Genomic DNA, 52981 nt, shown 5'->3' with positions numbered 1-52981 from the left:
AAACGAGCAGCCAGTTGCATTGGTGCAATTGGCTGCTTTTGTTTTGAGGAAAAAACGATAGGGACCTACTCAATGTCTCTCTTCCTTTCATCTACTAGTATAGAATGTTAGCAATGTGGGAAACATAGAGGATGGGAGGTGGAGAACATGGGGGCATCAATAGTGGGTCGGAATCAATGTGAACGTGTATGCATCGTTTGTGAACAGGAAAAAGAGGAAGGCATTTTCCTTTTTGGCCATTTCCTTTGTTTAGACTGCAACCGGGCGATCGTGCAAACGAATACGGACGACCCGAACTACTCGTTTTACGTGCAGCAGTTGCGCAAAATGTTTACATCGAAAATTTATTCGTAAAGGGCCTGCATTTGGGCCTATTTTTTATGGTACTATATGTTTTGGTATTTGTCGTACGTATCTTGTGCATTTTGATCATCTGCCCGGATGATGTCTTTCCTTGGGCAGCCAGCAAGGGAATGAGGATGATGGATCAAACGAAAACTCCTTTATATGATGCCCTTGTGCGCCATTGGGCGCGCCGCCCGGTTTCGTTCCATGTGCCGGGCCATAAATACGGTGCTTTGTTTCCTGAACAGGGGAGAGAGATGTTTGCGCCGCTATTGGCGTTGGATGCGACGGAAATTTCTGGATTGGATGACTTGCATCATCCTGAGTCGGTGATTGCCGAGGCGCAGACGCTGGCGGCGGAGCTGTACGGCGCCAAGGAGACATTTTTCCTTGTAAACGGGTCGACGGCGGGAAATTTGGCAATGATCGCCGCCGTGTGTGATGGAAAGAGGAAGAAAGTGATTGTGCAACGCAATTGCCATAAATCGGTGATGCATGCGCTACAACTTATGGGGGCGGTTCCTATCCTTCTTGCTCCTGAGTTTGATAGTGACGTGTGCGTCGCTTCGCATGTTCGCATCGAAGCGGTCAAAGAGGCGTTGGTGCTCCATGGTGACGCGGCTGCGATTGTATTTACGAATCCAAATTACTATGGACTGTCTGTTGATTTGACAGAAATGGTTCGCCTCGCTCATGAGCATGGCATTCCGGTGCTTGTTGATGAGGCGCATGGCGCCCATTTCGTCGTCGGCCCCCCGTTCCCTACATCGGCGCTTCGCTATGGCGCCGATGTTGTCGTGCAATCGGCGCATAAAACGCTGCCGGCGATGACGATGGGGGCGTTTTTGCATGTGAACAGCGAGCGGGTTGATCTTGAACGATTGAAATATTTTTTGCAGTTGTTTCAGTCAAGCAGTCCGTCTTATCCGGTTATGGCGTCGCTCGATTTGGCGCGGAGTTATGTCGCCCAGCTTTCGAAACGCGATCGCGATGCAGAGGCGATCGTTGCGGAAGTCAAGGAGTTTCAAGCAGCGTTGGCGGATATCGAGGGTGTGGCGGTCGTTTCTTCCCGCTGCGTTGGCGTGCAGACCGACCCGCTGAAAATAACGGTGCAGACGCGCTGTTCCTTGACCGGGTATGAATTGCAGCAGCGGCTTGAGCGCGAAGGGGTGTTTGTAGAACTTGCCGACCCGCTGAACGTGCTTTTCGTTTGTCCGCTGGCGGCGACCGGATGGCTTCAGGAGGCGGTGGAGAAAATCAAACGGGCGTGGCGCGACCTGCCCGTTGGTGAGGCACCGGTGTTTGATGCCCCGCCTTTTCTCGGCCCGCTGCTGTCGGTTTTAGCCCCGTATGATGAGTTGTGCTGCATGCGGAAAAAAGTGGTAGCGCTCGGAGAAGCTGAAGGGCATATAGCGGCGGAAACCGTCATTCCGTACCCGCCCGGGGTGCCGCTCGTGTGGGTCGGGGAACGGATCGGCCGCGGCCATATTGAACAGATCCGCCAGCTTCTTCGCCATCGTGTGCACATACAAGGTGGAAGCCGGTTGAAAGATGGGCAGTTGGTCGTGTACGAATGAGAAAGATGGAAAGGATGCCGCAAGTGATGAACGGATGCTTTTTTTCGTTTGAAGGGCCGGAAGGAGCTGGCAAAACAACGATGATCAGCAAATTGGAGTCGTTGTTGCGCGAGCGGGGATTTGACGTCGTGGCGACAAGGGAACCGGGCGGGGTGCGCATTGCCGAAGCGATTCGTTCGATCATTTTAAACAGTGACTATACAGAAATGGATGGGCGGACGGAGGCGCTTTTGTACGCGGCGGCGCGCCGGCAGCATTTGCTTGAGAAAATCGTTCCGGCGCTTGAGGCCGGACGCGTCGTTCTTTGCGACCGGTTTGTTGACAGTTCCCTCGCCTATCAAGGATTTGCCCGCGGGATTGGCATTGAGGAAGTATGGAAAATTAATGAGTTCGCCATTGATGGATATTTACCGTCGTTGACGATTTATTTTGACATCGATCCGCAAATTGGACTCGAACGGATTCGGCGAGACCGCGGACGGGAAATGAATCGGCTTGATCTTGAAACGTTGTCTTTTCATCAAAAAGTGCGAGAAGGATATTGGGAGCTGGCCAAGCGGTTTGCCGACCGCATCGTGTTCATTGACGCGAGCCGCCCGCTTGATGACGTATTTGCCGAAACGGCGGCGTTGGTGCTTTCCCGCTTGAAAGGAAGATGAAAGCGTGATTTCCATGAATCCGGCCGTGATGATTCCTCGCGGACATGATAGAATAGGAAATAAGAAATAAGGAAGAGTGATGACGATGCGATGGGAACAGCTAGCGAGACGCCAGCCGGTGGTGGCGAAAATGCTGCAAAGCGGCTTGGAAAAAGGGCGGATTTCCCATGCGTACTTGTTTGAGGGGCAGCGGGGGACGGGCAAAAAAGCAGCTAGTTTGCTGTTGGCGAAACGGTTGTTTTGCCTGTCCCCCATCGGAGTTTCCCCATGTCTAGAGTGCCGCAACTGCCGGCGCATCGATTCCGGCAACCACCCGGACGTTCGGGTGATCAGCCCGGATGGCGGATCGATCAAGAAGGAACAAATCGAATGGCTGCAGCAGGAGTTCTCGAAAACGGCGGTCGAGTCGGATAAAAAAATGTACATCGTTGAACATGCCGATCAAATGACGATCAGTGCGGCCAACAGCCTTCTGAAATTTTTAGAAGAACCGCGTCCGGGGACGATAGCGGTGTTGCTGACGGAGCAATACCACCGCTTGTTAGGGACAATCGTTTCCCGTTGTCAAGTGCTTTCGTTCCGGCCGCTGCCGCCGGCGGAGCTCGCCCGGGAGCTTGTCGCGGAGCACGTGCCGCCGCCGCTTGCGCTGCTGGCTGCCCATTTGACAAACAGCTTCGATGAAGCGTTGGCGCTTGCTCAAGACCGTTGGTTTGCTGAAGCGCGAACGTTAGTGCTACAATGGTATGAGATGCTGGGGAAGCCGGAGCTGCAGCTTTTGTTTTTCATCCATGACCGCTTCTTTCCGCATTTTCCGGAAAAACATCAGCTTGACCTTGGACTTGATTTGCTTTTATATCTATACCGCGATTTGCTGCATATTCAAGCCGGGCAGATGGACAGTGTGCTATACCGCGATCAGCTGGACCGCCTGCAGCAATGGGCGCTGGCTTGCCCGCAGCGGCGGATTTTGGCTGGCATGGAAGCGATTTTGCAAGCGAAAACGCGTTTCCATACAACGAATATGAGCACAGCGCTGCTTGTTGAGCAACTCGTTCTTCAATTAAAACGGTAAAGGAGGGAGAGCCGTTGTATACGGTCGTCGGCGTTCGGTTTAAAAAAGCCGGGAAAATTTATTATTTTGACCCCGGCGATGCCGTCATTCCGGTCGGTGAATGCGTCATTGTCGAGACGGCGCGCGGCATTGAGTATGGAAAAGTCGTCATCGCCAATAAACAAGTCGACGAAAACGACATCGTGCTGCCGCTCAAAAAAGTGATCCGTGTGGCGAATGAGAAAGATAAATGGGTTGTGGAAGAAAACAAAAAGGCGGCGCGCGAGGCGTATGACATTTGCCTGCGCAAAGTCGAGGAGCACGGGCTGGAAATGAAGCTCGTCGATGTGGAATATACGTTTGACCGCAATAAAGTGATCTTTTATTTCACCGCTGATGGGCGTGTCGATTTCCGTGAACTTGTGAAGGACTTAGCGTCGATTTTCCGCACGCGCATCGAGCTGCGGAAAATCGGGGTGCGCGACGAAGCGAAAATGCTCGGCGGCATCGGGCCGTGCGGCCGCATGCTTTGTTGTTCAACGTTTTTAGGCGATTTTGAGCCGGTGTCGATCAAAATGGCGAAAGATCAAAATTTGTCGCTCAATCCGGCGAAAATTTCCGGGCTGTGCGGCCGGCTGATGTGCTGCCTGAAATATGAAAACGAAGAGTACGAGACGGCGAAGGAGCAACTTCCAGATTTAGGGGAATATGTCGAAACACCGCATGGTTTTGGCAAAGTCGTCGGTTTGAACATTTTAGAGCGGGTGTTGCAAATCGAGCTTTCAGAATTCGGACGGGTCGTTGAATATACACTCGATGAGCTGATGAAAAACGGGACGTTGTCCATTCGCGTCGCAGATTAATTTGGGGTGGGGCCAGTGGAAAAAGTAGATAAAAAAGAAGTGTTTCGATCAGTGGCCAATATGGAAGAGCAACTTAGTTATTTTTACCGCGAGCTCGTGCAGCTGAAACAGCGCGTAACGGAGCTGTTAGAAGAGAATCACCAGCTGCAAATCGAAAATGCTCATTTGCGCCGTCGGCTTGAACAATTGTCAGAAGCATGGGAAGAAGGCAAACGAAAAGGGGCCAAACATGGCAAAAAACTCATCGACATTGGCGAAGGGTATGACAATTTAGCCCGCCTTTACCAAGAAGGGTTTCATATTTGTCACATCCATTACGGAAGCGTTCGCACCGAGGGCGATTGTTTGTTTTGCTTGTCGTTTTTGAACAAAAACTAAAGGCAGCGCCACCCTTTCCGTTTCGGAAAGGTTATTTTTTTCAATGGAGGATCGTGCGTCATGGTGGAATTGTATGAAGATGAACGGCTCGATTACTTGTTCAACGAAGAGCTCCGCATCATTCAGAGTCCGTCTGTGTTTTCCTTTTCCCTTGATGCCGTGCTTCTTGCCCATTTTGCTTATATGCCGATTCAAAAAGGCCAGATCGTCGATTTGTGTACGGGCAACGGGGTGATTCCCCTCTTATTGAGCCGGCGAACAAAAGGGACGATCATCGGCATCGAAATTCAAGAACGGCTTTGTGACATGGCGAGGCGGAGTGTGCAATACAACGGGCTTGAAGGACAAATCGAGATCATACACGGCGACATTAAAGAAGCGCCGCAGCGGATCGGTTACAGCCGGTACGATGTCGTCACGTGCAATCCTCCGTATTTTCCAACGGCCGGCAAAGACGAGCTGAGCAAAAATGAACATATCGCCATCGCCCGCCATGAAATTTATTGTACGCTAGAGGATGTGATTCGCGTCAGCAGCCAGCTGTTGAAGCAAGGAGGGAAGGCGGCGTTCGTCCACCGGCCCGGGCGGCTGCTTGACCTTGTGACGCTCATGCGCCAATACCGTCTTGAGCCGAAACGGCTCCGCTTTGTGTACCCGAAAGCGGGCAAAGAGGCGAACATGATTTTAATTGAAGGGACAAAAGATGCAAGCCCGGACTTAAAAGTGTTGCCTCCGCTTGTCGTGTATGATGAGAATAACGAATATACCGAGGAGACGAAGCGTATCTTATATGGCATTATTTCATCTTAAAGGGGCGGACAAGGATGCTTTGGCAGCAGAAAAGTTTTACCGAACAAACGGAGCAAGGGACACTGTACATCGTGCCGACGCCGATCGGCAATTTGGAGGATATGACGTTTCGCGCGGTTAGGACGCTTCAGGAAGCTGACGTCATCGCCGCCGAAGACACAAGGCAGACGAAAAAGCTGCTCTCCCATTTCGACATTCATACGCCGCTCGTCAGCTACCACGAGCATAATAAATACGCGAGCGGCCGGCAGCTTGTCGAATGGTTGAAGAAAGGAAAAACGGTGGCATTGGTGAGCGACGCCGGGATGCCCGGCATTTCCGACCCCGGCTATGAACTCATTGCGGCGGCGCTTGCCGAACGCTGCCCCGTCGTCCCTCTTCCTGGAGCGAACGCGGCATTGACAGCGCTTGTCGCCTCCGGTTTGCCGACCAACCGCTTTTTGTTTGTCGGCTTTTTGGAACGGGCGAAAAAAGAAAAAAAAGAGCAGCTGCTGTCGTTGAAAACAGCGGCCGAGACGTTAATTTTTTATGAGGCGCCCCACCGCCTGAAAGAAACGCTCGCTCTCATGTATGATATATTCGGCAATCGGCGCATCGCTCTTGGCCGCGAGCTGACGAAACGGTTTGAGGAGTTTATCCGCGGCGATTTAAGCGAAGCGGTCGCCTGGGCGGAAGAACATGACATCCGGGGTGAATTTTGCCTCATTGTCGAAGGGGCGAAAGAGGCGGAATCAGAGCCAAAGGAGGCTTGGTGGCAGCCGCTTTCGCTTGTCGAACATGTCGATTATTATATTCGTGAGCACCGTCTTTCCGTCAAAGAGGCGGTGAAACAGGCGGCCAATGATCGAAACATGTCGAAACGCGACGTTTATCAACAGTATCATCAACAGCAAGAAAAAAAAGAGTTTCTCTGAAGCCAGAGAAACTCTTTGTTTATTCTTTTTCTTTGTCTGCGGCTGCTTCTAGATGCTGTTGGATCTCCTGCAACAAAATTTCTGCACCTTCGCGGCTTAAAATGATTTTGCCGCCCGCCAACTTGAAGTTGTCATCCGATACTTCGCCAGTGACCACACACGTCATGTTTGGTTTATACTTTTTCAAAATGATGCGGTCATCATCGACGTAAATTTCCAACGCATCTTTTTCGTTGATATCCAGCGTACGGCGAAGCTCAATCGGAATGACGACGCGGCCCAACTCATCGACTTTACGCACGATTCCTGTCGATTTCATCGTCTGTTCTCCTCTCCGCAAGAAAGTTTTTTGTCGTTATTCGTCAATATTCGACAAATTTCCTACACCCTAATCATATCAGTGTTTCCATTAAGCGTCAATCCTTTAATATGTAAAATTTTAAAAAAATGTATATTGTTATTTCAAAAAAAAGTTTGTTTAGAGAGAAAGGAGAAAATGAGTAAGATTGTCCATCTAAACCTTATCTCTATATAACAAATTTGCAATAATTGTTGAAAATATGACCATATTTTTGCAGGTTAGAGTATATTTTTTCAGCCTGCGAGAAATAGATGTTTTTGTAGAATGAAAAAATTATGTAAAATAGAAGTAACACCGCTCTCGTCGCCGGACGAGGGCTTTTGTGCTCAATAGTACGAGGGAGGGCCTAACCGTATGGAGAAAAAAACGTTTTATTTGACGACGCCGATTTATTACCCGAGCGACCGCCTGCATATCGGGCATGCTTACACAACGGTGGCGGGGGACGCCATGGCTCGCTATAAACGGCTGCGCGGCTACGATGTGATGTATTTGACCGGCACCGATGAGCACGGGCAAAAAATTCAGCGTAAGGCGGAAGAAAAAGGAGTGACGCCGCAGCAATACGTTGATGAGATTGTTGCCGGCATTCAGGAGCTGTGGAAGAAGCTCGACATTTCCTACGACGATTTTATTCGCACAACGCAGGAGCGTCATAAAAAAGTCGTCGAACAAATTTTCGCCCGTCTTGTTGAACAAGGCGATATTTATTTGGGCGAATATGAAGGCTGGTATTGCACGCCGTGCGAGTCGTTTTACACCGAACGGCAGCTTGTCGACGGCAACTGTCCGGACTGCGGCCGGCCTGTTGAGAAAGTGAAAGAGGAGTCCTACTTCTTCCGGATGAGCAAATACGTCGACCGCCTATTGCAATATTACGAAGAAAACCCGGATTTTATCCAGCCGGAATCGCGGAAAAATGAGATGATCAACAATTTCATTAAGCCGGGGCTCGAGGACTTGGCTGTGTCGCGGACGACGTTCGATTGGGGCATTAAAGTGCCGGGCAATCCGAAGCATGTCATTTATGTTTGGATCGACGCGCTCGCCAACTACATCACCGCGCTCGGCTACGGCACGGACAACGATGAAAAGTTCCGTAAATATTGGCCGGCCGATGTTCATTTGGTCGGCAAGGAAATCGTCCGCTTCCACACGATTTATTGGCCGATTATGCTGATGGCGCTCGGGTTGCCGTTGCCGAAAAAAGTATTCGGCCACGGCTGGCTGCTCATGAAAGACGGAAAAATGTCCAAATCGAAAGGCAATGTCGTCGATCCAGTGACGCTCATCGATCGGTATGGGCTTGATGCGCTCCGCTATTATTTGCTGCGGGAAGTGCCGTTCGGCGCTGACGGTGTGTTTACGCCGGAAGGATTTATTGAGCGCATTAACTATGATTTGGCCAATGACTTAGGCAACTTGTTGCACCGCACGGTGGCGATGATCGAGAAATATTTCGGCGGCGTCATTCCGCCATACCGCGGGCCGAAAACGCCGTTTGACCAAGAGTTGGTGCAGACGGCGCGCGAAGTGGTGCGCCAATATGAAGAAGCAATGGAAGGAATGGAGTTTTCCGTCGCTCTCGCCGCCGTTTGGCAGTTAATCAGCCGGACGAACAAATACATTGATGAAACGCAGCCATGGGTGTTGGCGAAAGACGAACAGAAACGGGACGCGCTTGCCGCCGTCATGACCCATTTGGCTGAATCGCTCCGCCATACAGCGGTATTGCTCCAACCGTTTTTGACGCGCACGCCGGAGCGCATCTTCGCCCAGCTTGGCATCAATGACCGTTCGTTGAAAGAGTGGGACAGCTTGTACGATTTTGGCCTCATTCCAGAAGGGACGAAAGTGCAAAAAGGGGAGCCGCTCTTCCCGCGCCTTGATATTGAAGCAGAAGTCGAGTACATTAAGGCGCACATGCAAGGAGGCAAACCGTCCGCCGAGCCAGTAAAAGAGGAGAAGAAAACGGATGGAGCAGCAGAGATTTCAATTGACGAGTTTGCGAAAATCGATTTGCGCGTCGCTGAAGTCATCCATGCCGAACGGATGAAAAATGCTGATAAGCTGCTGAAGCTTCAGCTTGATCTCGGCGGTGAGAAGCGGCAAGTGATCTCTGGCATCGCTGAGTTTTACAAGCCAGAGGAACTCGTCGGCAAAAAAGTCATTTGCGTCACCAATTTAAAACCGGCGAAGCTTCGCGGCGAATGGTCGGAAGGGATGATTTTAGCCGGGGGCAGCGGCGGGGAGTTCTCGCTGGCAACGGTGGATCAAAACATTCCAAACGGGACAAAAATTAAATAACGGCTTGACTGGTGAGGGGGTGTCGCGTTTGACACCTCCTTGTTGCCATTTTGTAATGGAAATGTTAACGAATTGTGACGTATGTAACCAATTTCTATGCTACACTTAACATCAAAGTGGAAAAGAGGGTATTCGTATGCTGTTTGATACGCATGCGCATTTAAATGCAGTCCAATACAACGAAGATTTGGAACAAGTCATTGAACGCGCCCGCGATGAAGGGGTTTCGCACATTGTCGTCGTTGGGTTTGACCGCCCGACGATCGACCGAGCGATCGAGCTGGCCGAGCGGTATCCGTTTATTTATGCGGCGGTTGGCTGGCACCCGGTCGATGCGATCGAGATGACGGACGATGACTTGCAGATGATTGAACAGCTCGCCGCCCACCCGAAAGTTGTGGCGCTCGGCGAGATGGGGCTTGACTACCATTGGGATCAATCGCCGAAAGACGTGCAACAAGAGGTGTTCCGGCGGCAAATTCGGCTGGCCAAAAAGGTGAAGCTGCCGATTATCATTCATAACCGTGAGGCGACGGCGGATATTTTAAAAATTTTGCAGGAGGAAAACGCCGCCGAAGTCGGCGGAATTATGCATTGCTTCAGCGGCAGCGTCGAAGTGGCCAAACAGTGCATAGACATGAATTTTCTCATTTCCCTCGGCGGACCGGTCACGTTTAAAAACGCGAAAAAGCCGAAGGAAGTGGCGAAGGAAATTCCGCTCAGCCATTTATTGATCGAAACAGACTGTCCATATTTAACGCCTCACCCTTTCCGCGGCAAACGAAATGAGCCGAGCTATGTCAAATATGTCGCCGAAGCGATCGCGGAGATCAAAAACGTTTCTTTTGCCGAAGTAGCGGAAACAACGGCGGAAAATGCCAAAAAATTGTTCGCTATCGACCGCTAAAATTAGGCATCGAATTGTCAGGAGGCTTGTCGAAAAACGGGCGAAGATGAAAAAGTTCTACAAATTCGGCTAAAATGGGCCAATTGTCTGTCGACAAGTCTTCCTTCCTTTTTCACTGAATTTTCTGCATAATAGAGTGTGCTCGCGCGTACATGTTAGAGGGAGAGGGGAATTTCGGAGGAAAAGGAGGCGTTCATCTGATGTTGCCGAACGGGAGGAAATGGCTGGACTTATGGAGGAAAAACGTGACCGTTACAGCGAGTGGGTTTCTCGCCATCTCTGCGACGACAGGGGTTGCCGGCTATGAGATGGCCAAAGATGATGTGACGTTGATTGCCAACGGAAAAAAACAAGAGATTCGCACTCATGCGAAAACGGTGAAAGAACTGCTTGCGGAGCAAAACATTCAACCGCGCAAAGAAGATTATGTTTATCCGTCTCTGCATTCGCCGATCACCGACGATCTCCATATCGTTTGGGAAGCGAGCAAGGAAGTGACGTTGATCGTTAATGGAAAAAAGAGGAAAATATGGACGACGGCCGATACAGTCGCGGAGCTGCTTCGCTCGCAGCACGTGGCGGTCGGGCCGCATGACAAAGTGGCGCCGGCGCTTTCGTCGAAAATTCAAAAAGGGATGGACATCGGTGTTGAAAAGGCGTTTCTGGTTCGCGTCAATGTCGGCGGTAAACAACAGCAGGCATGGACAACTTCGACTACGGTCGCTGACTTTTTGAAGCAGCAAGGGATTCAGCTAGGTCAACTCGATCGGACAGAGCCCTCCTTGCAGGAAACGGTCAAAGAACAAATGACCATTCATGTCATTCGAGTAAAAAAAGTCACCGATGTAGTGGAAGAGCCCGTCGACTTTGCCGTGGTGACAAAGCGGGATGACTCATTGCCGAAAGGAGAGCGGCGCGTCATTCAGCCTGGGGAAAAAGGGAAGGTTCAAAAAACGTACGAAGTGACGTTGGAAAACGGCAAAGAAACGGCGCGCACACTGATCGCCGCGAAGACGTTAAAAGAAAGCAAGGCGCGCATTGTCGCCATCGGCACGAAAACGGTGCGCCCGGCTGCCGCGCCCGACCGCCCGTCCTCCCGCGGCTCGGACCATGCCGCGAAGGAATTTTACGTCACCGCCACCGCCTACACCGCCTATTGTGCAGGCTGCTCAGGCATAACAAGCACGGGCATCAACTTGCGTAAAAATCCTTCCGTCAAAGTGATCGCCGTCGACCCATCCATCATCCCCCTCGGGTCGAAAGTGTATGTGGAAGGATACGGGTATGCTATTGCCGCTGACACCGGCTCAGGCATCCGTGGATATAAAATTGATGTGTTTTTCCCGGAACGGTCGGATGCGTTTCGTTGGGGCAGAAAGCGCGTGAAAATACGGGTATTGCCATAGAGATACGATGGGAGAACGAAGCGGAGGGTTTTTCCCTCTCTTTTTTTTCGCTATAATGGCATTGTGTTGCGACAGTGCGCGCCACTTCTGTTAAATTAGACGGCGCAAACAGAAAAAAGTTTCAGCGAAATGAAAAAATAATTAAGGGAAACGACTGGCGGCGAGATCATCCGCCTTACTTTTAATTTTACCGGAAAGGAGGCATTGCAGAAATAGGAAAAAGAGACTATTCCGTTGTTTCTGCAATGAGAGGATGAAAATCAAAGAAGTGATCGTTGTGGAAGGAAAAGATGATACGGCGGCGATTCGGCGCGCCGTCGATGCGGATACAATCGAGACAAACGGGGCGGCGGTGGGCGCGGATGTCATTGCGCGAATCAAGCTGGCGAAAGAGCGCCGCGGCGTGATTATTTTCACTGATCCCGACTTCCCCGGCGAAAAGATCCGCCGCACGATCGCTGAGCAAGTGCCGGGGTGCAAGCACGCCTTTTTGCCGCGCGAGGCGGCCAAAGCGAAAAACGGCAAAGGCATTGGGGTTGAATACGCGTCCCCTGACGAAATCCGTCAGGCGCTCGCCAACGTGTACGAAGAGGCGTCGGATTGGAAGGAAGAAATTACGTTTGCCGAACTGATCGAGGCTGGATTGATTGGCGGCGCGATGGCGCGCCGGCGGCGGCAGCGCCTTGGAGAGGAGCTGAACATCGGCTATGCGAACGGACGGCAGTTTTATAAGCGGCTGCAAGTGTTCCGCATTTCCCGCGACGCTTTTTATGCCGCGTTAGCGCACGTGATGCAGGAGGAGGCGGACGATGCATAAAGATATTGCAACACCGGGGCGGACGAAAGAAATTTTGGAGCGGTATGGCTTTTCGTTTAAAAAGAGCCTTGGGCAAAATTTTTTGATCGATACGAACATTTTGCGGAAAATCGTGAATGCTGCTGACATTTCCTGCGATACAGGGGCGATCGAAATTGGTCCGGGCATCGGAGCGTTGACTGAACAGCTGGCGCGGCGGGCGAAAAAAGTCGTCGCCTTTGAAATCGACAGCCGGCTGCTGCCGATTTTGGCCGATACGCTATCTCCTTATGACAACGTGCGCATCATTCACCAAGATGTATTAAAGGCCGACTTGCATGCCGTCATCGCCGAGGAATTGGCTGATGTAAGCGACCGGATGGTCGTCGCCAACTTGCCGTATTACGTGACAACGCCGATCATTATGAAGCTGCTTACCGAGCGGCTGCCAATCCGCGGCATGGTCGTCATGCTGCAAAAAGAAGTCGCCGACCGTCTCGCTGCCAAGCCAGGGACGAAAGATTACGGCTCGCTAACGATCGCCGTGCAATATTATACTGAAGCGGAAGTGGTCATGACGGTGCCGCGCACCGTCTTTATGCCGCAGCCGAACGTCGATTCCGCTGTCATTCGGCTTGTGAAGCGGCCGCGCCCGCCTGTTGTTGTCGACGATGAGGGCGTGTTTTTCCAAGTGGTGCGGGCAAGCTTCGCCCAACGCCGCAAAACGCTGCTTAACAACTTAACAAACAATTTGCTGGGCGGGAAAGAGAACAAAGAGCAAATCGAACGAGCGCTCGCTGCTTTGGGCATTGACCCGCGCCGTCGCGGAGAGACGCTTGACATCGCCGAGTTTGCCTCATTAAGCAACGCGCTGGCGCCGCTTTTCCGCAAGTAACAACTCGAAACGTTTTGCAAAAAAAAAAAAAAAACGAGGTCGGGCTTTCCATCAAGCAAAGCCGTTAAAACAGGCGTCTATCACCTATTGTCCGCGCGTGCATATCGTATGGATGACAACGATTATGCAATGGAGTGAGCGGTGATGGACGTCATTAAAATCGGCGATATTGTCGCCCGCAAGTCTTACCAATGCGATGTATTGTTTCGGGTCATTGATATTAAAGAGAAAAACGGCGAGTGGGAAGCGATTTTGTATGGTGAAGATGTGCGCCTCGTCGCTGATGCTCCGTGCAGCGATTTAGTCGTCATTGATGAGCGGGAGCAGCAGGAACGGAAAAAGCGGGAAATCGAGCTGATCGAACAATCGTACCGTCTCTTTCGCCAAGACTATCAAACGATCAAGCAAAAAGTCGAATATCGGGCGACCGGCGGATACAGGGTGGAGAAAGATTTTTTCCAAATTCCGGGGCGCGTCCTCCATTTGGACGGCGACCCGTTATATTTGCGCAAATGTATGGATTTGTATGAGCGGATCGGCGTGCCGGTGCACGGCATTTACTGCGAGGAAAGCGAAATGCCGGAAAAAGTCGGCTGCTGGATCGAGCAGTTTCGCCCTGATATTTTAGTCATCACCGGGCATGATTCGTATTCGAAATCGAAAGGAAAGGTGCATGAGTTAAAAGCGTACCGCCATTCGCGCCATTTTGTGCAAACGGTGAAAGAGGCGCGCAAAAAAGTGCCCCATTTGGACCAACTTATCATTTTCGCGGGCGCCTGCCAATCCCATTTTGAGTCTCTCATCCGCGCTGGGGCAAATTTTGCAAGTTCACCGGCGCGGGTGAACATTCACGCTCTTGATCCCGTCTACATCGTTTCGCGCCTCAGCTTCACCCCCTTTACCGAAACGATCGACGTATGGGATGTGCTGCGCAACACGCTGACCGGGGAAAAGGGGCTCGGCGGGGTGGAAACGAAAGGCGTGCTCCGCACTGGGATGCCGTTTCGCCTCATTGAGGATCGAGAGGAAAACCGCCGTAGTTGATGGGCGGTTTTTCTCTATACGTCCGTCGTATTTTTTTACAAAAAAGTTCCACATCGTACATAAAAAGAAGGATATTGTAGAAAAATATGCATTGACAGAAGCAAAAATCCCCTGATATAATCTTTATTTTTTGACTTTGGGCGCCATCTTTGTTATAATTGCAAACAGTGAGGTGGATGACGAATGCCAAAAACTTTATCCGATATTAAAAAAACGCTGGATTCGAATATCGGGAAACGGTTGACGCTGCGGGCCAATGGCGGACGCAGAAAAATGATTGAGCGTTGCGGCATTTTGGCGGAAACATATCCATCGGTATTTGTTATTGAGCTGGATCAGAAAGAGAATTCGTTTGAACGCGTATCGTTCAGTTACGCCGACGTATTGACAGAAACCGTGAAGCTGACGTTTTGGGACGATGAGCAAGCAGGGGGGCAGTAGACAGATTTGTTTGCTGCTTTTTGTTTTGTCATAAATAGGTGAACATAAAGCCGTCCTCTTCATTTCATACTAAAACTGCTGCAGCCGCCTTTTGCCCGGACAACTGCAAAGCCGGCTCGTTGATGCGCCGGTGGGTTGCCAAACGTTTCACGCCATAGCGCCAATGAACATGGAAAGGGGTTGCTGACATTGGGTCGACGCCGTGGGGTTATGTCGCAACGCTTGAAGGAAGAGCTGGCGAAAGAGCTGGGCTTTTACGATGTCGTGCAACGTGAGGGATGGGGCGCCATCCGCGCGAAAGACGCAGGAAACATGGTAAGATTGGCGATTGAACGGGCGGAACGGCAGCTGGCCGGAAAAACGGAATAGCGCCGGCGGCGGGGCGTGCTGCGGCGAGGGTGTCCCGAACGGGGCGCCCTTTTTTGCATACATAAATGGTTTGGCGTCGCCGCCGGAGCGTGGTAATATGGTAAAATGGGTTGGCGGAAAAAGTCGGATGAGACAGGGGCGAAATGACAGAGACGGAACGCAGCTGATGGGATGCCCGTCCGCTGTTCATGAATGGGAAGTAGGTGAGGATGAGTGAGGTTGTCGGTAAAAGCGCCGGCGAAAATTAATTTGTCGCTCGACGTTCTTTATAAACGCCCGGATGGCTACCATGAAGTGCAAATGGTGATGACGACGATCGATTTGGCCGATCGCATTGAACTTGTCGCGCTGCCTGAGGAAGATGCGATCCGCATCGTTTCACAAAACCGCTTTGTGCCGGACGATTGCCGCAACTTGGCGTACCAGGCGGCGAAGCTTCTTAAAGAGACGTTTTCGATCCGCCAAGGGGTCGCCATCTCCATTACGAAGCATATCCCGGTGGCTGCCGGCTTGGCGGGAGGAAGCAGCGACGCGGCAGCGACGCTGCGCGGGTTGAACAAGCTGTGGCAGCTCGGATTGACGATCGATGAACTGGCCGAGCTTGGAGCGAAAATCGGCTCGGATGTCGCTTTTTGCGTCTACGGCGGAACCGCTTTGGCGACGGGGCGCGGGGAAATCATCACCCCGATCGCTTCGCCGCCGCCGTGCTGGGTTGTATTGGCCAAACCTCCGATCGGCGTCTCGACGGCGGAAGTGTATCGGAACTTGCAGCTTGAGCATGTCAGCCATCCCGATGTCGATGCGATGGTGAGGGCGATCGAGCGGCAAGATTATACGGCGATTTGCCAGTTGGTCGGCAACGTTCTTGAGGAAGTGACGTTGAAAAAATATCCGGAAGTCGCGCATATTAAAGAACAAATGAAGCGGTTTGGCGCTGACGCGGTGTTGATGAGCGGCAGCGGGCCGACCGTGTTCGGGCTGATCGAGCACGATTCCAGAATGCAACGGGTGTATAACGGGTTGCGCGGCTTTTGCGACCAAGTGTTTGCGGTGAGATTGTTAGGGGAACGGCATTCTCTTGATTAAACACGTACATTTTTGTTAAAATGTATTTATAATATTCGGTTTCAGGAGGTCGGCTATGAAGCTAAGGCGAAGCGGCCGTTTAGTGGATATGACACATTACCTTCTTGAACGGCCACATCAGCTCATTCCGCTGACATTTTTTGCGGAGCGTTACGAATCGGCCAAATCGTCGATCAGCGAAGATTTGACCATCATTAAGCAGACGTTCGAGCAACAAGGAATCGGAACCGTTCGGACGTTGCCTGGCGCAGCCGGCGGCGTGCAATACATTCCAAAAATGGCAGCCGAGGAAGCGGAAGAAGTCGTTGCTTACTTGTGTGAACAATTGTCGCGCCCTGATCGCCTTCTTCCCGGTGGATATTTGTATATGACTGACATTCTTGGCGACCCCCGTATTATGAACAAAATCGGCCGCCTTTATGCATCAATGTTTGCCGACCGTCCGGTGGATGTCGTGATGACGATCGCCACCAACGGGATTCCGCTCGCGTATGCCATCGCCAACTTTTTGTATGTGCCCGTTGTCATCGTTCGTCATGACAATAAAGTGACCGAAGGGCCGATGGTGAGCATCAATTACGTGTCCGGTTCATCCAGGCGCATCCAAACGATGGTCTTATCGAAACGCAGCTTAGCGGAAGGAGCCAACGTGCTCATCGTTGACGACTTTATGAAGGCGGGGGGCACAATCAACGGCATGATCAGCTTGCTGCAGGAGTTTAACGGCAACGTCTCCGGCATCGGCGTGCTCGTCGAGTCGGAGGAGGCAAAAGAGCGGTTGGTCGATGAATACATTTCGCTTGTTAAACTATCGGGTGTAGATGTGAAGGAAAAGCGGATCGCTGTCAAAAAAGGCAATTACAAAGCGTTTTTATAGGCAGCTTGCTGCTTGACATAAAAATGGAGAAAGGGGACTGACCAATGAAAAAAGTGGAGACAACGAAGGCGCCGCAAGCGATCGGCCCATATTCGCAAGGGATCATCGTCAACAATATGTTTTACAGCTCCGGGCAAATCCCGCTTACTCCGGAAGGGGAATTGGTGAAAGGCGACATTCAGGCGCAGACGCATCAAGTGTTCCAAAACTTGAAAGCCGTATTGGAAGCGGCTGGCGCTTCGCTCGATACAGTGGTGAAAACGACCGTGTTTTTGAAAAACATGGATGATTTTGCAGCCATGAATGAAGTGTACAGCCAATACTTCCCGAACCATAAGCCGGCGCGCTCGTGCGTGGAAGTAGCCCGGCTGCCGAAAGACGTCCTTGTCGAAATTGAAGTGGTCGCTCTCGTTCCGTGAGACTAAACCCCACTTTTTCCCTGTATAAAATTTATAAAAAATTTTTTGAAAAAAGAAGGAAATGGCTTGAGCGCGTGGAATTAATTACATCGACTCTCATATAGGGAAAAGGTGGGTGAGCATAATGGAAGTGACAGACGTAAGATTACGCCGCGTCAATACCGAAGGACGGATGAAAGCGATCGCCTCGATTACGTTGGACAACGAGTTCGTCGTTCATGACATTCGCGTCATTGACGGGAACAACGGGCTGTTCGTTGCGATGCCGAGCAAACGCACACCGGATGGGGAGTTCCGCGATATCGCGCATCCGATCAATTCCGCCACGCGCGGAAAAATTCAAGAGGCGATCCTTGCTGAATACCACCGCCTCGGGAAGTTGGAAGAAGAACTTGAAGAAGCTGGCGCTTCGTAAACATATGAAAGGGAGCTTAGGTGAAATTCACCAGGCTCTCTATTTTTTTTGGCAGCCGCATTGTTTCCTTGAAAAGTGCTGCTGATTCATATATATTCAATTATGGATAAAAGGGTAATTGGAGGCCTTTCATGATGAAGCGATATGCGGTCATTTTGGCGGCCGGACAAGGAACGAGGATGAAGTCCAAATGGTATAAAGTGCTTCATCCCGTTTGCGGCAAGCCAATGGTTCAGCACGTCATCGACCAAGTGTCGAAACTTGGAGTGGAGAAAACGATTGCGGTAGTAGGATTTGGGGCGGAGCAGGTGAAAGAGCAGCTCGGCACCCAGTGCGAATACGCCTTGCAGGAAGAGCAGCTTGGGACGGCGCATGCGGTGATGCAGGCGGCTCCGCACTTGCGCGGCCTTGAGGGAGTGACGATCGTCGTCTGTGGGGATACACCGCTCATCACCGCTGAGACGATGGAGGCGCTCATTAGGCATCATATGGCCGCTCAGGCGAAGGCGACCGTATTGACGGCCATCGCTGATGATCCGGCCGGATATGGCCGCATTGTCCGCAACGAGGCTGGCCATGTCGAGAAAATTGTCGAACATAAAGATGCGAACGAGCAAGAGCGGACCATTCGCGAGATTAACACAGGAACGTATTGTTTTGACAACCAGACATTGTTTCAAGCGCTTACAAAAGTGACCAACCACAATGCCCAAGGCGAATATTATTTAACCGATGTGATTGAGATTATCAAAGCGGATGGCGGTGTTGTATCCGCCTATCAGGCGCCGTCGTTTGAGGAAACGATCGGTGTAAACGACCGCATCGCTCTCGCTGAAGCGGAGCGGATCATGCGCGGCCGCATTTGCCGCCAGCATATGAAAAATGGGGTTACGATCATCGATCCGGCTTCCACTTATATTTCCGCCGAGACGGTGATCGGACGCGATACGGTCATTTACCCCGGCACGGTGATTGAAGGCGAGACGGTAATCGGCGAAGATTGCACGATCGGGCCCCACTCGGAAATCAAAAATTGCCGTATCGGCGATCGGACGTCCATCCGCCATTCGGTCGCCCATGACAGCGAAATCGGTTCGGATGTGATGATCGGCCCGTTCGCCCATATTCGCCCATTGTCCAAAATCGACGATGAGGTGCGGATCGGCAACTTCGTCGAGGTGAAAAAATCGACGTTGGGCAAAGGAAGCAAGGCATCGCACTTGAGTTATATCGGCGATGCTGAAGTCGGCGCCGATGTCAATCTCGGCTGCGGGTCGATTACGGTCAACTATGATGGCGTGCATAAGCATTTGACGAAAATTGAAGACGGGGCGTTTATCGGTTGCAATGCCAATTTGATTGCGCCGGTTACGATCGGCCAAGGCGCCTACGTCGCCGCCGGATCGACGATCACTGACGACGTCCCCGGCCACGCGCTTGCCATTGCCCGCGCCCGGCAAGTCAATAAAGAAAACTATGTCGATCGCCTGCCAGGCAAGAAAAAATCTTAGCGGAGGTCTGTCATGTCTGACTGTCAGCATCAATTAAAATTATTCGCTCTGAACTCGAACATGAAGTTAGCGAAGGAAATTGCAGAAGTCCTGGGGATCGAGCTCGGCAAATGTTCCGTTTCCCGCTTCAGCGACGGGGAAATTCAAATTAACATTGAAGAAAGCATCCGCGGCGATGATGTGTTCGTCATCCAATCGACGAGCGTGCCGGTCAATGAGCATTTGATGGAGCTGCTCATTATGATCGACGCGTTAAAGCGTGCTTCGGCCCGCACGATCAACATCGTGATGCCGTATTACGGCTATGCGCGCCAAGATCGGAAAGCGCGTTCGCGTGAGCCCATTACGGCGAAGCTGGTTGCCAACTTGCTTGAAACGGCCGGAGCGTCGCGCGTCATCACGCTTGACTTGCATGCTCCGCAAATTCAAGGATTTTTTGATATTCCGATCGATCATTTGATGGGTGTGCCCATTTTGGCGGATTATTTCAAAAGCAAGCAGTTGGAAGATATTGTCGTGGTCTCCCCGGATCATGGCGGTGTCACAAGGGCGCGCAAGCTCGCCGATCGCTTGAAAGCGCCGATTGCCATTATCGATAAGCGTCGGCCGAAGCCGAACGTCGCCGAAGTGATGAACATTGTCGGACAAGTGGCGGGGAAAACAGCCATTTTGATTGACGACATTATCGATACGGCTGGCACGATTACGCTCGCGGCCAACGCTCTCGCCGAAAATGGAGCGAAGGAAGTGTATGCGTGTTGCACCCATCCGGTGTTGTCCGGCCCGGCGATCGAGCGCATTCAAAATTCGAGAATTAAGGAACTGGTCGTCACCAATTCAATTGCCTTGCCAGAAGAGAAGAAAATTGATAAAATTGTAGAGCTGTCGGTGGCGCCGCTCATTGCCGAAGCGATTACGCGCGTGTATGAAATGAAGTCTGTCAGCGTCCTGTTCGACTAACGCAAGAAAACATGTTTAGCCCTTCTTGTTTTAGGATAAAGTAGTCAATAGATTCTAATTCAGGAAGGTGAAGGAACATGGCAATTGTGTTGGAAGCGAAGGAGCGCACAGACAAAAAACGTTCAACATTGCACCGCATTCGTTCACAAGGTGGTATTCCAGCCATTTTGTACGGCAAAAAAGTCGAAAACAAAATGATTTCCGTCAGCGCTGCAGAGCTGGAGAAAGTGCTTCGTGAAGGCGGGCGCACAAGCTTGCTGACGTTGAAAGTCGGCAGCGAGGAATACTCGGTGTTGCTGCGCGAAATGCAGCGCGATCCGCTGCGCGGCGAGCTTCTTCACGCTGATTTTCAAGCGGTTGATCTATCGACCGAAGTCGATATTGACGTGGAAGTCCGCTTAGTAGGTGAGGCGCCTGGCGTGAAGGATGGCGGCGTGTTGCAGCAAAACTTGCATGAGCTGTCCATCCGTGTCTTGCCGGCAAACATTCCGCCAGCGATCGAAGTGGACATTTCCGGTTTGCAAGTCGGCGACACCGTCACCGTCGGCGACGTGCAAACAGACGGCAAATTTGAAATCAATCATGAACCTTCTGAAGTGATCGCCACGATTTTGCCGCCGCAGCAAGAGGAAGAAATCCATAGCGGCGAACAGCAAGAGGAAGGGCGGCCTGGCGCCGAAGAAGGAAGAGAAACGAAGCCAGAAGAGTGACAGACGTAACCGTTTCGGTTACGTCTTTTGTAGTATCATGCAAAGAGAGGAGCGCATCCATTGAAGCTGTTTGTTGGGCTCGGCAACCCGGGCAAGGAGTATGAGCAAACAAGGCACAATGTCGGCTTTTTTGTGATCGACGAGCTAGCGAGGCGCTGGAACGTATCGTTAAAGACCGCCAAATTTCGCGGCTTGTTCGGAACGGCGTCCGTTTCCGGCGAAAAAGTGGCATTATGCAAACCGTTGACATATATGAATTTATCAGGGGAATGTGTTCGCCCGCTCATCGATTATTACGGCATCGCCGTCGACGACGTGATCGTCATTTACGATGACCTCGACCTTCCGTCGGGGAAAATCCGCCTTCGCTTGAAAGGAAGTTCGGGCGGCCATAACGGCGTCAAATCGCTCATTCAGCACCTTGGCACCGAGCAGTTTAAGCGCATCCGCATCGGCATCGGCCGGCCGACCAGCGGGCAACCGGTCACGGACTACGTGCTCGGCCGCTTCACCGAAGAGGAGAAGCCCGCGGTGGACAAAGCGGTGCTGCGGGCCGCCGATGCGTGTGAACAGGCGGTGACGGCGCCGTTTATCCAAGTGATGAATGCGTTTAACGAGTGAATATTTTCCTCTGAACTGGTGCACAATGTGAGTACGGAAGGCGGCCGAAGCATTGGCTTTGTCTGCCTTGCGGACGGGAACAGCCCAGTGAGGAGGTTGGCTTTGGATGGCGTTGCATTACTATTGCCGCCATTGCGGCGCAAAAGTCGGAACAATTGAGCAAATGCCGATCTACAGTGAAAAACTAGGATTCCATCACTTAACGGAAGAAGAACGGCTCGAGATGATTTCATATGAGCCGAACGGCGACATTCATGTGAAAACGATTTGCGAAGACTGCCAAGAGGCGCTGGCGCGAAACCCGGAATGGCATCAATACGAAAAATTCATCCATTAAGGGCAGCTTTGGGCGACCAAAGCGTTTTTGCGTTTGCGCTAGGCTAGGAAAACGGAAAGAAACTGGCGTCGAGAGGAGGGAGAATAGGGGTGCTGTCGCTGCATCGCTATTTAGCTGAAAACCAAGATGTCCGTACGATCATCGAAGGGGTCCATGTCCGTTTGAAGGAACAGCTTGTCGCCGGGCTGTCGGGGTCGGCCCGGTCTGTTTTTATTTCTACGCTTTATAAAGAGACAGGGCGGCCGTTGTTGGTCATCGCCCACAACTTGTTTCAAGCGCAAAAAATGTATGATGATCTCGTTTCGTTGCTCGGGCCGGAAGACGTGTTCCTTTACTCGGTAAACGAGGTGATCGCTGCTGAAATGGCGGTCGCCAGCCCGGAGCTGAAGGCGCAACGCTTGGAGATTATGAACCATTGGATGCAAGGCGGAAAAGGGGTTGTCGTCTGCCCGGTCGCCGGCTTGCGGCGTTTGCTGCCGCCGCCGTCGCTTTGGAAGCAGTATTTGTTCACCTTCTCCGTGGGACAAGAACTCGATGTAGAACGTTGTAAACAGCAGTTTGTGCAAATGGGGTACAAACGGGTCGGCACTGTTTCCGCCCCCGGAGAGTTCAGCGTCCGCGGCGGCATCATCGACATTTATCCGCTGACCGCCGAGCTTCCGTACCGCATCGAGCTGTTTGATACGGAAATCGAATCGATTCGGACGTTTACCCCTGACGATCAACGTTCGCAAGGGCAAGTCGAGCGCATCACGATCGGGCCGGCCGATGAAATCATTCTCGACGAAGAGACGCGGCGCCGGGGGATCGAGCGGATTGAAGCCGGACTTGCGTCGAGTTTGGAGACAGTGAAAGATGAGGCCGCTAAACAGCGGATGTATGAACATATTCACGCTGAGCTTGAGCAACTGCGCGAGGGGCAGGAAATCGAGCAGCAATATAAATATATGTCCCTTTTTTATGAAAACGTTGCGAGTTTGCTAGATTACATGCCGGAAGACGGTGTGCTGCTCATGGACGAAATGAGCCGGCTCCAAGAAGCGGCGGAACGGTTGGACCGTGAAGAAGCGGAATGGTATACGAGTTTGCTTGACGGCGGGAAAATGATTCACGGCGTGCCGATTTCACATTCGTTTTCTGAATTGTTACAAAAACATCGGTTCCAGCGGGTATACTTGTCCTTATTTTTGCGCCATGCGCCGCATACGCATCCGCAAAATGTCGTCAATATTACGTGTAAACAAATGCAAAACTTCCATGGGCAAATGGCGCTTCTTCAATCCGAAGTCGAGCGGTGGAAAAAGGCGAACTATGCGGTCGTCTTTTTGGCGCCGGATGCGGAGCGGGTGAAAAAGCTGCAATCGTTGCTTGAAGATTATGAGATTGACGCGCTGCCGCTCGCGCGGGATGCGGCTTTGCTGCATGGCAAATGCCAGCTCCTTGAAGGCGATTTAAATACCGGGTTTGAATTGCCGTTGCAAAAAATTGCCGTTATCACAGAAGAAGAGCTGTTCAAAAAACGGGCCAAACGCCCAGTGCGCCGGCAGAAGCTGTCCAACGCCGAGCGGATCAAAAGCTATGCTGAACTGCAAGTTGGCGACTACGTCGTCCATGTGAACCATGGCATCGGGAGATATTTAGGCATCGAGACGTTAGAAATCAACGGGGTGCATAAAGATTATATCCATATCCAGTACCAAGGCGGCGATACGCTGTACGTTCCGGTCGACCAAATGGATCAAGTGCAAAAATACGTCGGCTCGGAAGGGAAAGAGCCAAAAATTTACAAACTCGGCGGTTCGGAATGGAAAAAGGTTAAAAAGAAAGTGGAATCATCCGTCCAAGATATCGCTGAAGATTTAATCAAGCTGTACGCCGAGCGCGAGGCAAGCAAAGGATATGCGTTTTCGCCGGACACCGAGATGCAGCGCGAATTTGAGGCGGCGTTTCCGTATCAAGAGACGGAAGACCAGCTTCGGTCGATTGAGGAAATTAAGCGCGATATGGAGAGCGACAAACCGATGGACCGCCTCCTTTGCGGCGACGTCGGCTACGGGAAGACGGAAGTGGCGCTGCGGGCGGCGTTTAAAGCCATTATGGACGGCAAACAAGTAGCCTTTCTCGTGCCGACGACGATTTTGGCCCAGCAGCATTACGAAACGGTGCGCGAACGGTTTCAAGGGTTCCCGATCAACGTCGGGCTGTTGAACCGCTTCCGGACGAAAAAGCAACAAGCTGAGACGATCAAAGGGCTAAAAGATGGGACGATCGATATGGTCATCGGCACGCATCGGCTGCTGTCGAAAGACGTGAAGTTTAAAGATTTAGGCTTGCTCATTATCGACGAGGAGCAGCGGTTTGGCGTGGCGCATAAAGAAAAAATCAAGCAGCTGAAGGCGAACATCGACGTACTCACCTTAACAGCGACGCCGATTCCGCGCACGTTGCATATGTCGATGATTGGTGTGCGAGATTTGTCGATCATTGAGACGCCGCCGGAAAACCGGTTTCCGGTGCAGACGTATGTGATGGAATATACGCCCGAGCTCGTCAAAGAAGCGATTGAACGCGAGCTCGCCCGCGATGGGCAGGTGTTTTTCCTTTACAACCATATTGAAGACATCGACTTGAAAGCGGAAGAAATCGCCCAGCTTGTCCCGGAAGCGCGCGTCACTTACGTGCATGGGCGCATGTCGGAAACCGAGCTTGAATCGACGATTTTGGCGTTTTTGGAAGGGCAATACGATGTGCTGGTGACGACGACGATCATCGAAACCGGCATAGATATTCCGAACGTCAACACGCTCATCGTCTACGACGCCGACCGGATGGGATTGTCGCAGCTGTACCAGCTGCGCGGGCGCGTCGGCCGCTCGAACCGCGTCGCTTATGCGTATTTTACCTATCGGAAAGATAAAGTGCTCAATGAGGCGGCGGAAAAGCGGCTGCAAGCCATTAAAGAGTTTACTGAGCTCGGCTCCGGCTTTAAAATCGCCATGCGCGATTTATCGATCCGCGGCGCAGGCAACATTCTCGGCGCCGAACAGCACGGCTTTATCGACTCGGTCGGATTCGATTTGTATTCGCAAATGTTGAAAGAAGCGATTGAAAAACGGCGCGGCATCAAGCGCGAAGACGAGCAGCCGGATGTCGTCATCGACGTCGAAGTCGACGCGTATATTCCGAGCACATACATTGCAGACGAATTGCAAAAGATCGAGATGTACAAGCGATTCAAGGCAGTGGAGACGCTCGAGGATGTCGAGGCGTTGCGCGAGGAAATGGTCGACCGATTCGGCGATTATCCGGATGAAGTCGCTTATTTGTTCCAAATTGCTGAGCTGAAGGTGTTGGCCAAGCAGCTTGGCGTCGAATCGATGAAGCAGCATAAGCAGCAAATTGACATCTTATTTACTGAGCAGGCATCGAAAACGGTGGAAATCCAGCGTCTATCTGACATCGGCCGTCGGCATGGCCGCTTGTTCGGATTTGGCATGGACGGAACGAAGCTGAAAATTGTGCTCTATATCAAGGAAATGAAGCCGCACGAGTGGCTGATGATTTTAGAGGAGACGATGCGGCGGCTGTCCGGGGTGGAAAATGAGAAATCGGTGACGGCATAATCAGGAAAAAATTTTATGATGTTTATCGTTTCCTGCCTGTGGCGATAATGAAGGATGGGCAATTTTATCTAAAATGGCCGAAATCACTTTCATCACGTATAGAACGTGGATTGTGAAGGATACTAATGACAACAATGGTGAATTCCCCATTACAAAGGGTTCATCGGAGTATCCTTCAAATCCTAGATGAAAGTGAGGGTATACAAGGCATGAAAGCAACCGGTATTGTTCGTCGTATCGATGATTTGGGAAGAGTTGTCATTCCGAAGGAAATTCGCAGAACGTTGCGCATTCGCGAGGGAGATCCGCTCGAAATATTTGTTGACCGCGATGGAGAAGTCATTTTGAAAAAATATTCGCCGATCAGTGAATTAGGCGACTTTGCCAAAGAGTACGCCGAAGCGCTGTTTGACAGCCTCGGCCAGCCTGTGCTCATTTGCGACCGCGATGTATACATCGCTGTCGCCGGCGTTTCGAAAAAAGAGTATATGAACAAAAGCGTCAGCCCGTTGGTGGAAAAAGCGATGCAAGAGCGCAATTCCATCCTCCATACGGAGGAGGGGGACGTCGAGCTCGTTGACGGGATGACAGAAACGCTGAAGTCATACACGATCGGCCCGATTGTCGCCAACGGCGATCCGATCGGAGCGGTCATCATTTTATCGCGTGAAAAAACGCTCGGTGAAGTGGAACATAAAGCAGTGGAAACGGCCGCCAGCTTTTTGGCTCGGCAAATGGAACAATAGGTGAAACGACAAGGCAGCTTCCTAGGCTGCCTTTTTTTCCGTCCAACCTAATGGGAGATTTTGAATTCCTTCACCGTTCTCCGGCTTGCGGAACGGCGTGTAGGCTATGCCGGCCGACCATCGCCTTTGTCCAGCGGGCCAAAGTTGCGTTATAATATCGAGCGTAGCCAATGGGGCGCCCGGCGGCTTCTATCGCTTCCGGCGTTTAGGTTGGGCGGGTTGTCTATGCGAGAGGAGAAACCGTATGGGAAACGTATGGAAAGGGGCGGCGATCTTAACGGCCGCCGCTTTGACGGCGAAACTGTTCAGCGCTTTGTACCGTGTTCCGTACCAAAATATGGTGGGGGACATTGGTTTTTATATTTATCAACAAGTGTACCCGATTTATGGCATCGTCGTCGCGCTCTCGCTGACCGGTTATCCGGTTGCTGTCTCGAAGCTTGTCGCCGAGCGGCTGGCGGAACGGGATGAAGCGGGGGCTGCGGCTGTTGTGCGCGCTGCCTTGTTGGTGTTAAGCATCCTTGGCGCCATCTTGTTCGCCACGCTGTACCTAGGGGCGGGGGTGATTGCCGCGGCGATGGGCGACAGACGGCTTGCGCCGCTCGTGCGCTTGCTTTCGTTTTCGTTTTTGCTGTTTCCGCCCATCGCGTTGTTGCGCGGCTATTTCCAAGGGCGGCATGATATGACGCCGACGGCGGCGTCTCAGGTCGGCGAGCAGTTCGTGCGGGTGGCGGCGATTTTAGGGCTGTCGTATGGGGCGGTGCAGCGCGGCGCCGACGTCTATGCTTGCGGCATGGCGGCGGTCGCTGGGACGCTAGTAGGCATGGCGGCGGCGCTTCTCATTTTGCTTTTCTGTCTGTCTCGGCGCCGGAGGCTAAAAACGACGGGCCGCACGCCGCCGGCTTGGGATCGACAGGTGGGACGGCGTTTATTGACGGCTGGGACAGTCATTTGCTTGACGAATATGGCGTTGACGCTGATTCCACTCGTCGATTCATTTTTATTCGTTCCGCTTCTACAGGAAGCAGGGGCAAGGCTCGACGAGGTGCAGCGGCTAAAAGGAGTGTACGACCGCGGTCAGCCGCTCATTCAGCTCGGCACGGTCGTCGGCACGTCGTTTTCATTGGCGCTTGTTCCGTTTATTTCCAGTTCCCGCCGCCAAGTCGTCGCTTTCGCCTATGGAGCGTTGTCCATCCGGCTCGCTGTTGTCATTGGGCTTGGCGCTTCGTTAGGGCTCATTTGCCTTATTCGACCGATCAATGCGATGTTGTTTGAAAATGAATATGGCTCAGCAATGCTTGCTGTTTTGTCCGCCTCCGTCTTTTTTACGACGATCGCGTTGACCGCCTCTGCATTGTTGCAAGGAATGGAAAGGGAATGGAGGGCCGCTGCGGGCGTGGCGCTGGCGGTGGCGGGGAAAATCGTGCTCATGCATTGGCTTGCTCCATTGAGCGGGGCGCTTGGCGCCGCCGCGGCGACGACGGGCGCTTATGCACTTATGGCGGGCTTTTTATACGCTTCGTTGCCGCGGGAATATCGGATGATGGGCGGGAAGTACGTGTACCCAACCATAAAGGCGGCTGTTGTGATGGTCGCTGTGCTGCAAGGGTATGTATGGCTGATGGACGCTTCCGGAGGGGAGCGCCTATGGGCGGCCGCCGAGGCGCTTGGCGGGGTTGCCATTGGTGCTGTCGTCTATCTTGCGTGCATTGTGAAAGGCCGTGTTTTTTCTGAACAGGAGTTGGCTGCTTTGCCGTTGGCCAATAAATTTCGTCTACGATTAGGGGGCAGGTGATCGGCGATGAATACGATTTATGTGTTCGGTCTTGGCGCCGGAGATGTGGAACAGCTGCCGGTCGGCGTGTATCGAAAGCTAAAACAGGCGCATCCGCTCTTTTTGCGGACGAAAGAACACCCGGCGGTAAAATGGCTTGAAGAGGAAGGAATTGCGTTTACGTCATTTGATGAAGTGTATGAAAAGCATGAGCAGTTTGCTGATGTGTACGCCGAAATCGTCGATCGATTGACGGAACAGGCGAAGCGCGGCGATGTGTTTTACGCTGTTCCCGGCCATCCGCTTGTCGCCGAGCGGACGGTGCAGCTTCTTTTCGAAGCCGAGCGGCGCGGCGTCTGCCGAATCGTCATCCAAGGCGGCCAAAGCTTTTTGGATGCGCTGTTTGCGGCGGTGCGCATCGATCCGATTGAAGGATTTCAGCTGTTGGATGCGACTGCGTTTCACGATGAAGAGTGGTCGCCTTCGCTTCATACGGTCTTTTGCCAAGTGTATGATTCGTTTGTTGCCTCGAACGTGAAGCTTTCCTTGATGGAGCAGCTTCCTGACAATTACCCGGTCTACATTGTCACCGCAGCGGGCACGAAGGATGAGCAAGTGAAGCGCGTGCCGCTTTATGAACTGGATCGCCAAACGGCGCTTGACAACTTGACAAGCGTCTATGTGCCGCCGGTGAAGGATGAGCCGTTGCTTTATCACCGGTTTGAGACGCTGCGCCGCGTCATCGCGACGCTCCGAGGGCCGAACGGCTGTCCGTGGGACCGGAAACAGACGCATGCATCGCTGAAACGCTATTTGCTTGAGGAGGCGTATGAGCTGCTTGAAGCGATTGATGAGGACGACGATGACCATATGGTCGAAGAGCTCGGCGATGTATTGCTGCAAGTAATGCTCCATGCGCAAATTGGCGCTGACCGCGGGGTGTTTTCGATCGACGACGTCATCCGCACGCTGACGGCGAAAATGATCCGCCGCCATCCGCACGTGTTTGGTGATGTCACGGCTGAGACGGCTGAACAAGTCGTTGCCAACTGGGAGAAGATCAAAGAGAAAGAAAAGGGAGGCGGACGGCCGGAATCAATTCTTGCCGACATTCCGAAAAGTTTGCCGGGGACGATGCGGGCGTATGAGCTGCAGAAAAAAGCAGCGAAAGTCGGGTTTGACTGGGATGACGCCGCACCGATCTGGCAAAAAGTCGAAGAAGAAATGGCGGAGTTTCGAACCGAAACGTCCGGCGGCCGCCGCGATCGGCTTGTCGGCGAATTTGGCGATCTGTTGTTTGCGCTCATCAACCTAGCCCGTTATTACGGAATTCAGCCGGAAGAAGCACTGCAAATGGCGAACGACAAATTTGCCCGCCGTTTCGCCTATATTGAGGAACAAGTGCGAAAAAGCGGCCGGCCGATCACTTCGTTTTCGCTTGCCGAGCTTGACCGCTTTTGGGAAGAAGCTAAAGAAAATGAATGATAGGGGGATCATGCATGCGTCTTGATAAATTTTTAAAAGTGTCCCGTCTCATCAAACGCCGCACGCTGGCGAAGGAAATCGCTGATCAAGGAAGAGTGTGGATCAACGGCCATGTCGCCAAAGCGAGTTCTGATGTGAAAGTCGGCGACGAATTGACGATTCAATTTGGGCAAAAGCGGGTAACGGTAAAAGTGACGGATCTAAAAGAGACAACAAAAAAAGAGGACGCTGCCGGTCTGTACGAATTGATCCGTGAAGAACGGACCGCTCCGGCATCGGAACAAGACGACGTTTAATTTGTCCTGCAGGCTTGTTCTAAACCATTCCCCGCTGACATACATATGGTACAAACAACGGGTGAGAAAAGGCGATTGGCCTTGACGGCGTTCATTACTAAATGGAAATGCGGGGGATGAAACATGAACCGACACGATGAATTCAGCGGAAGTACGAACAAAGGCCTGGTCCAGGAACATGATGTGATTATGCGTGGCCGGCGTCTTCTTGACATCACCGGGGTGAAACAAGTCGAGAGCTTTGACAATGAAGAATTTTTGCTTGAAACGGTCATGGGCTTTTTGGCGATCCGCGGGCAAAACTTGCAAATGAAAAACTTGGATGTCGACAAAGGCGTCGTTTCGATTAAAGGACGCATTTTTGACCTCGTTTATTTAGACGACCATCAGGAGAAGGCTAAAGGATTCTTTAGCAAGTTGTTCAAATGAATGTCAGCCTGCAGCTATACACCATGCTGGCGATGATCGGCATGGGAGGCTGGCTCGGCATGGCGTGGGATGCGTACAGCCGGCTGTTTAAGCGGCATGAGCGGGCGCATTGGCTCGTCTTTGTGAACGACGTGCTGTTCTGGACAGTGCAGGCGTTCATCGTGTTTTATGTTCTTCTGCTCGTCAATGAAGGCGAGCTTCGCTTTTATCTTTTTTTGGCGCTTTTATGCGGGTATGCGGCGTACCAAAGTCTGCTCCGCTCCTGGTATGTTCGTGTGCTTGAGTGGCTCATTGGGCTGGCAGTACGGTTCGGACAGGCGCTCGCTCAGCTGTTCCGCGTCATGATCATTCGCCCGCTCGTTCTCCTTGGGCAAATGGCGCTGGCGCTTCTATTGTTCGCCTGGCGGCTTTTGTTGTGGATCGCCCGGTTTCTGCTGCTTGCCGCTTGGAAGACGATCTGCCTTTTGTTCGCCCCGCTGCGGTGGACGGGCATCATCATTTGGCGGCGGGTGCCGCCGCCAAGACGAGACGGGGTGGGAAAATTTTTTCGCCGTTTAAAAGGATTTGCTGGACAAATCAAGAATACAAAAGAGAAAATAAGCATGTGGCTTGCGAAATGGCGCGAGTAAAAGAGGTGTAAACACGATGAACGTGCCCCGGAGAACGAACGTGACGAAGCTGTCGTCGACGTATATGGCGGAGCATGAAGAGAAAAAGCAAAAGGCGGCGAGAAGGCGGCGGGCTGTCGCTGTCCGTTTGGCTGTTTGGTCGTTATTGTTTGCGATGTTCGCCTCTGCACTTGTCTACACCTTGCATTCGCAGGCGAAGGCGATCAATGCGAAAACGGCGGAGCAACAAAAGCTGAAAGAGGAGCTCGCGAAGCTTGGCCGGCAGGAAAAGCAGCTGAAAGAGGAAATAAAAAAGCTGCATGATGATGACTACATCGCTGAGCTGGCGCGAAAAAAATATTACTTATCGAAAGATGGGGAAATCATTTTCGTCTTGCCGGAAAAATAAGGATGCTTGCGAATGCCCGTTTTACACGGGCGTTCGTCATATTGACACGCATTTTTTTCATTCGCTATAATAAAAAAAACACCATCTTTAAAGCGTTTTAAGGAGGAGCACTTTTTTTATGTCGATTGAAGTAGGCAGCAAGTTACAAGGCAAGGTCACGGGCATTACGAAATTTGGGGCGTTTGTGGAGCTGCCGGAGGGGGTCACTGGACTCGTTCACATTAGCGAGGTAGCCGATAACTATGTCAAAGACATCAACGATCATCTGAAAGTCGGCGATATGGTGTACGTCAAAGTCATCAACGTCGGTCAAGATGGAAAAATCGGCTTGTCCATCCGCAAAGCAAAAGACACGCCTTCTTCGCAGCGGCCGCGCCACCGAAACGACCGCTCCGCGGCGGACAGCTTGGAACAAAAAATCAGCCGGTTCTTAAAAGAGAGTGAGGATCGATTGGCATCGTTGCGCCGTCATACGGAGTCGAAGCGGGGAGGTCGTGGAGCGAGACGGGGGTAACTTGCTGCTGAAAGATTGCTCGAAGGATGACAAATAGAGGAACCCAGCATCCATCGCGATGGATGCTTTTTTGTTTCGATCGTAAAAATACTCGAGCTCTCAAATGTCCGACATGATAACATCCCACGGAAGGATAATGGCGATGAAACCTTTTTCGTCATGAGAGTCTATATGGAACAAGAGAATGCATTTTTCGCCTCTATGTATTGACAATCGTCATCTCCTCCGTTATGATATTAACTGTTGTCACACGGCGGTGTAGCTCAGCTGGCTAGAGCGTACGGTTCATACCCGTGAGGTCGGGGGTTCGATCCCCTCCACCGCCATCAACCATTGAAAACGGCCCGTTGGTCAAGTGGTTAAGACACCGCCCTTTCACGGCGGTAACACGGGTTCGAATCCCGTACGGGTCATCGCAAACGAGCATGCGCCATCAAGCGACATGCTCGTTTTTCTTTTTTGTCTCTTTCTGTCGGAACAAGCCTGTTGACCATGTTTTGCCGTGGAAAACGTCGAACGATTTTTTATTTTTCTCCGTGATTTTGACAAATTCCTGACAATTCAGGCGATATAATAGGGGGTAATAGAAAGCAAAGGAGAGGATCGGGAATGGAAAGAGTAGAAAGAAGGACGGTGCGCCGCAGCATTTCGGAAGTGCCGATTCATGACACGCAGGCAACGGTGTCGCGCTGGATGAGCCATGTGAAACTGCGACTTGGCCATCTGTTCATCCGTCAAGGTTTTTTGCTTCTCCTTGTCGGCTTTTTGCTTGGACGAGCGTTGATTTTATCGAAGCTGACTCCGTTCGCTTTGCCTTTTTTCGTCTCGGTCTATATGCTGAGCCGCGACAAGGCCGCTTTTGCGTTGATTTCGCTGTTGGCCGGCGCTTTGACGCTGTCGTTTGATGTGGCGCTGTTTGTCGGCGTTTCCATTTTTGGCTTCCTCTTTATTTACGGATGGGTGCGGAGGGTGATCAGCGAGTCGTTGAAAATCGTTCCGTTTGTCGTGTTTGTGCTGTCTCTTTCCGCGAAATGGCTGATCTCCTATTATTGGCTCGGGGAGCGGACGGTCTACGGCGTCGCCATGGCGGTCGTCGAGGCTGGGCTGTCGCTTGTATTGACATTGATTTTTATGCAAAGCATCCCGTTGTTGACGGTGCGGAAGCATAAACATGCGCTGCGGGCGGAAGAGATCATTTCGTTGATCATTTTGCTTGCCTCGATGTTGACCGGGATGATCGGCTGGTCCATATATGGCTTATCGCTGGAGAACGTGATGTCGCGCTACCTCGTTTTATTGTTCGCGTTTGTCGCCGGGGCGGCGACCGGCTCGACCGTCGGCGTTGTCACCGGGCTTGTGCTGAGCTTGGCGAACGTCGGCAACTTGTCGGAAATGAGTTTGCTCTCTTTTGCCGGGCTGCTTGGAGGGCTGTTGAAGGAAGGGAGAAAACCCGGGGTGGCGTTTGGTCTCCTCGTTGCGACGCTGCTGCTCGGCTTGTACGGCGAAGGGAAAACTGAACTCATCCCGACGCTGCTTGAATCCGGCATCGCTATTATGCTGTTGTTTGGTACATCCCGTTCACTGACGGAGAAAATCGCCAAATACATTCCCGGCACGGCAGAATATATAAATGAGCAGCAGCAATACGTCCGGAAAATCCGCGATATGACGGCGCAACGCGTATCGCAGTTTTCCAACGTCTTTCAGGCGCTGGCGGAAAGCTTTTCACCCGAACCGCTTCCGGATGCCAATGAATACAGCGATCGTGAAGTCGACTATTTTTTGAGCGAGATTACGGAAAAAACATGCCAAACGTGCTTTAAGAAGGCGCAATGCTGGGCGGACAACTTTAGTACAACCTATGCGTACATGAAGCAAATGATGCGCGAGGCGGACGAAAAAACGTTAGGACAAAACCATCAGTTGCTGCGCGAGTGGGAGCGGTATTGCGTCAAGGCTGGCAAAGTCGTCGACGTGATCGAAAAAGAGATGGTCGCTTATGAAGCTAACCGCAAGCTCAAACGGCAAATTCACGAAAGCCGGAAACTTGTCGCTGAACAGCTGTTGGGCGTTTCGCAAGTGATGGATGACTTTGCTAAAGAAATGCAAAAAGAACAGGAAAACCACTATTTGCAAGAAGAGCAAATTTACCATGCGCTGCAAGAGTTCGGCATCGAAGTCGGCCATGTCGACATTTACAGTTTGGAAAAAGGGAACATCGACATCGAGATGAGCATTCCTTACTGCGACGGGCGCGGCGAGTGTGAAAAATTGATTGCGCCGATGCTGTCGGACATCTTAGGGGAAACGATCGTCGTCAAGCGCGAAGAGTGCGCCGCCTACCCGAACGGTTACTGCCGCGTCGCCTTCGGCTCGACGAAAGCGTTCGTCGTCGAAACGGGTGTCGCGTTCGCCGCTAAAGGAGGGGGATTCATTTCCGGCGACAGCTATGCGACGATTGAGCTTGCCACCGGCAAGTACGCCGTTGCCATCAGCGATGGCATGGGCAACGGGGAGCGGGCGCATGACGAAAGCCGCGAGACGTTGCGCCTGTTGCAAAAGATTTTGCAGACGGGAATGGATGAGTCCATCGCCATTAAGTCCATCAACTCCATTCTGGCGCTGCGGACGACGGAAGACATGTATGCGACGCTCGATTTGGCGATCATCGACTTACAAAACGCGGCGACGAAATTTTTGAAAATCGGCTCGACGCCAAGCTTTATCAAGCGCGGCGACAAAGTGATGAAAGTGGAAGCGAGCAACTTGCCGATGGGCATTATTAAGGAAGTAGAATTTGACGTCGTCACCGAGCAGCTGAAATCAGGAGACTTGCTCATTATGATGAGCGATGGTGTGTTTGAAGGACCGATGAACGTCGAAAATCATGATGTTTGGATGAAGCGGAAAATTCAAGAATTAAAGACGAACGACCCGCAAGAAGTCGCCGATTTGATTATGGAAGAAGTGATCCGCCAATGCGGTGGGGAAATTGAGGACGATATGACCGTCGTCGTCGCCAAAGTGCAGCACAACACGCCGAAATGGGCGACGATTCCAGCGTACATGTATATGAAAAAGGCGCAATAAACGGGGTATAAAAACGTTCCCTCGCGGCGATGATGGTAATACATTCGCCAAGGAGGGGAACGAACGTGCGAACAGGAACGTTGCGGCAAATTTTGCTCATTACCGATGGATGCTCCAACCATGGTGAGGACCCAGCCGCCATGGCAGCGCTGGCTCGCGAGCAAGGCATTACGGTGAACGTGATTGGTGTGTTGGACAAAGATGCGATGGATGAAAGCGGGCGGCGGGAAATTGAAGCGATCGCTGCGGCTGGCGGCGGAATGAGCCAAGTCGTGTATGCGAAACAGCTCTCGCAAACGGTGCAAATGGTGACGCGCCAGGCGATGACCCAGACGCTGCAAGGGCTCGTTAACCGAGAGTTGAAACAAATCCTCGGTTCGGACGTCTCGCTGGAAGACTTGCCGCCGGACAAGCGCGGCCAGGTGATGGAAGTCGTCGACGAACTCGGGGAAACGGTCGCCCTTGATGTGCTCATTTTGATCGATACGAGCGGGAGCATGAAAACGAAGCTGCCGACCGTCAAAGAGGCTCTCGTCGATTTATCGCTCAGCTTAAACGCGCGCATGGGCGAAAACCGCTTTTCCGTGTTCATCTTCCCAGGAAAACGGGCGCACGCCGAAAAAATGATCGACTGGACGCCGAGAATCGAAGAGTTGACTGCTGTCTTTCCGAAATTGGCATCGGGCGGGCTGACGCCGACCGGACCGGCGTTGCGCGAGGCGATTGCCTATTTTGACCGCAAAAGGTCGCTAAGGAGCTGGATCAGCGGTGGCGATGAGCCATACATCGAAGAATCGTCTTTGTAACTTGCCGACCGGCACGGTCGTTACCGGCAAATGGCACGGCCGTTCGTATCGGTTGCTGCGGCGGCTCGGCAGCGGGGCGAACGGCGTCGTCTATTTGGCGGAGAGCGGCCGGACTCGTGTCGCTGTCAAGCTGAGCGATGACTATGCGTCGTTGGCGTCGGAAATGAATATATTGCGCCGTTTTTCCAAGGTCCAGGGAGCCGCCCTCGGGCCTTCTTTGCTGGAAGCCGATGATTGGCAAAGCCCGTTTGCGCGGGAAACGATTCCGTTTTATGTGATGGAGTATATTGAAGGAGAGAATTTCGCTTCTTTTATCCGCCGCCGCGGAAAAGAGTGGGCGCCGGTGCTCGTTGTGCAGCTGTTGTCGGTGCTCGAGCGGCTTCATCAAGAAGGATGGGTGTTCGGCGATTTAAAGCCGGACAATTTGATCATCACCGGGCCGCCGCCGTCGGTTCGGCTGCTTGACGTGGGCGGGACGACGATGCAAGGAAGGGCGGTGAAAGAGTTCACCGAGCTGTATGACCGAGGCTATTGGGGGCTCGGGTCGCGCAAAGCGGAACCATCCTACGACTTGTTTGCCGCGGCGATGGTAATGATTTCTTCCTGCTGCCCGGGACCGATTGAGAAAAAAGGCGACGGGCGGGCGCAGCTGTTGGCCATCATCGAAGCGGACCGCTTTTTGGCTCAATACAAGGATGTCTTGCAAAAGGCGCTTGACGGCCGATATCAGAAGGCGGCCGATATGCGCCGCGACTTATTGGCCGCTTCTTCGCGCCAGACATCGACGAAAAATGAAAGAAAGGCGGCGCCAGGCCGCCGGTCGAGGCGGCAGGCGAAACGGCGCGGCAAAGCGAGAGGGATTGTCGAAACGGTGGTCATCGCCGCAGCGCTGCTTGGTGCCTACGGCCTTTATATATACTGGCAGCTGGCGATGTGATTTATGATAAAATGTTTTTGAGAAAACAGGGCGGACGTGTTACGATGAAGCTGAACGAAACGCAAAGAGGTTGGCTCGGATGATCGACAAAGTGCGCGCTTTTATTGACAGGCATCAGTTGCTTTCAGAAGGAGCGACGGTCATCGTCGGCGTTTCCGGAGGCCCGGACTCGCTTGCGTTGTTGCACGTTTTTTTATCTTTGCGCGACAAATGGAAGCTTCAGGTCATAGCGGCCCATGTTGACCATATGTTTCGCGGTCGGGAATCGGAAGAAGAGATGGAGTTTGTGAAACATTTTTGCGCGGAGCGCCGTATTTTATGTGAGACGGCGCAAATCGACGTTCCGGCTTTTCAGCGCCGCACGGGCCTTGGCGCCCAGGAGGCGGCGCGCATCTGCCGCTACCGCTTTTTTGCTGAACTGATGGAAAAGCATCAAGCGGGGTACGTCGCCGTAGGTCATCATGGCGACGATCAAGTTGAGACGATTTTAATGCGGCTTGTGCGCGGCAGCACAAGCAAAGGATACGCCGGCATTCCCGTCAAACGGCCGTTTCATGGCGGCTATCTCATCCGTCCGTTTTTGGCCGTCAGCCGGGCGGAGATTGAAGCGTATTGCCGAGAGGCGGGGCTTTCTCCGCGCCGCGACCCAAGCAATGAGAAAGACGATTATACGCGCAACCGGTTCCGCCATCATATCGTCCCGCTGCTCAGGCAGGAAAACCCGCGCTTGCATGAGCGCTTCCAGCAATACAGTGAAATGATGGCGGAAGATGAGCAGTTTCTGGAGGAATTAGCTGCGGACGCGCTGAATAAAGTAATGGAAAAACGGCATCGCGATGCGGTGCTTTCCATCGATCCGTTTTTGGCGCTGCCGCGGCCGTTGCAGCGCCGGGTGTTGCAGCTATTGCTTCTTCGTCTTTACGGCAGCGTTCCGCCGGCATTAACTTCGGTACATATCGGCCATATACTGATGCTTTGTGAGCGCGGCCGCCCTTCCGGAATGCTCGATTTGCCGAAAGGACTCAAAGTGATTCGTTTGTACGACCGCTGTTTGTTTACCTTCGACGCAGAAAGCGGCGAGAAAGGCTATCGGTTCGAATTGGCGGTTCCGGCGCTATTGCCTCTCCCAAACGGTTATGCAATCATCAGTAAATTTGGGGAACACTATCCAAGAAGGAAGGCAGGGAACGATTGGTTCGTCGTGGATCCCGCTTCCGTCTCCTTGCCGCTTCGCGTGCGGACGCGCCGGCGCGGCGACCGGATTGTGCTCAAGGGGGCAGGAGGCACGAAAAAGATTAAAGAAATTTTCATTGAAGCAAAAATTCCGCGGATGGAAAGGGATCGCTGGCCGATCGTCGAAGATGCCGACGGCCGCATCCTTTGGGTGCCCGGCCTGAAAAAGTCGGCGTTTGAAGCGCAAAACCGCGGGCAAGCTCGCTATATTTTGCTTCATTATCAAGCGATGAACAGCTAGGAGGAAAAAAGATGGGGATGAAAGATGATATTCAAAAAGTATTGATCACCGAAGAGGAAATTCAGGCAAAAGTGAAAGAACTGGGCGGTTTGCTGACAAAAGAATATGAAGGCCGTTTTCCGCTCGCCGTCGGCGTCCTCAAAGGGGCGATGCCGTTTATGGCCGATTTGCTCAAACATATTGATACATATTTGGAAATGGATTTTATGGACGTATCGAGCTATGGCAATGCGACCGTTTCATCTGGCGAAGTAAAGATCGTCAAAGACTTGAACACATCGGTCGAAGGACGCGATATTTTGATCATTGAGGATATTATTGACAGCGGGCTGACGCTCAGCTATTTGGTCGACTTGTTCCGCTATCGGAAGGCGAATTCGATCAAAATCGTCACGCTCCTTGACAAGCCGTCCGGACGGAAGGCGGACATTCAAGCCGATTACACTGGATTTACCGTCCCGGATGAATTCGTCGTCGGCTACGGGCTCGATTACGCGGAAAAATACCGCAACCTCCCGTTTATCGGCGTCTTAAAGCCGGAAGTGTACCAGAAGTAGAACGGTTGCTGTGCGCCGGCCGAATTGTTTGTATTTCAACAAATTTCTATGATAGTATTGAGTATAGTGTGTTTCATATGGGAGGAGGCAAGAAATGAACCGGATTTTCCGCAATACCATCTTTTATTTGCTGATTTTCCTCGTCGTGATCGGCGTCGTCAGCTTTTTTAACGGCACGAACCAGCGAACCGAGCCGATGACGTACGATGCGTTCATCACTCACTTGGAAAACGGGGATGTCAAGTCGTTTTCCATTAAGCCGGAGCGCGGCGTATATGAAATCAAAGGACAGTTGAAAACATATAGCGAAGGGCAGTACTTTTCTACCTATGTCATGAACAGCGACAAAGTGCTTGACCGCATCGATGCGGCGGCGGCGCGGACGCGGGTGGAAGTCGTGCCAGCGGACGAAACGAGCGGATGGGTGACGTTTTTCACCTCCATCATCCCGTTTGTCATTATTTTTATTTTGTTCTTCTTCCTGCTGAACCAAGCCCAAGGCGGCGGCAGCCGAGTGATGAATTTCGGCAAAAGCCGGGCGCGCCTGTATACGGATGACAAGCGGAAAGTCCGTTTCCGCGATGTGGCTGGGGCGGACGAGGAGAAAGAAGAGCTCGTGGAAATTGTCGAGTTTTTAAAAGACCCGCGCAAGTTTGTGGAACTTGGCGCCCGCATTCCGAAAGGGGTATTGCTCGTCGGACCGCCGGGAACCGGGAAGACGTTGTTGGCGCGCGCGGTTGCCGGGGAAGCGGGTGTGCCGTTTTTCTCGATCAGCGGTTCCGATTTCGTGGAAATGTTCGTTGGGGTCGGGGCATCGCGCGTGCGCGACTTGTTTGAAACGGCGAAAAAAAATGCTCCGTGCATCATTTTTATCGATGAAATTGACGCGGTCGGCCGCCAGCGCGGCGCCGGCCTTGGCGGCGGGCATGACGAACGCGAGCAGACGCTCAACCAGCTGCTTGTGGAAATGGACGGTTTCAACGGCAATGAAGGGATCATTATTATCGCGGCGACGAACCGACCGGACATTTTAGACCCGGCATTGTTGCGCCCGGGACGCTTCGACCGGCAAATTACCGTCGACCGGCCGGATGTAAAAGGGCGTGAAGCGGTGTTGCGCGTGCACGCTCGCAACAAGCCGCTTGATGAGTCGGTCGACTTGAAGACGATCGCGATGCGGACGCCGGGGTTTTCCGGCGCCGACTTGGAAAACTTGCTGAATGAGGCGGCGCTCGTTGCGGCGCGCCGCAATAAAAAGAAAATCGATATGAGCGATATTGATGAGGCGACGGACCGCGTCATCGCTGGCCCGGCGAAAAAAAGCCGCGTCATTTCGGAAAAAGAGCGGCGCATTGTCGCCTTTCACGAAGCCGGGCATACGGTCATCGGCATGGTGCTCGCCGATGCGGAAATGGTGCATAAAGTGACGATCGTGCCGCGCGGCCAAGCCGGCGGCTATGCGGTGATGCTGCCGAAAGAAGACCGCTACTTTATGACGAAAGCCGAACTGATGGATAAAATCACCGGATTGCTTGGCGGGCGCGTCGCCGAGGAAATCGTGTTCAATGAAGTGAGCACAGGGGCCCATAACGATTTTCAGCGGGCGACGAACATCGCGCGCCGGATGGTGACGGAGTTTGGCATGAGCGACAAGCTCGGTCCCCTTCAATTCGGCCAACCGAGCGGGCAAGTGTTTTTAGGCCGCGATTTGCATAACGAACAAAACTACAGCGACAAAATCGCTTATGAAATTGACTTGGAGATTCAGCGCATCATTAAAGAGTGCTATGAAAAAGCGAAACAAATTTTGACCCAGCATCGCGACAAATTGGATTTGATCGCCAACACGCTGTTAGAAGTCGAGACGCTCGATGCTGAGCAAATTAAACATTTGTTCGAACATGGCACGTTGCCGCCGGACCGCAACGGAAACAACGGGGCTGATAAAGATAAAGGCGACGTGAAAATTAACATTCAAAAGAAAGAAGAGTAATCGATGTCTCTTTTGGAGACATCTTTTTTTGTTGGCCGCCCAAGGAAGAAGGTGTTTTTTTCGCAAGTATGATATGATAAAGAAGGGAATTTATCGAGGAAAAGCGAGGAATGAAGCGATGATTTTTGTGTTGGATGTCGGCAATACAAACACGGTGTTAGGGGTGTATGACGGCGATGAACTGAAGCATCATTGGCGCATTGAGACGAGCCGGGCGAAAACGGAAGACGAATACGGCATGACGATCAAAGCGCTCTTGAATCATGTCGGCCTGCAGTTTTCTGACATTCATGGCATTATCATTTCCTCGGTTGTGCCACCGATCATGTTTGCCCTTGAACGCATGTGCTTAAAATATTTCCACATCAAGCCGCTTGTCGTCGGTCCGGGCATTAAAACCGGGCTTGACATTAAATACGATAATCCGCGCGAGGTGGGCGCCGACCGGATCGTCAACGCGGTCGCTGGCATCCATTTGTACGGCAGCCCGCTCATTATCGTCGACTTTGGCACGGCAACGACGTATTGTTATATTAATGAACATAAACAATATATGGGAGGGGCCATTGCCCCGGGAATTATGATCTCGACGGAGGCTCTGTTTGCGCGAGCGGCGAAATTGCCGCGCATTGAAATCGCCCGTCCGGATGATATCATCGGCAAAAATACGGTCAGCGCCATGCAAGCCGGCATTTTGTACGGCTATGTCGGACAAGTGGAAGGCATCGTGTCGCGAATGAAGGCGAAAAGCAAAGTTCCGCCGAAGGTGATTGCCACCGGCGGTCTCGCGCCGCTTATTGCCAGCGAATCGGACGTCATTGATGTCGTTGATCCATTTTTGACGCTGACCGGCTTAAAACTGTTGTATGAGAAAAACACCGAGAAAAAAGGATGAAGGGTTTGATGACGATGGGAGACTATTTAGTGAAAGCGCTCGCTTACGATGGACAAGTGAGAGCGTATGCCGCAAGAACGACGGAAACCGTCGCCGAGGCGCAGCGCCGCCATCAAACATGGCCGACCGCCTCAGCGGCCCTTGGCCGGGCGTTGACCGCCGGCGTCATGATGGGGGCGATGCTGAAAGGAGAGGAAACGTTGACGATTAAAATTGACGGCGGCGGCCCAATTGGCGTCATTTTGGTCGACAGCAATGCCAAAGGGGAAGTGCGTGGATACGTAACGAATCCGCACGTACATTTTGAGCTGAACGAGCATGGGAAGCTCGATGTCGCCCGGGCGGTCGGCAAAAATGGGATGTTGACGGTCGTGAAGGATCTTGGCCTGCGCGACTTTTTCACCGGACAAGTGCCGCTTATCTCCGGGGAACTTGGCGATGATTTTACGTATTATTTTGCTTCATCCGAGCAAATCCCGTCGTCGGTCGGCGTCGGGGTGCTCGTCAATCCCGACCATACAATCCGGGCGGCCGGGGGATTTATCATCCAGTTGATGCCTGGGACGGAGGAAAGCACGATCATTCGCATTGAAGAGCGGCTGAAACAAATTCCGCCTGTATCGCGCATGATTGAAAGCGGACTCGGACCGGAGCAAATGCTCGAGCAGCTGTTGGGCGACGGCGGTGTGCGCGTGCTGGAAACGATGCCGGTGTCATTCGTCTGCCGCTGCTCGCGCGAGCGGATCGCTGATGCCCTTATCAGCCTTGGCCCGGAGGAAATCGAAGACATCATCGAAAAAGAAGGGCAGGCGGAGGCTTCGTGTCATTTTTGCAATGAAACATACCATTTCGACAAAGCCGAGCTGGAACAGTTGAAACAACTAGCAAAAAAAGAATGAAAACAGTAAAATGATTGACAATTACGCCAATAACTGATACATTGGAGACAAATTCGATAAAATTAATAGGGATTAGGGGTGGAACAATGGCACGCACAGTCAACTCGATAACCGAATTGATCGGTGATACGCCGGCTGTGAAACTGAACCGCATCGTAGATGAGGACAGCGCGGATGTGTATTTGAAACTGGAATTTATGAACCCGGGCAGCAGCGTCAAAGACCGGATCGCATTGGCGATGATTGAGGCAGCAGAAAAAGAGGGAAAACTGAAGCCGGGCGATACGATCGTCGAGCCGACAAGCGGCAACACCGGGATCGGTCTGGCGATGGTGGCAGCGGCGAAAGGGTATAAAGCGGTGCTAGTCATGCCGGATACGATGAGCTTGGAGCGCCGCAACCTGTTGCGGGCGTATGGAGCGGAGCTGGTGCTCACGCCGGGTGCGCAAGGAATGCGCGGGGCCATTGCAAAGGCCGAAGAGCTCGTCCGCGAGCATGGCTACTTTATGCCGCAGCAATTTAAAAACGAAGCGAACCCGGAAATCCACCGTTTGACGACCGGGAAAGAAATCGTGGAGCAAATGGGCGATCAGCTCGATGCGTTCGTTGCCGGCGTCGGCACGGGCGGAACGATTACAGGGGCCGGCCAAGTGTTGCGCGAAACATATCCGAACATTAAAATTTACGCCGTTGAGCCGGCCGATTCGCCGGTCTTGTCGGGCGGAAAACCTGGTCCGCATAAAATTCAAGGGATCGGCGCTGGCTTTGTTCCGGATATTTTGGATACGAGCATTTATGACGGGGTCATTACGGTAACGACGGAAGAAGCGTTTGCAGCAGCCCGCCGCGCGGCCCGCGAGGAAGGCATTCTCGGCGGCATTTCGTCCGGCGCTGCGATTCATGCGGCGTTGAAAGTGGCGAAAGAGCTCGGCAAAGGGAAAAAAGTGCTCGCCATCATCCCGAGCAACGGCGAACGCTATTTGAGCACGCCGCTTTACCAATTTGAAGACTAAACCGTCTTTTTCGGCAGGGGCAACCCTGTCGAATTTTTTTACGTTCCTAGTGATATGAATGGACAATCATTGTACAATATAAAGTAACTATGGACATCGTAAGGAGCTGACCAAGATGGAACAGCGGCGCAGGCGATTGAGGCGGACGCTCGATTATCGCGGGCGGGATTGGTTCCGCCGATACGAACAGCTGGCTTATAACCGGCCTCATCATGTGTTGCTTGAGAGCGGCCAAGGAGGAAGATACAGCATTATCGGCCTTGACCCGATCGGGGTGATTCGCGCTGCCGAGCGGCAGCTCGTCATCAAACACCGCGGGGCTGAAACGGTGCTCGATGGCCCGCCGCTTGAAGGGCTCCGGCAATGGTTTCGGCGTTTCGCCGTGCCGGATGAGGGAGAGCCGTTGCCTTGCCAAGGCGGGCTGATCGGTTTCATTAGCTATGATGCGGTTCGCTATCTGGAACGGCTTCCGATGCTTGCCCAAGATGATTTGCAGCTGCCGCTTATGTATTTTTTCCTCTTTGACGATGTGGCGATTTATGACCACCAAACCGAGCAGCTTCATTTGCTGGCCTACGCGGATGAAGGAGAGGAAGACGAAGCAAACCGGCGGCTTGCGCGGCATGCACGGATGTGGATCGAGGAGCGGAACGAGGCGCCGGTCTGGCCGCCTGCCGTTTCGGAAGCTGCGCCGTCTGTTTCGATGGCAAAAGAGCAATTTATGGATGCGGTTCGCCGTGTGCAACGCTATATTGCAGCGGGCGATGTGTTCCAAGTCAATTTGTCGGTGCGCCAGTCGCAGCCGCTGTTGACGCACCCATTTGCCGTCTACAAGCAGCTGCGGACCCTTAATCCGTCACCTTATATGGCATATTTGCATACTCCGGAATTTCAAGTCGTCAGCGGCTCGCCGGAGCTGCTCGTCCGCAAGCGGGGGTTGCGCCTTGAGACGCGCCCGATCGCCGGCACACGTTCGCGCGGCCGCACGAAAGCGGAAGACGAGCAGATCGCCCGTAGACTGCTCGCGAGTGAAAAAGAACAGGCCGAGCACGCCATGCTCGTCGATCTTGAACGAAATGACCTTGGGCGCGTCTGTGCATACGGGACGGTTCGTGTGGATGAATGGATGACCGTCGAAAAATATTCCCATGTCATGCATATTGTTTCTCACGTATCGGGCATCATGGCGCCAGAGCACGACGCGTTCTCGGTCATTCGCGCCATGTTTCCCGGCGGGACGATCACCGGCGCCCCGAAAGTGCGGACAATGGAAATTATTGAAGAATTGGAACCGGTCCGCCGCGGCTTGTACACAGGCTCGATCGGTTGGATCGATTTTCAAGGGAACATGGAGCTGAACATCGCCATCCGAACGATGATCGTCAAAGACGGATTGGCGCACGTGCAAGCAGGAGCGGGCATTGTGATTGATTCGAATCCGCAGCACGAGTACCAAGAATGCCTGAAGAAAGCGGCCGCCCTTTGGAAAGCGAAAGAGCTGAGCGAAGCAGAGACACTATTTCGGAGCATGAGGTGAGAAAGATGATCGTCATGATCGATAACTATGACTCATTTACGTACAATTTGGTGCAATATTTGGGCGTGTTGGGCGAAGAGCTGATCGTCAAGCGAAATGATGAAATTACGGTGGCTGAAATCGAACAGCTTCGCCCCGACTTTATCATGATTTCCCCTGGTCCGTGCACACCGAATGAGGCAGGCGTCAGCCTGGAGGTCATCGACCGCTTTGCCGGCCAAATTCCGATTTTCGGTGTCTGTCTCGGCCATCAAGCCATCGCCCAGGCGTTTGGCGGCCGCGTTGTCCGCGCCCCGAGGCTGATGCACGGAAAAACGTCGTCCGTCTACCATGACGGGGAAACGATTTTCCGCGGCGTGCCGAACCCGTTTACAGCGACGCGTTACCATTCCTTGATCGTCGAGAAAGAGACGCTTCCGGACTGTTTCGTCGTGTCGGCTTGGACGGAAGAGGATGAAGTGATGGCCATTCGCCATAAAACGCTTCCGGTGGAAGGCGTGCAGTTTCATCCGGAATCGATTATGACCAGCCATGGGATGCAGCTGTTGAAAAACTTTATCGACACGTATAAAAAGGCGTGACAGCCATGTACGTGTATATCAACGGCGCGGTCGTTCCGAGTGAAGAAGCTCGGCTATCAGCGTTTGATCACGGTTTTTTATACGGGCTCGGCTTATTTGAAACATTCCGCACGTACGGCGGCCACCCCTTTTTGCTTGACGATCATTTGGCGCGGTTGAACAAAGGGCTGTCTGAGCTTCACATCAAAAGGCAGTTCGGCCGCACCGAAGCAATGGCGATCATCGAGCAGTTGCTCGAGGCCAACGGCTTGCGCGACGCTTATGTGCGCTTTAATGTATCGGCCGGGGTCGGTGATCTCGGTTTGCCGATCGAAAGTTACCGAAACCCGACCGTCATCGTCTATATGAAGCCGTTGCCGCCGCCCGCCCCTCCGGAAGGAAAAGAAGGGGTGGTGCTCGGGACGCGAAGAAACAGCCCGGAAGGCATTGAGCGACTAAAGTCGCACCATTATTTAAACAATATGATCGGGAGATGGGAGCTTGGGTCTCGACCTCATGCAGAAGGAATTTTTTTGAATTCAGACGGTGCGGTAGCAGAGGGGATCGTTTCCAATATTTTTTGGGTGAAAGACGGCATCGTTTACACCCCGACGCCGGCGGTCGGCATACTAAACGGCATCACCAGGCAATTCGTCATGGCCTTGCTCAATCAGTTGCACATCCCGGTGGAAGAAGGGGTATATCCGTTGTCCCACTTGCTGCAGGCGGATGAAGCATTTATCACGAATTCTGTGCAGGAAATCGTGCCGCTTCACCGCATCGGCCGTCGCATTTACCAAGGAAAAAATGGGCCGGTGACCCGTGAGTTGCAGCATCATTACCGCCGCTTTACCGATACGTTATGGACGAGGAACGAATTGGCAGAAAGGATGAAACAATGATGACAACATTGACGCGTTCCCTTGTGCTTCAATGCCGCGGGCATGAGCTTGACTTGCGCAAAAAAACGTTGATCATGGGCATTGTGAACGTCACGCCCGATTCGTTTTCCGACGGCGGCCGGTTTTACGACGTCGAAAAAGCGGTCGAGCATGCGAAGCGGCTTGTGGCGGAAGGGGCGGACATCATCGATATCGGCGGCGAATCGACCCGCCCAGGAGCGGAGCCGGTGCCGCTTGATGAAGAATTGCGCCGCGTCATCCCAGCGGTCAAAGCGATTGCCAAGGCGGTGAATGTGCCGATCTCCATTGACACGTACAAAGCGGAAGTGGCGCGGCAAGCGATAGAAGTCGGAGCGCACATCATCAATGACATCTGGGGAGCAAAAGCGGACCCTGATATGGCCCGCGTCGCCGCCGCCTACGACGCGCCGATCATTTTAATGCACAACCGCCATGATATGGCGTATCGCAACTTGATTTCCGACATGATCGCCGATTTGAAAGAAAGCATTCGCATCGCCAAAGAAGCGGGTGTGAAAGATGAGAATATTATTTTAGATCCGGGGATCGGCTTCGCCAAAACAGTCGAGCATAACTTGGAAGTGATGCGGCGTCTCGATGAATTTGCCGCTCTTGGTTATCCGCTTTTGCTCGGCACATCGCGCAAACGATTTATCGGCCATGTGCTCGACGTCCCGGTCGAGGAGCGGGTTGAAGGGACAGGAGCGACCGTTTGCCTCGGTATTGTCAAAGGAGCGCATATCGTCCGCGTCCACGATGTATTGCCGATCGCCCGCATGGCGAAAATGATGGATGCCATGCTCGGGAAGGGAGAGAACGGCCATCGATAAAATCTACGTGCAAGGGATGGAATTTTACGGCTACCATGGGGTGCTTCGCGAGGAAAACATTCTCGGCCAGCGATTTTTGGTCGATGTGACGTTGGAGCTCGACTTGCAACCCGCCGGGCGGAGCGATCGTCTTGAACATACCGTCAACTATGCCGAGGTGTACGAACGCTGCCGGATGATCGTTGAGGAGCGGACGTTCGCCTTGATCGAAGCGGTCGCTGAAGCGATTGCCGCTGATTTGCTCTCGGCCTTTCCCGCTGTTCAGCGTTGCATTGTCAAAGTGACGAAGCCGAATCCACCGATTCGCGGCCATTATCAACATGTCGCGGTCGAAATTGATAGGGGGCGTTAAATGGAAAACATCGCATATATCGCTTTGGGCTCGAACTTGGGAGATCGTGTTTCTTATTTGCGTGATGCCATTAGGGTGCTCCATCACCATGAGGGAATTTCTGTCACATCGAGTTCGTCTATTTATGAAACCGATCCGGTCGGCTACGTCAACCAAGGCAAGTTTTTAAACATGGTGATCGAGGTGGCGACGTCGTTGTCGCCGTTTGCCTTGCTTGACGCAACCCAACAAATTGAACAGCGGTTTGGAAGAAAACGGGAAATTCGCTGGGGGCCGCGGACGTTAGACCTTGACATTTTGCTGTATAATCATGAAAATATTGAAACAGAGCAGCTGACGATCCCGCACCCGCGCATGGCGGAGCGGGCGTTCGTGCTCATCCCGTTGTTGGAAGTCAACTCCCATGTGGCAATACCGAACCTTTCCGAACCGTTAATCGACATTATTGGACGACTACCTGACAAAAAAGGAGTTCGTGTATGGAAGCTGAGAGATGGGGAAGACGTATTCGCGCTTTTCGAAAGCTGAAAGGATATACGCAAGAAAGACTGGCGAAAGAACTTGGCATTTCCGTATCGATCCTTGGCGAAATTGAACGGGGCAATCGGATGCCGTCCGATTCGCTCGTTGGACAAATCGCCGAACGGCTGAACATATCGGTGGAGGAACTGTCGCCGCCGAAACTCGAATCGAACAAGTAGAAAGGAGGCATCTTCGATGTTTCGCATTGGCGATGTCGAAATTAAAAACCGCGTCGTGCTCGCTCCGATGGCAGGCGTATGCAACTCGGCGTTCCGCCTGACCGTCAAAGAATTCGGCGCCGGACTTGTATGCGCCGAGATGGTGAGCGACAAAGGAATCGTATACAACAACGAAAAGACGTTAAACATGTTATATATCGATGAAAGGGAAAAGCCGATTAGCTTGCAAATTTTCGGCGGCGAAAAAGAAACGCTTGTCAAAGCGGCGAAATTTGTCGATAAAAATACGAATGCGGATATCATCGATATCAATATGGGTTGCCCAGTGCCGAAAATTACGAATTGTGACGCTGGAGCGAAATGGCTGCTTGACCCGAATAAAATTTACGATGTCGTCGCCGCCATCGTCGATGCCGTTGAAAAACCGGTCACGGTGAAAATGCGGATCGGTTGGGATGAAAAGCACATTTACGCCGTCGAAAACGCGCAAGCGGTCGAACGCGCCGGCGGCAAGGCCGTCGCCGTGCACGGACGGACAAGGGTGCAAATGTATGAAGGAAAAGCGGACTGGAACATCATCAAACAAGTGAAGGAAGCCGTCAACATCCCGGTCATCGGCAACGGCGATGTCAAAACGCCGCAAGATGCGAAGCGGATGCTGGAAGAAACAGGAGTCGACGGTGTCATGATCGGACGGGCGGCGCTCGGCAACCCGTGGATGATCTACCGCACGGTCCGCTATTTAGAAACCGGGGAGCTCATTCCGGAACCGACGCCGAGGGAAAAAATCGACGTCTGCCTGTTGCATTTGGACCGCTTAATTGCCTTAAAAGGCGAGTATATCGCTGTGAAAGAGATGCGTAAACATGCTGCTTGGTATTTAAAAGGCATTCGCGGCGCAGCGAAAATCCGCAACGCCATCAATGAATGCGAAACGCGGGACGAACTGGCCGCACTGTTGCTTCGCGTAGCGGAAGAAGCGGAAGCCCAAGCAGCGGCGAACGCCCAAGCCGTTTAAACGACGAAAGGACATTCATGCCGCGGAGGACTGCCAGCGAGCGCTGGCAGTATTTTTCGTCAAAAATCGCTAAATGGAGTGAAGGAAACATGAGCCACGAAGAATTGAATGACCAACTGCGCGTCCGCAGGGAAAAGCTGAAAAAAATTGAGGAATTGGGTGTCGACCCGTTTGGCAAACGATTCGAGCGCACCCATAAAGCGCAAGAGCTGTTTGAACTATACGGCGATTTATCGAAAGAGGAGCTTGAAGAAAAACAAATCGAAGTTGCCGTTGCCGGCCGCATCATGACCAAGCGTGGCAAAGGGAAAGCCGGGTTCGCCCATATCCAGGACGTCACCGGACAAATCCAAATTTACGTCCGTCAAGACGATGTCGGCGAACAGCAATACGAGCTGTTTAAAATCTCTGACCTTGGCGATATCGTCGGTGTGCGCGGCACGATGTTTAAAACAAAAGTCGGTGAACTTTCCATCAAAGTGTCGTCATACGAATTTTTGACGAAGGCGCTGCGTCCATTGCCGGAAAAATACCATGGGTTGAGAGACATTGAGCAACGCTATCGCCAGCGTTATCTCGATTTAATTATGAATCCGGAGAGCAAAAAGACGTTCATCACCCGCAGTTTAATCATCCAATCGATGCGGCGGTATCTCGACAGCCATGGCTATTTGGAAGTTGAAACGCCGATGATGCATGCTGTGGCTGGCGGCGCCGCGGCGCGCCCATTCATTACGCATCATAACGCATTGGATATGACCCTTTATATGCGAATCGCCATCGAGCTCCATTTAAAGCGGCTCATCGTCGGCGGTTTGGAAAAAGTGTATGAAATCGGCCGCGTCTTTCGGAACGAAGGCATTTCCACCCGCCATAATCCGGAGTTTACGATGCTTGAATTGTACGAGGCGTACGCCGATTTCCGCGATATCATGAAACTGACAGAAAACTTGATCGCCCATATTGCCGCTGAAGTGCTTGGAACAACGAAAGTTCAATACGGTGAGCATATCGTCGACTTGACGCCTGAATGGCGGCGTCTCCATATGGTTGATGCGATCAAAGAATATGTCGGCGTCGACTTTTGGCGGCAGATGAGCGACGAAGAGGCGCGGGAGCTGGCGAAAGAACATGGAGTTGAAGTCGCCCCACATATGACGTTTGGCCATATTGTCAACGAATTTTTTGAACAAAAAGTGGAGTCGCATCTCATCCAGCCGACGTTCATTTACGGCCATCCGGTTGAAATTTCGCCGTTGGCCAAGAAAAACCCGGACGACCCGCGCTTTACCGACCGATTTGAGCTGTTTATCGTCGGCCGTGAACATGCGAACGCCTTTACCGAACTGAACGATCCGATCGATCAGCGCCAGCGCTTCGAAGCGCAGCTGAAAGAACGGGAACAAGGAAACGATGAAGCGCATGAAATGGACGAAGACTTCCTTGAAGCGCTCGAGTACGGCATGCCGCCGACAGGCGGGCTCGGCATCGGCGTCGACCGTCTGGTCATGCTGCTGACGAACTCGCCGTCGATCCGCGACGTGCTGCTCTTCCCGCAAATGCGACATAAATAAACCATGATCGCCTCCTGCAAAAGCGGACCGCGGGAGGCGATTTATCATCTCTAACCGAGAAGCCCCCCACTTCAACACGATCAGCGTAAGTGGGGACAGCAGAAACGTGGGGCGCACGGGGATGGCTTGGTCAACAACCTGCCGTGGGGCAGGTGTTCCCAAGAATCTCCCACCTCTCAGCGTTTGCGTAGATGGGAGAGCGTTCAATTTTAAAAAGCTATTGACTTTCGATAAGGAGATATATAAAATGAACATCGCCGCTTTCCTGAAAAACAAACGCTATAAGATGAGTTGACAAGCCATCTTCAACGTGTTATACTATGATAGCGCGTTGAAACGACAACACTAGTCGCCAAAAACTAAGACCTATTGACAAATAAATAAATTTAATTACAATATAAGTTGTCTGTTGATTGCTTAGTGGTGATAGCGGAGGGGAAACACCCGTTCCCATCCCGAACACGGAAGTTAAGCCCTCCAGCGCCGATGGTAGTTGGGGCCAGCGCCCCTGCAAGAGTAGGTCGCTGCTAGGCAATCCCGTGGAGGATTAGCTCAGCTGGGAGAGCACTTGCCTTACAAGCAAGGGGTCGGCGGTTCGATCCCGTCATCCTCCACCATTGTTTTATTATGAACCATTAGTTTGGTAACGAGGATTGCATCCTCGAACTCGCCCCGAGTTGCCCCGACGCACCTATCATCCTCGAATCAGCTAGTAGAGGAAGGGACATCGTTCGCTTGGGGTATTGTCTAATCATGAGCCATTAACTCAGTAACGAGCGATACATCGTCGAAACGGTTGCGAGTTGCCTCGACGCATCCAGCATCTTTGAATCAGCTGGCAGAGGAAGAGGCAGGTAGAGCTAAGCAACACTTTGAGTGTTATCTGAACCATGAGCCATTAGCTCAGTAGGTAGAGCAACGAGCGAAGCATCTTCGAATTTGCTTCGAGTTGTCCCGACGCATACGACTTCCTTGAATGGGCTGGTAGAGGAAGGGACATCGTAGGTTGTGAGTGTATACTTAAACTATGAGCCATTAGCTCAGTAGGTAGAGCATCTGACTTTTAATCAGAGGGTCGGAGGTTCGAGTCCTCCATGGCTCACCACAATTGATTCGCGGGTGTGGCGGAATTGGCAGACGCGCTAGATTCAGGGTCTAGTGCCCTTTACGGGCGTGGGGGTTCGAGTCCCTTCACCCGCATGTTGATTCGAGCGGAAGTAGTTCAGTGGTAGAACACCACCTTGCCAAGGTGGGGGTCGCGGGTTCGAGTCCCGTCTTCCGCTCCATTTATTTGCCCATTTAGCCGGGGTGGCGGAATTGGCAGACGCACAGGACTTAAAATCCTGGGGTAGGTAACTACCGTGCCGGTTCGAGTCCGGCCCTCGGCACTTGCGCTCGTAGCTCAATTGGATAGAGCATCTGACTACGGATCAGAAGGTTAGGGGTTCGAATCCTCTCGAGCGCGTTAGCGGGAAGTAGCTCAGTTTGGTAGAGCACATGGTTTGGGACCATGGGGTCGCAGGTTCAAATCCTGTCTTCCCGATATTGGACATATGGGGCCTTAGCTCAGCTGGGAGAGCGCCTGCTTTGCACGCAGGAGGTCATCGGTTCGATCCCGATAGGCTCCACTGTTGCTTTATGCCTGTGCCTACCGCTTGCAAGGGAATTTGAGGGCGTGAGGTTCCTCGGTAGGATTGCAGAGAAGCAAACTGAAGCAGCAACCTTGCGTCTGCGTCTGCAAGTGAACTCAGAGAAGCTGGATTCCTCGACGCAAGACTGCAACGAAGCAAGTTCAAGAAGAGGTCTCGTTCCTTGGAAACTGAACGAAACGAAGCGCGTGCGCCACGGCGCTTTTGGCGTCTGTGGCGTGAAATTAGCC

The 52981-nt window shown here is 52.4% G+C and carries 54 protein-coding genes, 10 tRNA genes and 1 rRNA gene; 64 read left to right on the top strand and 1 reads right to left on the bottom strand.

Features of this window, described 5'->3' with window-relative positions; translation table 11 throughout:
• The first annotated feature begins 147 nt into the window (after positions 1-147).
• The 8 genes from GJ1_RS08435 to rsmI all read left to right on the top strand — a co-directional run bounded on the left by GJ1_RS08435 (position 148) and on the right by rsmI (position 6597).
• Entirely contained in the window at positions 148-354 is a 207-nt protein-coding gene (locus GJ1_RS08435) for a sigma factor G inhibitor Gin (RefSeq protein ID WP_066231079.1), read from the top strand.
• Between the two features lie 128 nt (positions 355-482).
• Positions 483-1922: an aminotransferase class I/II-fold pyridoxal phosphate-dependent enzyme gene (locus GJ1_RS08430; RefSeq protein WP_066231077.1), complete on the top strand. Its 1440-nt coding sequence runs from the start codon at positions 483-485 to the stop codon at positions 1920-1922.
• A 26-nt stretch (positions 1923-1948) separates the two neighbouring features.
• A complete protein-coding gene (tmk, locus tag GJ1_RS08425) occupies positions 1949-2581 on the top strand; it encodes a dTMP kinase (RefSeq protein WP_066231074.1) in 633 nt (210 codons plus the stop codon).
• A gap of 79 nt (positions 2582-2660) precedes the next feature.
• Complete coding sequence (gene holB / locus GJ1_RS08420) at positions 2661-3653, top strand: DNA polymerase III subunit delta' (RefSeq protein WP_066231071.1); 993 nt, start codon at positions 2661-2663, stop codon at positions 3651-3653.
• A 14-nt stretch (positions 3654-3667) separates the two neighbouring features.
• Positions 3668-4495, top strand: coding sequence for a PSP1 domain-containing protein (locus tag GJ1_RS08415; protein WP_066231069.1), 828 nt, complete (start codon positions 3668-3670; stop codon positions 4493-4495).
• Between the two features lie 15 nt (positions 4496-4510).
• A complete protein-coding gene (gene yabA / locus GJ1_RS08410) occupies positions 4511-4873 on the top strand; it encodes a DNA replication initiation control protein YabA (RefSeq protein WP_083509975.1) in 363 nt (120 codons plus the stop codon).
• Positions 4874-4933: 60 nt separating this feature from the next.
• The gene (locus tag GJ1_RS08405; RefSeq protein WP_066231065.1) at positions 4934-5683 is read left to right on the top strand and encodes a tRNA1(Val) (adenine(37)-N6)-methyltransferase; all 750 of its coding nucleotides are present in this window, start codon (positions 4934-4936) and stop codon (positions 5681-5683) included.
• Between the two features lie 14 nt (positions 5684-5697).
• Complete coding sequence (gene rsmI, locus GJ1_RS08400; protein ID WP_066231063.1) at positions 5698-6597, top strand: 16S rRNA (cytidine(1402)-2'-O)-methyltransferase; 900 nt, start codon at positions 5698-5700, stop codon at positions 6595-6597.
• A 19-nt stretch (positions 6598-6616) separates the two neighbouring features.
• On the opposite strand, the gene abrB is transcribed toward rsmI, so the two are convergent.
• Entirely contained in the window at positions 6617-6916 is a 300-nt protein-coding gene (gene abrB, locus GJ1_RS08395; protein WP_021322629.1) for a transition state genes transcriptional regulator AbrB, read from the bottom strand.
• Between the two features lie 396 nt (positions 6917-7312).
• Between abrB and metG the strand changes: the two genes are divergently transcribed.
• From metG to GJ1_RS18855, 56 genes are all read left to right on the top strand, one after another.
• Positions 7313-9265 carry a methionine--tRNA ligase gene (metG, locus tag GJ1_RS08390; RefSeq protein WP_066231060.1) on the top strand — a complete coding sequence of 651 codons (1953 nt, stop codon included), beginning with the start codon at positions 7313-7315 and terminating at the stop codon, positions 9263-9265.
• A 136-nt stretch (positions 9266-9401) separates the two neighbouring features.
• Positions 9402-10172, top strand: coding sequence for a TatD family hydrolase (locus GJ1_RS08385; RefSeq protein ID WP_066231058.1), 771 nt, complete (start codon positions 9402-9404; stop codon positions 10170-10172).
• 200 nt (positions 10173-10372) lie between these two features.
• Positions 10373-11578, top strand: coding sequence for a G5 and 3D domain-containing protein (locus tag GJ1_RS08380; RefSeq protein ID WP_066231055.1), 1206 nt, complete (start codon positions 10373-10375; stop codon positions 11576-11578).
• Positions 11579-11831: 253 nt separating this feature from the next.
• Positions 11832-12395, top strand: a complete 564-nt coding sequence (gene rnmV, locus GJ1_RS08375) for a ribonuclease M5 (protein WP_066231052.1) — start codon at positions 11832-11834, stop codon at positions 12393-12395.
• On the top strand, positions 12388-13269 hold the full coding sequence (rsmA, locus tag GJ1_RS08370) for a 16S rRNA (adenine(1518)-N(6)/adenine(1519)-N(6))-dimethyltransferase RsmA (RefSeq protein WP_066231049.1): 882 nt from the start codon (positions 12388-12390) through the stop codon (positions 13267-13269). Before rnmV ends, rsmA begins: the two co-directional genes overlap by 8 nt.
• A 144-nt stretch (positions 13270-13413) precedes the next feature.
• Positions 13414-14313 (top strand): sporulation peptidase YabG, encoded by a 900-nt coding sequence (gene yabG / locus GJ1_RS08365; RefSeq protein ID WP_066231046.1) that lies wholly within the window; start codon positions 13414-13416, stop codon positions 14311-14313.
• A 183-nt stretch (positions 14314-14496) separates the two neighbouring features.
• Positions 14497-14754, top strand: a complete 258-nt coding sequence (gene veg, locus GJ1_RS08360) for a biofilm formation stimulator Veg (protein WP_011229553.1) — start codon at positions 14497-14499, stop codon at positions 14752-14754.
• Positions 14755-14943: 189 nt separating this feature from the next.
• Positions 14944-15123 (top strand): small, acid-soluble spore protein, alpha/beta type, encoded by a 180-nt coding sequence (locus GJ1_RS08355; RefSeq protein ID WP_011886605.1) that lies wholly within the window; start codon positions 14944-14946, stop codon positions 15121-15123.
• Between the two features lie 213 nt (positions 15124-15336).
• The gene (gene ispE, locus GJ1_RS08350; RefSeq protein ID WP_066231043.1) at positions 15337-16209 is read left to right on the top strand and encodes a 4-(cytidine 5'-diphospho)-2-C-methyl-D-erythritol kinase; all 873 of its coding nucleotides are present in this window, start codon (positions 15337-15339) and stop codon (positions 16207-16209) included.
• 55 nt (positions 16210-16264) lie between these two features.
• On the top strand, positions 16265-17086 hold the full coding sequence (gene purR / locus GJ1_RS08345) for a pur operon repressor (RefSeq protein WP_066231041.1): 822 nt from the start codon (positions 16265-16267) through the stop codon (positions 17084-17086).
• 44 nt (positions 17087-17130) lie between these two features.
• Positions 17131-17505 (top strand): RidA family protein, encoded by a 375-nt coding sequence (locus tag GJ1_RS08340; protein ID WP_066231038.1) that lies wholly within the window; start codon positions 17131-17133, stop codon positions 17503-17505.
• Positions 17506-17629: 124 nt separating this feature from the next.
• On the top strand, positions 17630-17920 hold the full coding sequence (spoVG, locus tag GJ1_RS08335; protein WP_003247437.1) for a septation regulator SpoVG: 291 nt from the start codon (positions 17630-17632) through the stop codon (positions 17918-17920).
• Positions 17921-18051: 131 nt separating this feature from the next.
• Entirely contained in the window at positions 18052-19431 is a 1380-nt protein-coding gene (glmU, locus tag GJ1_RS08330; RefSeq protein WP_066231035.1) for a bifunctional UDP-N-acetylglucosamine diphosphorylase/glucosamine-1-phosphate N-acetyltransferase GlmU, read from the top strand.
• A 12-nt stretch (positions 19432-19443) separates the two neighbouring features.
• Entirely contained in the window at positions 19444-20391 is a 948-nt protein-coding gene (locus GJ1_RS08325; RefSeq protein ID WP_066231032.1) for a ribose-phosphate diphosphokinase, read from the top strand.
• Positions 20392-20468: 77 nt separating this feature from the next.
• A complete protein-coding gene (locus GJ1_RS08320) occupies positions 20469-21101 on the top strand; it encodes a 50S ribosomal protein L25/general stress protein Ctc (RefSeq protein WP_066231028.1) in 633 nt (210 codons plus the stop codon).
• Between the two features lie 60 nt (positions 21102-21161).
• Positions 21162-21722, top strand: coding sequence for an aminoacyl-tRNA hydrolase (gene pth, locus GJ1_RS08315; protein WP_066231026.1), 561 nt, complete (start codon positions 21162-21164; stop codon positions 21720-21722).
• A gap of 106 nt (positions 21723-21828) precedes the next feature.
• On the top strand, positions 21829-22059 hold the full coding sequence (gene fin / locus GJ1_RS08310; protein ID WP_011229562.1) for an anti-sigma-F factor Fin: 231 nt from the start codon (positions 21829-21831) through the stop codon (positions 22057-22059).
• 89 nt (positions 22060-22148) lie between these two features.
• Complete coding sequence (gene mfd, locus GJ1_RS08305) at positions 22149-25682, top strand: transcription-repair coupling factor (protein ID WP_066231024.1); 3534 nt, start codon at positions 22149-22151, stop codon at positions 25680-25682.
• A gap of 209 nt (positions 25683-25891) precedes the next feature.
• Positions 25892-26428: a stage V sporulation protein T gene (gene spoVT / locus GJ1_RS08300; protein WP_066231021.1), complete on the top strand. Its 537-nt coding sequence runs from the start codon at positions 25892-25894 to the stop codon at positions 26426-26428.
• A 244-nt stretch (positions 26429-26672) separates the two neighbouring features.
• Entirely contained in the window at positions 26673-28223 is a 1551-nt protein-coding gene (locus tag GJ1_RS08295; protein ID WP_066231018.1) for a putative polysaccharide biosynthesis protein, read from the top strand.
• Between the two features lie 6 nt (positions 28224-28229).
• Positions 28230-29687: a bifunctional methyltransferase/pyrophosphohydrolase YabN gene (gene yabN / locus GJ1_RS08290; RefSeq protein WP_066231015.1), complete on the top strand. Its 1458-nt coding sequence runs from the start codon at positions 28230-28232 to the stop codon at positions 29685-29687.
• Between the two features lie 14 nt (positions 29688-29701).
• Entirely contained in the window at positions 29702-29983 is a 282-nt protein-coding gene (locus GJ1_RS08285; protein WP_066231009.1) for an RNA-binding S4 domain-containing protein, read from the top strand.
• 123 nt (positions 29984-30106) lie between these two features.
• Positions 30107-30412 (top strand): sporulation protein YabP, encoded by a 306-nt coding sequence (gene yabP, locus GJ1_RS08280; RefSeq protein ID WP_066231006.1) that lies wholly within the window; start codon positions 30107-30109, stop codon positions 30410-30412.
• On the top strand, positions 30409-31041 hold the full coding sequence (gene yabQ, locus GJ1_RS08275) for a spore cortex biosynthesis protein YabQ (protein WP_066231004.1): 633 nt from the start codon (positions 30409-30411) through the stop codon (positions 31039-31041). Before yabP ends, yabQ begins: the two co-directional genes overlap by 4 nt.
• Before the next feature lie 16 nt (positions 31042-31057).
• Entirely contained in the window at positions 31058-31429 is a 372-nt protein-coding gene (locus tag GJ1_RS08270; RefSeq protein WP_066231002.1) for an FtsB family cell division protein, read from the top strand.
• 118 nt (positions 31430-31547) lie between these two features.
• Positions 31548-31943 carry a S1 domain-containing RNA-binding protein gene (locus GJ1_RS08265; protein WP_066230999.1) on the top strand — a complete coding sequence of 132 codons (396 nt, stop codon included), beginning with the start codon at positions 31548-31550 and terminating at the stop codon, positions 31941-31943.
• A gap of 252 nt (positions 31944-32195) precedes the next feature.
• Positions 32196-32269 (top strand) — tRNA-Met (locus GJ1_RS08260).
• A gap of 15 nt (positions 32270-32284) precedes the next feature.
• Positions 32285-32356, top strand: a tRNA-Glu gene (locus tag GJ1_RS08255).
• Between the two features lie 196 nt (positions 32357-32552).
• On the top strand, positions 32553-35033 hold the full coding sequence (gene spoIIE, locus GJ1_RS08250) for a stage II sporulation protein E (protein WP_066230996.1): 2481 nt from the start codon (positions 32553-32555) through the stop codon (positions 35031-35033).
• Positions 35034-35062: 29 nt separating this feature from the next.
• A complete protein-coding gene (locus tag GJ1_RS08245) occupies positions 35063-35839 on the top strand; it encodes a vWA domain-containing protein (protein ID WP_281176923.1) in 777 nt (258 codons plus the stop codon).
• Positions 35802-36776 (top strand): serine/threonine protein kinase PrkT, encoded by a 975-nt coding sequence (gene prkT / locus GJ1_RS08240; protein ID WP_066230991.1) that lies wholly within the window; start codon positions 35802-35804, stop codon positions 36774-36776. The genes GJ1_RS08245 and prkT overlap by 38 nt, the downstream gene beginning before the upstream one ends.
• A gap of 79 nt (positions 36777-36855) precedes the next feature.
• Entirely contained in the window at positions 36856-38250 is a 1395-nt protein-coding gene (tilS, locus tag GJ1_RS08235) for a tRNA lysidine(34) synthetase TilS (RefSeq protein WP_066230989.1), read from the top strand.
• Between the two features lie 11 nt (positions 38251-38261).
• Complete coding sequence (hpt, locus tag GJ1_RS08230) at positions 38262-38807, top strand: hypoxanthine phosphoribosyltransferase (RefSeq protein WP_012820458.1); 546 nt, start codon at positions 38262-38264, stop codon at positions 38805-38807.
• Between the two features lie 94 nt (positions 38808-38901).
• Positions 38902-40800, top strand: coding sequence for an ATP-dependent zinc metalloprotease FtsH (gene ftsH, locus GJ1_RS08225; protein ID WP_066230986.1), 1899 nt, complete (start codon positions 38902-38904; stop codon positions 40798-40800).
• Positions 40801-40918: 118 nt separating this feature from the next.
• Positions 40919-41695 carry a type III pantothenate kinase gene (locus tag GJ1_RS08220; protein ID WP_066230983.1) on the top strand — a complete coding sequence of 259 codons (777 nt, stop codon included), beginning with the start codon at positions 40919-40921 and terminating at the stop codon, positions 41693-41695.
• An 8-nt stretch (positions 41696-41703) separates the two neighbouring features.
• Positions 41704-42594 carry an Hsp33 family molecular chaperone HslO gene (gene hslO / locus GJ1_RS08215; protein WP_083509974.1) on the top strand — a complete coding sequence of 297 codons (891 nt, stop codon included), beginning with the start codon at positions 41704-41706 and terminating at the stop codon, positions 42592-42594.
• Between the two features lie 86 nt (positions 42595-42680).
• Complete coding sequence (gene cysK, locus GJ1_RS08210) at positions 42681-43607, top strand: cysteine synthase A (protein WP_066230981.1); 927 nt, start codon at positions 42681-42683, stop codon at positions 43605-43607.
• Between the two features lie 115 nt (positions 43608-43722).
• Positions 43723-45144 (top strand): anthranilate synthase component I family protein, encoded by a 1422-nt coding sequence (locus GJ1_RS08205; RefSeq protein WP_066230979.1) that lies wholly within the window; start codon positions 43723-43725, stop codon positions 45142-45144.
• Between the two features lie 5 nt (positions 45145-45149).
• Positions 45150-45725, top strand: a complete 576-nt coding sequence (gene pabA / locus GJ1_RS08200) for an aminodeoxychorismate/anthranilate synthase component II (RefSeq protein WP_066230976.1) — start codon at positions 45150-45152, stop codon at positions 45723-45725.
• Positions 45726-45730: 5 nt separating this feature from the next.
• Positions 45731-46606, top strand: coding sequence for an aminodeoxychorismate lyase (gene pabC / locus GJ1_RS08195; protein WP_066230974.1), 876 nt, complete (start codon positions 45731-45733; stop codon positions 46604-46606).
• Positions 46606-47457, top strand: coding sequence for a dihydropteroate synthase (gene folP / locus GJ1_RS08190; protein ID WP_174520108.1), 852 nt, complete (start codon positions 46606-46608; stop codon positions 47455-47457). The genes pabC and folP overlap by 1 nt, the downstream gene beginning before the upstream one ends.
• On the top strand, positions 47420-47809 hold the full coding sequence (gene folB, locus GJ1_RS08185; RefSeq protein WP_066230968.1) for a dihydroneopterin aldolase: 390 nt from the start codon (positions 47420-47422) through the stop codon (positions 47807-47809). Before folP ends, folB begins: the two co-directional genes overlap by 38 nt.
• Positions 47810-48337 (top strand): 2-amino-4-hydroxy-6-hydroxymethyldihydropteridine diphosphokinase, encoded by a 528-nt coding sequence (gene folK / locus GJ1_RS08180; RefSeq protein ID WP_066230965.1) that lies wholly within the window; start codon positions 47810-47812, stop codon positions 48335-48337.
• Positions 48289-48510 carry a helix-turn-helix domain-containing protein gene (locus GJ1_RS08175; RefSeq protein ID WP_031406273.1) on the top strand — a complete coding sequence of 74 codons (222 nt, stop codon included), beginning with the start codon at positions 48289-48291 and terminating at the stop codon, positions 48508-48510. Before folK ends, GJ1_RS08175 begins: the two co-directional genes overlap by 49 nt.
• Before the next feature lie 16 nt (positions 48511-48526).
• Positions 48527-49528 carry a tRNA dihydrouridine synthase DusB gene (dusB, locus tag GJ1_RS08170; RefSeq protein WP_066230960.1) on the top strand — a complete coding sequence of 334 codons (1002 nt, stop codon included), beginning with the start codon at positions 48527-48529 and terminating at the stop codon, positions 49526-49528.
• Between the two features lie 89 nt (positions 49529-49617).
• The gene (gene lysS / locus GJ1_RS08165) at positions 49618-51102 is read left to right on the top strand and encodes a lysine--tRNA ligase (RefSeq protein ID WP_066230953.1); all 1485 of its coding nucleotides are present in this window, start codon (positions 49618-49620) and stop codon (positions 51100-51102) included.
• A 416-nt stretch (positions 51103-51518) separates the two neighbouring features.
• Positions 51519-51635 (top strand): 5S ribosomal RNA (rrf, locus tag GJ1_RS08160).
• Between the two features lie 8 nt (positions 51636-51643).
• Positions 51644-51719, top strand: a tRNA-Val gene (locus tag GJ1_RS08155).
• 412 nt (positions 51720-52131) lie between these two features.
• Positions 52132-52207: transfer RNA gene (locus tag GJ1_RS08150), tRNA-Lys, on the top strand.
• Positions 52208-52217: 10 nt separating this feature from the next.
• Positions 52218-52302 (top strand) — tRNA-Leu (locus tag GJ1_RS08145).
• 11 nt (positions 52303-52313) lie between these two features.
• Positions 52314-52388: transfer RNA gene (locus GJ1_RS08140), tRNA-Gly, on the top strand.
• Between the two features lie 16 nt (positions 52389-52404).
• A tRNA-Leu gene (locus GJ1_RS08135) sits at positions 52405-52490 on the top strand.
• Between the two features lie 3 nt (positions 52491-52493).
• Positions 52494-52567: transfer RNA gene (locus tag GJ1_RS08130), tRNA-Arg, on the top strand.
• Positions 52568-52571: 4 nt separating this feature from the next.
• Positions 52572-52645, top strand: a tRNA-Pro gene (locus tag GJ1_RS08125).
• Between the two features lie 12 nt (positions 52646-52657).
• Positions 52658-52730 (top strand) — tRNA-Ala (locus GJ1_RS08120).
• Positions 52731-52777: 47 nt separating this feature from the next.
• A partial coding sequence (locus GJ1_RS18855) for a hypothetical protein (RefSeq protein WP_217994766.1) occupies positions 52778-52981 on the top strand: 204 nt, incomplete at its 3' end.

It is taken from the genome of Geobacillus jurassicus NBRC 107829 (assembly GCF_001544315.1).
Classification (GTDB): Bacteria; Bacillota; Bacilli; order Bacillales; family Anoxybacillaceae; genus Geobacillus; species Geobacillus jurassicus.
Note: the sequence above shows the minus strand (reverse complement) of the source record. Positions and strands in the feature narration are given on the sequence as shown.

Bases quoted from the DNA above. Each gene is read 5' to 3' on its own strand.
- GJ1_RS08435 (WP_066231079.1), top strand. From the start codon at position 148: ATGGGGGCATCAATAGTGGGTCGGAATCAATGTGAACGTGTATGCATC.
- GJ1_RS08430 (WP_066231077.1), top strand. From the start codon at position 483: ATGGATCAAACGAAAACTCCTTTATATGATGCCCTTGTGCGCCATTGG.
- tmk (WP_066231074.1), top strand. From the start codon at position 1,949: ATGAACGGATGCTTTTTTTCGTTTGAAGGGCCGGAAGGAGCTGGCAAA.
- holB (WP_066231071.1), top strand. From the start codon at position 2,661: ATGACGATGCGATGGGAACAGCTAGCGAGACGCCAGCCGGTGGTGGCG.
- GJ1_RS08405 (WP_066231065.1), top strand. From the start codon at position 4,934: ATGGTGGAATTGTATGAAGATGAACGGCTCGATTACTTGTTCAACGAA.
- rsmI (WP_066231063.1), top strand. From the start codon at position 5,698: ATGCTTTGGCAGCAGAAAAGTTTTACCGAACAAACGGAGCAAGGGACA.
- abrB (WP_021322629.1), bottom strand. From the start codon at position 6,916: ATGAAATCGACAGGAATCGTGCGTAAAGTCGATGAGTTGGGCCGCGTC.
- metG (WP_066231060.1), top strand. From the start codon at position 7,313: ATGGAGAAAAAAACGTTTTATTTGACGACGCCGATTTATTACCCGAGC.
- GJ1_RS08385 (WP_066231058.1), top strand. From the start codon at position 9,402: ATGCTGTTTGATACGCATGCGCATTTAAATGCAGTCCAATACAACGAA.
- GJ1_RS08380 (WP_066231055.1), top strand. From the start codon at position 10,373: ATGTTGCCGAACGGGAGGAAATGGCTGGACTTATGGAGGAAAAACGTG.
- rnmV (WP_066231052.1), top strand. From the start codon at position 11,832: ATGAAAATCAAAGAAGTGATCGTTGTGGAAGGAAAAGATGATACGGCG.
- rsmA (WP_066231049.1), top strand. From the start codon at position 12,388: ATGCATAAAGATATTGCAACACCGGGGCGGACGAAAGAAATTTTGGAG.
- yabG (WP_066231046.1), top strand. From the start codon at position 13,414: ATGGACGTCATTAAAATCGGCGATATTGTCGCCCGCAAGTCTTACCAA.
- veg (WP_011229553.1), top strand. From the start codon at position 14,497: ATGCCAAAAACTTTATCCGATATTAAAAAAACGCTGGATTCGAATATC.
- purR (WP_066231041.1), top strand. From the start codon at position 16,265: ATGAAGCTAAGGCGAAGCGGCCGTTTAGTGGATATGACACATTACCTT.
- GJ1_RS08340 (WP_066231038.1), top strand. From the start codon at position 17,131: ATGAAAAAAGTGGAGACAACGAAGGCGCCGCAAGCGATCGGCCCATAT.
- spoVG (WP_003247437.1), top strand. From the start codon at position 17,630: ATGGAAGTGACAGACGTAAGATTACGCCGCGTCAATACCGAAGGACGG.
- glmU (WP_066231035.1), top strand. From the start codon at position 18,052: ATGATGAAGCGATATGCGGTCATTTTGGCGGCCGGACAAGGAACGAGG.
- GJ1_RS08325 (WP_066231032.1), top strand. From the start codon at position 19,444: ATGTCTGACTGTCAGCATCAATTAAAATTATTCGCTCTGAACTCGAAC.
- GJ1_RS08320 (WP_066231028.1), top strand. From the start codon at position 20,469: ATGGCAATTGTGTTGGAAGCGAAGGAGCGCACAGACAAAAAACGTTCA.
- fin (WP_011229562.1), top strand. From the start codon at position 21,829: ATGGCGTTGCATTACTATTGCCGCCATTGCGGCGCAAAAGTCGGAACA.
- spoVT (WP_066231021.1), top strand. From the start codon at position 25,892: ATGAAAGCAACCGGTATTGTTCGTCGTATCGATGATTTGGGAAGAGTT.
- GJ1_RS08295 (WP_066231018.1), top strand. From the start codon at position 26,673: ATGGGAAACGTATGGAAAGGGGCGGCGATCTTAACGGCCGCCGCTTTG.
- yabN (WP_066231015.1), top strand. From the start codon at position 28,230: ATGAATACGATTTATGTGTTCGGTCTTGGCGCCGGAGATGTGGAACAG.
- GJ1_RS08285 (WP_066231009.1), top strand. From the start codon at position 29,702: ATGCGTCTTGATAAATTTTTAAAAGTGTCCCGTCTCATCAAACGCCGC.
- yabP (WP_066231006.1), top strand. From the start codon at position 30,107: ATGAACCGACACGATGAATTCAGCGGAAGTACGAACAAAGGCCTGGTC.
- yabQ (WP_066231004.1), top strand. From the start codon at position 30,409: ATGAATGTCAGCCTGCAGCTATACACCATGCTGGCGATGATCGGCATG.
- GJ1_RS08270 (WP_066231002.1), top strand. From the start codon at position 31,058: ATGAACGTGCCCCGGAGAACGAACGTGACGAAGCTGTCGTCGACGTAT.
- GJ1_RS08265 (WP_066230999.1), top strand. From the start codon at position 31,548: ATGTCGATTGAAGTAGGCAGCAAGTTACAAGGCAAGGTCACGGGCATT.
- spoIIE (WP_066230996.1), top strand. From the start codon at position 32,553: ATGGAAAGAGTAGAAAGAAGGACGGTGCGCCGCAGCATTTCGGAAGTG.
- GJ1_RS08245 (WP_281176923.1), top strand. From the start codon at position 35,063: ATGATGGTAATACATTCGCCAAGGAGGGGAACGAACGTGCGAACAGGA.
- tilS (WP_066230989.1), top strand. From the start codon at position 36,856: ATGATCGACAAAGTGCGCGCTTTTATTGACAGGCATCAGTTGCTTTCA.
- hpt (WP_012820458.1), top strand. From the start codon at position 38,262: ATGGGGATGAAAGATGATATTCAAAAAGTATTGATCACCGAAGAGGAA.
- ftsH (WP_066230986.1), top strand. From the start codon at position 38,902: ATGAACCGGATTTTCCGCAATACCATCTTTTATTTGCTGATTTTCCTC.
- GJ1_RS08220 (WP_066230983.1), top strand. From the start codon at position 40,919: ATGATTTTTGTGTTGGATGTCGGCAATACAAACACGGTGTTAGGGGTG.
- hslO (WP_083509974.1), top strand. From the start codon at position 41,704: ATGACGATGGGAGACTATTTAGTGAAAGCGCTCGCTTACGATGGACAA.
- cysK (WP_066230981.1), top strand. From the start codon at position 42,681: ATGGCACGCACAGTCAACTCGATAACCGAATTGATCGGTGATACGCCG.
- GJ1_RS08205 (WP_066230979.1), top strand. From the start codon at position 43,723: ATGGAACAGCGGCGCAGGCGATTGAGGCGGACGCTCGATTATCGCGGG.
- pabA (WP_066230976.1), top strand. From the start codon at position 45,150: ATGATCGTCATGATCGATAACTATGACTCATTTACGTACAATTTGGTG.
- pabC (WP_066230974.1), top strand. From the start codon at position 45,731: ATGTACGTGTATATCAACGGCGCGGTCGTTCCGAGTGAAGAAGCTCGG.
- folP (WP_174520108.1), top strand. From the start codon at position 46,606: ATGACAACATTGACGCGTTCCCTTGTGCTTCAATGCCGCGGGCATGAG.
- folB (WP_066230968.1), top strand. From the start codon at position 47,420: ATGCCATGCTCGGGAAGGGAGAGAACGGCCATCGATAAAATCTACGTG.
- folK (WP_066230965.1), top strand. From the start codon at position 47,810: ATGGAAAACATCGCATATATCGCTTTGGGCTCGAACTTGGGAGATCGT.
- GJ1_RS08175 (WP_031406273.1), top strand. From the start codon at position 48,289: ATGGAAGCTGAGAGATGGGGAAGACGTATTCGCGCTTTTCGAAAGCTG.
- dusB (WP_066230960.1), top strand. From the start codon at position 48,527: ATGTTTCGCATTGGCGATGTCGAAATTAAAAACCGCGTCGTGCTCGCT.
- lysS (WP_066230953.1), top strand. From the start codon at position 49,618: ATGAGCCACGAAGAATTGAATGACCAACTGCGCGTCCGCAGGGAAAAG.